This is a genomic window from Arthrobacter sp. 01N442 (assembly GCF_056399345.1).
On the sequence record NZ_JBFTRD010000002.1, the window covers coordinates 1 to 56938 of the forward strand.

The 56938-nt window shown below is 68.0% G+C and carries 49 protein-coding genes and 4 tRNA genes (1 of these 53 cut by a window edge); 28 read left to right on the forward strand and 25 right to left on the reverse strand.

Annotated features, from left to right (window positions below):
• Positions 1-331: 331 nt before the first annotated feature.
• From rlmB to AC1DNC_RS02380, 6 genes are all read right to left on the reverse strand, one after another.
• Positions 332-1324 carry a 23S rRNA (guanosine(2251)-2'-O)-methyltransferase RlmB gene (rlmB, locus tag AC1DNC_RS02355; protein ID WP_476860972.1) on the reverse strand — a complete coding sequence of 331 codons (993 nt, stop codon included), beginning with the start codon at positions 1322-1324 and terminating at the stop codon, positions 332-334.
• 124 nt (positions 1325-1448) lie between these two features.
• On the reverse strand, positions 1449-2918 hold the full coding sequence (gene cysS, locus AC1DNC_RS02360; RefSeq protein WP_476860973.1) for a cysteine--tRNA ligase: 1470 nt from the start codon (positions 2916-2918) through the stop codon (positions 1449-1451).
• Positions 2919-2958: 40 nt separating this feature from the next.
• A complete protein-coding gene (locus AC1DNC_RS02365; RefSeq protein WP_476860974.1) occupies positions 2959-3312 on the reverse strand; it encodes a hypothetical protein in 354 nt (117 codons plus the stop codon).
• 50 nt (positions 3313-3362) lie between these two features.
• Positions 3363-3860, reverse strand: a complete 498-nt coding sequence (gene ispF / locus AC1DNC_RS02370; RefSeq protein ID WP_476860975.1) for a 2-C-methyl-D-erythritol 2,4-cyclodiphosphate synthase — start codon at positions 3858-3860, stop codon at positions 3363-3365.
• Positions 3861-3895: 35 nt separating this feature from the next.
• The gene (gene ispD / locus AC1DNC_RS02375; protein ID WP_476860976.1) at positions 3896-4714 is read right to left on the reverse strand and encodes a 2-C-methyl-D-erythritol 4-phosphate cytidylyltransferase; all 819 of its coding nucleotides are present in this window, start codon (positions 4712-4714) and stop codon (positions 3896-3898) included.
• A 102-nt stretch (positions 4715-4816) separates the two neighbouring features.
• A complete protein-coding gene (locus tag AC1DNC_RS02380; RefSeq protein ID WP_026266570.1) occupies positions 4817-5299 on the reverse strand; it encodes a CarD family transcriptional regulator in 483 nt (160 codons plus the stop codon).
• Positions 5300-5660: 361 nt separating this feature from the next.
• Between AC1DNC_RS02380 and AC1DNC_RS02385 the strand changes: the two genes are divergently transcribed.
• The gene (locus AC1DNC_RS02385) at positions 5661-6224 is read left to right on the forward strand and encodes a hypothetical protein (RefSeq protein ID WP_476861573.1); all 564 of its coding nucleotides are present in this window, start codon (positions 5661-5663) and stop codon (positions 6222-6224) included.
• Between the two features lie 147 nt (positions 6225-6371).
• On the opposite strand, the gene AC1DNC_RS02390 is transcribed toward AC1DNC_RS02385, so the two are convergent.
• Positions 6372-7052 (reverse strand): response regulator transcription factor, encoded by a 681-nt coding sequence (locus AC1DNC_RS02390; protein WP_175324033.1) that lies wholly within the window; start codon positions 7050-7052, stop codon positions 6372-6374.
• Positions 7049-8263, reverse strand: coding sequence for a sensor histidine kinase (locus tag AC1DNC_RS02395; RefSeq protein WP_476861574.1), 1215 nt, complete (start codon positions 8261-8263; stop codon positions 7049-7051). Before AC1DNC_RS02395 ends, AC1DNC_RS02390 begins: the two co-directional genes overlap by 4 nt.
• Positions 8264-8469: 206 nt before the next feature.
• Between AC1DNC_RS02395 and phoU the strand changes: the two genes are divergently transcribed.
• A complete protein-coding gene (phoU, locus tag AC1DNC_RS02400) occupies positions 8470-9132 on the forward strand; it encodes a phosphate signaling complex protein PhoU (RefSeq protein WP_476860977.1) in 663 nt (220 codons plus the stop codon).
• Positions 9133-9225: 93 nt separating this feature from the next.
• Here the strand turns inward: phoU and AC1DNC_RS02405 are convergent, their stop codons facing one another.
• Positions 9226-9972 carry a phosphoglyceromutase gene (locus tag AC1DNC_RS02405; protein WP_476860978.1) on the reverse strand — a complete coding sequence of 249 codons (747 nt, stop codon included), beginning with the start codon at positions 9970-9972 and terminating at the stop codon, positions 9226-9228.
• A gap of 68 nt (positions 9973-10040) precedes the next feature.
• On the opposite strand from AC1DNC_RS02405, the gene AC1DNC_RS02410 reads away from it, so the two are divergent.
• Positions 10041-10916, forward strand: a complete 876-nt coding sequence (locus AC1DNC_RS02410) for a class I SAM-dependent methyltransferase (protein WP_476860979.1) — start codon at positions 10041-10043, stop codon at positions 10914-10916.
• Between the two features lie 176 nt (positions 10917-11092).
• Here the strand turns inward: AC1DNC_RS02410 and AC1DNC_RS02415 are convergent, their stop codons facing one another.
• A complete protein-coding gene (locus AC1DNC_RS02415) occupies positions 11093-11446 on the reverse strand; it encodes a DUF2516 family protein (protein ID WP_476860980.1) in 354 nt (117 codons plus the stop codon).
• Positions 11447-11455: 9 nt separating this feature from the next.
• On the reverse strand, positions 11456-12652 hold the full coding sequence (locus AC1DNC_RS02420) for a trans-sulfuration enzyme family protein (RefSeq protein ID WP_476860981.1): 1197 nt from the start codon (positions 12650-12652) through the stop codon (positions 11456-11458).
• 89 nt (positions 12653-12741) lie between these two features.
• Here AC1DNC_RS02420 and tmk point away from each other — a divergent pair, with 89 nt between their 5' ends.
• The 5 genes from tmk to AC1DNC_RS02445 all read left to right on the forward strand — a co-directional run bounded on the left by tmk (position 12742) and on the right by AC1DNC_RS02445 (position 17987).
• Positions 12742-13410, forward strand: a complete 669-nt coding sequence (gene tmk, locus AC1DNC_RS02425; RefSeq protein ID WP_476860982.1) for a dTMP kinase — start codon at positions 12742-12744, stop codon at positions 13408-13410.
• Positions 13407-14549, forward strand: coding sequence for a DNA polymerase III subunit delta' (locus tag AC1DNC_RS02430; protein WP_476860983.1), 1143 nt, complete (start codon positions 13407-13409; stop codon positions 14547-14549). The genes tmk and AC1DNC_RS02430 overlap by 4 nt, the downstream gene beginning before the upstream one ends.
• 61 nt (positions 14550-14610) lie before the next feature.
• On the forward strand, positions 14611-16194 hold the full coding sequence (locus AC1DNC_RS02435) for an alpha/beta hydrolase (protein WP_476860984.1): 1584 nt from the start codon (positions 14611-14613) through the stop codon (positions 16192-16194).
• 103 nt (positions 16195-16297) lie between these two features.
• Positions 16298-16370, forward strand: a tRNA-Thr gene (locus AC1DNC_RS02440).
• A 258-nt stretch (positions 16371-16628) separates the two neighbouring features.
• Positions 16629-17987, forward strand: coding sequence for an MFS transporter (locus AC1DNC_RS02445; RefSeq protein ID WP_476860985.1), 1359 nt, complete (start codon positions 16629-16631; stop codon positions 17985-17987).
• A 45-nt stretch (positions 17988-18032) separates the two neighbouring features.
• Here AC1DNC_RS02445 and AC1DNC_RS02450 read toward each other — a convergent pair whose 3' ends face one another.
• Positions 18033-18506 carry a DUF2231 domain-containing protein gene (locus AC1DNC_RS02450; protein WP_476860986.1) on the reverse strand — a complete coding sequence of 158 codons (474 nt, stop codon included), beginning with the start codon at positions 18504-18506 and terminating at the stop codon, positions 18033-18035.
• A 71-nt stretch (positions 18507-18577) separates the two neighbouring features.
• On the opposite strand from AC1DNC_RS02450, the gene AC1DNC_RS02455 reads away from it, so the two are divergent.
• The 3 genes from AC1DNC_RS02455 to AC1DNC_RS02465 all read left to right on the forward strand — a co-directional run bounded on the left by AC1DNC_RS02455 (position 18578) and on the right by AC1DNC_RS02465 (position 21078).
• Positions 18578-19543 carry a hypothetical protein gene (locus AC1DNC_RS02455; RefSeq protein WP_476860987.1) on the forward strand — a complete coding sequence of 322 codons (966 nt, stop codon included), beginning with the start codon at positions 18578-18580 and terminating at the stop codon, positions 19541-19543.
• A 36-nt stretch (positions 19544-19579) separates the two neighbouring features.
• Positions 19580-19816, forward strand: coding sequence for a hypothetical protein (locus AC1DNC_RS02460; protein WP_476860988.1), 237 nt, complete (start codon positions 19580-19582; stop codon positions 19814-19816).
• A 179-nt stretch (positions 19817-19995) separates the two neighbouring features.
• Positions 19996-21078 (forward strand): TRAP transporter substrate-binding protein, encoded by a 1083-nt coding sequence (locus AC1DNC_RS02465; RefSeq protein WP_476860989.1) that lies wholly within the window; start codon positions 19996-19998, stop codon positions 21076-21078.
• Positions 21079-21178: 100 nt separating this feature from the next.
• On the opposite strand, the gene AC1DNC_RS02470 is transcribed toward AC1DNC_RS02465, so the two are convergent.
• The 7 genes from AC1DNC_RS02470 to AC1DNC_RS02500 all read right to left on the reverse strand — a co-directional run bounded on the left by AC1DNC_RS02470 (position 21179) and on the right by AC1DNC_RS02500 (position 27891).
• Positions 21179-22024, reverse strand: a complete 846-nt coding sequence (locus AC1DNC_RS02470) for an aldo/keto reductase (protein ID WP_476860990.1) — start codon at positions 22022-22024, stop codon at positions 21179-21181.
• A 124-nt stretch (positions 22025-22148) separates the two neighbouring features.
• A complete protein-coding gene (locus tag AC1DNC_RS02475; RefSeq protein WP_476860991.1) occupies positions 22149-22604 on the reverse strand; it encodes a hypothetical protein in 456 nt (151 codons plus the stop codon).
• A 7-nt stretch (positions 22605-22611) separates the two neighbouring features.
• Positions 22612-23277: a bacterial proteasome activator family protein gene (locus AC1DNC_RS02480; RefSeq protein ID WP_476860992.1), complete on the reverse strand. Its 666-nt coding sequence runs from the start codon at positions 23275-23277 to the stop codon at positions 22612-22614.
• Positions 23278-23494: 217 nt separating this feature from the next.
• Complete coding sequence (locus AC1DNC_RS02485; RefSeq protein WP_476860993.1) at positions 23495-23686, reverse strand: YbdD/YjiX family protein; 192 nt, start codon at positions 23684-23686, stop codon at positions 23495-23497.
• 11 nt (positions 23687-23697) lie between these two features.
• Complete coding sequence (locus AC1DNC_RS02490) at positions 23698-25989, reverse strand: carbon starvation CstA family protein (protein ID WP_476861575.1); 2292 nt, start codon at positions 25987-25989, stop codon at positions 23698-23700.
• A gap of 243 nt (positions 25990-26232) precedes the next feature.
• Entirely contained in the window at positions 26233-26766 is a 534-nt protein-coding gene (locus AC1DNC_RS02495; RefSeq protein ID WP_476860994.1) for a PadR family transcriptional regulator, read from the reverse strand.
• A 141-nt stretch (positions 26767-26907) separates the two neighbouring features.
• Positions 26908-27891, reverse strand: coding sequence for an NAD(P)H-quinone oxidoreductase (locus tag AC1DNC_RS02500; protein ID WP_476860995.1), 984 nt, complete (start codon positions 27889-27891; stop codon positions 26908-26910).
• 160 nt (positions 27892-28051) lie between these two features.
• Here AC1DNC_RS02500 and AC1DNC_RS02505 point away from each other — a divergent pair.
• A tRNA-Ser gene (locus tag AC1DNC_RS02505) sits at positions 28052-28139 on the forward strand.
• A 113-nt stretch (positions 28140-28252) separates the two neighbouring features.
• Here the strand turns inward: AC1DNC_RS02505 and AC1DNC_RS02510 are convergent.
• Complete coding sequence (locus AC1DNC_RS02510; RefSeq protein WP_476860996.1) at positions 28253-28510, reverse strand: hypothetical protein; 258 nt, start codon at positions 28508-28510, stop codon at positions 28253-28255.
• Between the two features lie 242 nt (positions 28511-28752).
• Here AC1DNC_RS02510 and AC1DNC_RS02515 point away from each other — a divergent pair, with 242 nt between their 5' ends.
• From AC1DNC_RS02515 to AC1DNC_RS02545, 7 genes are all read left to right on the forward strand, one after another.
• Positions 28753-29445, forward strand: coding sequence for a TetR/AcrR family transcriptional regulator C-terminal domain-containing protein (locus tag AC1DNC_RS02515; protein ID WP_476860997.1), 693 nt, complete (start codon positions 28753-28755; stop codon positions 29443-29445).
• 58 nt (positions 29446-29503) lie between these two features.
• The gene (locus tag AC1DNC_RS02520) at positions 29504-29941 is read left to right on the forward strand and encodes a helix-turn-helix transcriptional regulator (protein WP_476860998.1); all 438 of its coding nucleotides are present in this window, start codon (positions 29504-29506) and stop codon (positions 29939-29941) included.
• Between the two features lie 10 nt (positions 29942-29951).
• A complete protein-coding gene (locus AC1DNC_RS02525; protein ID WP_476860999.1) occupies positions 29952-30353 on the forward strand; it encodes a VOC family protein in 402 nt (133 codons plus the stop codon).
• A gap of 188 nt (positions 30354-30541) precedes the next feature.
• Complete coding sequence (locus AC1DNC_RS02530) at positions 30542-31339, forward strand: VOC family protein (protein ID WP_476861000.1); 798 nt, start codon at positions 30542-30544, stop codon at positions 31337-31339.
• A 362-nt stretch (positions 31340-31701) separates the two neighbouring features.
• A complete protein-coding gene (locus AC1DNC_RS02535) occupies positions 31702-36237 on the forward strand; it encodes an ExeM/NucH family extracellular endonuclease (RefSeq protein ID WP_476861001.1) in 4536 nt (1511 codons plus the stop codon).
• Between the two features lie 192 nt (positions 36238-36429).
• On the forward strand, positions 36430-37872 hold the full coding sequence (locus tag AC1DNC_RS02540) for a glycosyltransferase family 2 protein (RefSeq protein WP_476861002.1): 1443 nt from the start codon (positions 36430-36432) through the stop codon (positions 37870-37872).
• Positions 37869-38096: a hypothetical protein gene (locus AC1DNC_RS02545; RefSeq protein WP_476861003.1), complete on the forward strand. Its 228-nt coding sequence runs from the start codon at positions 37869-37871 to the stop codon at positions 38094-38096. The genes AC1DNC_RS02540 and AC1DNC_RS02545 overlap by 4 nt, the downstream gene beginning before the upstream one ends.
• Positions 38097-38100: 4 nt before the next feature.
• On the opposite strand, the gene AC1DNC_RS02550 is transcribed toward AC1DNC_RS02545, so the two are convergent.
• On the reverse strand, positions 38101-40104 hold the full coding sequence (locus tag AC1DNC_RS02550) for an FAD/NAD(P)-binding protein (RefSeq protein WP_476861004.1): 2004 nt from the start codon (positions 40102-40104) through the stop codon (positions 38101-38103).
• 74 nt (positions 40105-40178) lie between these two features.
• On the opposite strand from AC1DNC_RS02550, the gene AC1DNC_RS02555 reads away from it, so the two are divergent.
• The 3 genes from AC1DNC_RS02555 to AC1DNC_RS02565 all read left to right on the forward strand — a co-directional run bounded on the left by AC1DNC_RS02555 (position 40179) and on the right by AC1DNC_RS02565 (position 44544).
• Positions 40179-42410, forward strand: a complete 2232-nt coding sequence (locus AC1DNC_RS02555) for a prolyl oligopeptidase family serine peptidase (protein ID WP_476861005.1) — start codon at positions 40179-40181, stop codon at positions 42408-42410.
• 180 nt (positions 42411-42590) lie between these two features.
• Positions 42591-42678, forward strand: a tRNA-Ser gene (locus tag AC1DNC_RS02560).
• Positions 42679-42867: 189 nt separating this feature from the next.
• Positions 42868-44544: a phytoene desaturase family protein gene (locus AC1DNC_RS02565; protein WP_476861006.1), complete on the forward strand. Its 1677-nt coding sequence runs from the start codon at positions 42868-42870 to the stop codon at positions 44542-44544.
• Positions 44545-44650: 106 nt separating this feature from the next.
• Here the strand turns inward: AC1DNC_RS02565 and AC1DNC_RS02570 are convergent, their stop codons facing one another.
• Positions 44651-46840 (reverse strand): RecQ family ATP-dependent DNA helicase, encoded by a 2190-nt coding sequence (locus AC1DNC_RS02570; protein ID WP_476861007.1) that lies wholly within the window; start codon positions 46838-46840, stop codon positions 44651-44653.
• 123 nt (positions 46841-46963) lie between these two features.
• Between AC1DNC_RS02570 and AC1DNC_RS02575 the strand changes: the two genes are divergently transcribed.
• From AC1DNC_RS02575 to AC1DNC_RS02590, 4 genes are all read left to right on the forward strand, one after another.
• Entirely contained in the window at positions 46964-48382 is a 1419-nt protein-coding gene (locus AC1DNC_RS02575) for a phosphomannomutase/phosphoglucomutase (RefSeq protein ID WP_476861008.1), read from the forward strand.
• A 5-nt stretch (positions 48383-48387) separates the two neighbouring features.
• Positions 48388-48897, forward strand: coding sequence for a hypothetical protein (locus AC1DNC_RS02580; RefSeq protein WP_430267512.1), 510 nt, complete (start codon positions 48388-48390; stop codon positions 48895-48897).
• A gap of 14 nt (positions 48898-48911) precedes the next feature.
• The gene (locus tag AC1DNC_RS02585; RefSeq protein ID WP_476861009.1) at positions 48912-49373 is read left to right on the forward strand and encodes an RrF2 family transcriptional regulator; all 462 of its coding nucleotides are present in this window, start codon (positions 48912-48914) and stop codon (positions 49371-49373) included.
• Positions 49374-49626: 253 nt separating this feature from the next.
• Entirely contained in the window at positions 49627-50787 is a 1161-nt protein-coding gene (locus tag AC1DNC_RS02590; protein ID WP_476861010.1) for a globin domain-containing protein, read from the forward strand.
• A gap of 72 nt (positions 50788-50859) precedes the next feature.
• Here the strand turns inward: AC1DNC_RS02590 and AC1DNC_RS02595 are convergent, their stop codons facing one another.
• Both AC1DNC_RS02595 and AC1DNC_RS02600 read right to left on the reverse strand, forming a co-directional pair.
• Positions 50860-52245: an FAD-binding oxidoreductase gene (locus AC1DNC_RS02595; RefSeq protein ID WP_476861011.1), complete on the reverse strand. Its 1386-nt coding sequence runs from the start codon at positions 52243-52245 to the stop codon at positions 50860-50862.
• Between the two features lie 264 nt (positions 52246-52509).
• The gene (locus AC1DNC_RS02600; RefSeq protein WP_476861012.1) at positions 52510-54342 is read right to left on the reverse strand and encodes a phosphoenolpyruvate carboxykinase (GTP); all 1833 of its coding nucleotides are present in this window, start codon (positions 54340-54342) and stop codon (positions 52510-52512) included.
• Between the two features lie 279 nt (positions 54343-54621).
• On the opposite strand from AC1DNC_RS02600, the gene AC1DNC_RS02605 reads away from it, so the two are divergent.
• Positions 54622-54695 (forward strand) — tRNA-Arg (locus AC1DNC_RS02605).
• A gap of 182 nt (positions 54696-54877) precedes the next feature.
• Here AC1DNC_RS02605 and AC1DNC_RS02610 read toward each other — a convergent pair.
• A complete protein-coding gene (locus AC1DNC_RS02610; protein ID WP_476861013.1) occupies positions 54878-55726 on the reverse strand; it encodes a FadR/GntR family transcriptional regulator in 849 nt (282 codons plus the stop codon).
• Between the two features lie 99 nt (positions 55727-55825).
• Between AC1DNC_RS02610 and AC1DNC_RS02615 the strand changes: the two genes are divergently transcribed.
• Positions 55826-56938 carry the 5' portion of a dihydrolipoyl dehydrogenase family protein gene (locus tag AC1DNC_RS02615; RefSeq protein WP_476861014.1) on the forward strand. Its footprint extends 345 nt past the window's final position, so 1113 of the gene's 1458 nt are visible here — the first part of the coding sequence; the start codon lies at positions 55826-55828; the stop codon falls past the right edge of the window.

Consider the following 56938-nt stretch of genomic DNA (forward strand, 5'->3'; position numbering starts at 1 on the left):
TCTACCCGCAGACGCTCCCTCAGATCCGGCGCTCTACCCGCAGACGCTCCCTCAGATCCGGCGCTCTACCCGCAGACGCTCCCTCAGATCCGGCGCTCTACCCGCAGACGCTCCCTCAGATCCGGTGGACTGAAGCGAGACGCTCCTGCAGATCCCGCGGCCTAAACGCGAACGCTCCCTCACTCGAGGTGAGGGAGCGTTCGCCCAGATTCAGCCAGACGTGAGGGAGCGTCCCGGAAAAGCCCGCCAGACGTGAGGGAACGTCCCGGAAAAACCCGCCAAATGTGAGGGGGCGTCCCGGAAAAACCTGCCAAACGTGCGGGAGGGTCGGTTACTTGGCGGCGCGCTGGCGGGAGATCTCGTAGAGGGAGATGCCGACGGCCATCGAGGCGTTGAGCGATTCCATGGCGGAGTCGATCGGGATGGAGACGATCTGGTCGCAGTTCTCGCGGACCAGGCGGCTGAGGCCCTTGCCTTCGGATCCGACGACGATGCAGACCGGTTCGGTGGCCAAAGCGAGGTCCGGGAGTGAGACGTCGCCGTCGCCGTCCAGGCCGAGAACGTAGATGCCCATGTTCTTGAAGGCCTTGAGCGTGCTGTTCAGGTTGGCGGCGCGGGCCACGGGGACGCGGACGGCGGCACCGGCGCTGGTCTTCCAAGCCGAGGCAGTGACGCCGACGGAGCGGCGTTCCGGCACGATCACGCCGTGGCCGCTGAAAGCAGAGACAGAGCGGATGATCGCGCCGAGGTTGCGCGGGTCGGTGATGCCGTCGAGGGCGACGAAAAGCGGCGCGTTGGCGATGTGGCCCTTCTTCCAACCTTCGATGGTCTCCTCGGCCAGCTCGTAGGCGTCCTGGTATTCGTACGGCGGGATCTGCAGCACGAGGCCCTGGTGGATGGCGTCGTCCGTCATCCGGTCCAGTTCGGGCTTGCCGGTTTCGAGCAGCGGGATGCCGCGTTCGGCCGCGAGCTTCAGCGATTCCTTGACCCGGTCGTCCATCTCGATCCGGATGGCGACGTGCAGCGCCTTGGCGGGGATGCCGGCGCGGAGAGCCTCGACCACGGAGTTGCGTCCGGTGACGACTTCCTCGGTGGCACGGCCCTTGGGGCCGGAGCGGGCACCGGCACCGGCGCTGCGGGCACCGGAGCCGCGCTTGGCGGCGGAGCGTTCCGCAAGCTGCTTATTCTTGTGGGCCTTGTGGTACGGACGGTCCTCCGCCTTGGGGGTGGGGCCCTTGCCCTCGAGGGCTTTACGGCCGTGACCGCCGGTCCCGACGGTGGGGCCCTTCTTCATTTTGACCGAGCGGCGACCGTTGTTGGCCATGAGTTTCACCCTTTTAACTACGCGATTCGTTGATAAGTCTGAACTCCAGTCTACTGACTCGCGTTAAATCCTCGACCGCGGGGTCTGCCGGCGGCCCGCTTCGGCCAGCCTGGCCGGGACGGCCTCAGCCGCGCTTGAGGCTCCAGCTTGCGCCGTCCGCGCCGTCTTCGACGACGACGCCGGCCGCCGCGAGGGTATCCCGGATGGCGTCCGACGCGGCCCAGTCCTTGTTGGCGCGGGCCTGCGCACGGGCCGCGAGCTGGGCCTCGACCAGGACGCCGAGGGCGGTGTTGGCCTGCTCGTCCTCTGCCGGGGCCGCCGTGTCACTGAGACCAAGGACACGCAGCATGGCTTCGACGACGGCGAGTGCCTTCCGGGCGTCGTCGTGCTCGCCGGCGGTGAGCGCCGTGTTGCCTGCCCTGACGGTGTCGTGCAGGACAGCGAGGGCCTGCGGCACGTTGAGGTCGTCGTCCATCGCGGCTGCAAAGGCGTCCGGGACGGTGCCGTCGCCGAAGGTGCCGTGACTTGCCGGGGATCCGCCGTCGGCCCCGGCGAGGGTCCGGACCGCGCGGCTGATGAAGCCGTCGATCCGCTCCATCGCGGCGGCGGCTTCCTGCAAGGAGGTGGGCTGGTAGTCGAGGACCGAGCGGTACTGCGCCTGGCCGAGGTAGTACCGGACCACCCGCGGCGAGGCCAGCTCCAGCATTTCGGACGGGCTGATGGTGTTGCCGATGGACTTGGACATCTTTTCGCCGGCGTAGGTGACCATGCCGTTGTGCATCCAGAAATTGGCGAAGCCGTGGCCGGCAGCCTGCGACTGGGCCATCTCGTTTTCGTGGTGCGGGAATCTCAGGTCAAGGCCGCCGCCGTGGATATCGAACTCGGTGCCGAGATACTTGGTGACCATGGCGGAGCATTCGAGGTGCCACCCCGGCCGGCCGGCGCCCCACGGTGAAGCCCAGGCCGCCGTCGCCGGTTCGCCCTCCTTGTGGCCCTTCCAGAGCGCGAAGTCGCGCGGATCCCGCTTTCCCCGGGGGTCGGCGTCGGGAGCTCCCTGCATGTCGTCGAGCTTTTGCCGGGTCAGTGAGCCGTACTTCGCCCAGGAGCGCACATCAAAGTACACATCGCCGGAATCGTCGAGGGCCGGGTAGGCGTGGCCGCGGTCGATGAGCTGCTGGATGAGGGCGTGCATTTCCGGAATGTGGCCGGTGGCTCGCGGCTCGTAGGTGGGGCGGGTGACGCCCAGGGTGTCGTAGGCCTTAAGGAATTCCTGCTCGTAGCGGTAGGCCAAGGCCCACCACTCCTCTTCGCGGACGGTGCCCGGCTCGTCCTCGAAGCCTGCGGCGAACGATTCGGCGGACTTGGCAAGGATCTTGTCGTCGATGTCGGTGACGTTGCGGACCGCGGTGACGCGGAAGCCGCGGTACTCCAGCCAGCGCGTGAGCTGGTCGAACGCGATCGCGGAGCGGATGTGTCCCACGTGCGGCATGCCCTGCACCGTGGCGCCGCAGTAGTAGAGGCTCACTTTGCCCGGAACCAGGGGGACGAAGTCGCGGACTTCGGCGGATGCAGTGTCGTAAAAGCGCAGGGTCACCGCTCCAGATTAGCCGATGCCCCGGGACGGGCCGGGCGGACTACTTGCAGTGCACGCCGATCTTGTCCATCTGCTGCCGGAGCTGCGTCAGCTGCTCTGCGGTCTGCCTCCCGGTGGCGCTGGAGCCCACCTGCTTCATGATGTCGGCCATCTGCTGGATCGGCTCGGAGACTTCCGGGGCCACCTTGTCCGCGACCTCCTGGTAGTGCTGGCCGATCTGGGTGGCTTTTTCCTTGTCGCTGCCTTTGGGCACGAAGGTGTCCGTGGTGAGGAACTTGCAGCTCTCCTCGACGCTCATGCGGGGCGTGGTGGTGGCGGCCGGCGTAGCGGAGCCGGAGCAGCCGGCCAGTAGCGTCCCGGTTACGAGGACGACGACGGGAAGCAGCTTTTTCACGGAAGGTCTCCTGACATCTACGGAGGGGTTGTCCCTTAAGCGTAGGGCAGTTAGGCCGAAGCGGCTGCGCCGAGCGGGTAGACCAGTGCGGTTGCGGTGGCCGCGATGCCTTCGCCCCGGCCGGTGAAGCCCAGGCCGTCGCTGGTGGTGGCCGAGACACTCACCGGTGCACCGGCGGCCTCACTGAGGACCCGTTGGGATTCCTCGCGGCGCGGACCGAACTTGGGCCTGTTGGCCACGAACTGCACAGCAATGTTGCCTATCTCGTATCCGCTGGCGCGGACGATCCGGGCCGCTTCGGCCAGCAGCGTCACGCCCGAGGCGCCGGCGTATTCGGGACGATCGGTACCGAAGTGCGTGCCGAGGTCGCCGATACCGCAGGCGGAAAACAAGGCGTCGGCCGCGGCATGCGCCACCGGGTCGCCGTCGGAATGGCCGGCCAGGCCGCGTTCGCCCTCCCAGAGCAGGCCGCCGAGCCAGAGCGGCTGGGGCGCGTCCAAGGGGGCGTAGGCGTGGACGTCGATGCCGATGCCGGTGCGTGGAATCATGGGCGCGGACTGCTGCGGCTGGTTCCCCTCCACCCTTAGCCCTCCACCCAGCGCGCGCCGAGCGGGCCTTCGAGGAGTCCTTCGGCGAGGATCAGGTCCAGCGGGGTGGTGATCTTCAGTGACTGGCTGGCGCCGCGGACGGCGTGGACCGGGACGCCGAGCAGCTCCACCAGCATCGCGTCGTCCGTGACGGCGGCTGCTTGGGCGGCGTCGAACCCGGCGGCGGCCTCGTGCGCGCCGCGCAGGGTGGCGAGGTCAAAGCCCTGAGGGGTCTGGACGGCGCGCAGCATCTCCCGCGGGGCGGTGCCGGTCACCAGCTCCGGGGCGATGCCGGCGTCGTCGCCGAAGGTGGGGTCCACCGTCTTGATGGTGTCGACAACCGGGATCACGGGGATGACCGCGACGGCGCCGGCGGCGAGGGCAGCGGCCACGCGGTGGAAGACGGCTTCCGGCGTGAGCGCCCGTGCGGCGTCGTGGACCAGGACATACTGCATGCCCGGCTCCAGCGCGGCCATCCCGGCTCGGACGGATTCGGCGCGGCTGGCGCCGCCGTCGACGATGGTCACTACCGGGAGCTGCACGGCCGTCTCCGCGGCGGCTGTGCGGCGGTGCTCGGACTGCAATTCCGCGGCGAACGCCTCACACTGCGCCCTCAATTCAGAGTCTCCAGGCGGGATGGCGACACAGATCTGGCGGGCGATGCCAGCCGCGGCCACACCCCGGAGGGCGTGCATGAGGATGCTGTCGCCGCCCAGGGGGACCTTGGCCTTCGGCATGCCGTAGCCCAGGCGCTGGCCGGAGCCGGCGGCGACGACGATGACCGCGGTGACGTGGGCTGTCGATGCAGAGTTCATGCGGACAAGACTACGTCCCGGCGCCGCACCCAGACCCAACCTGGACGGGTTTGGGCAAAAAGAAGCCCCGGCGGCGTAATGCCACCGGGGTTCGATTCTTAGCTAGGAAGCCAGGACCTCGTCGAGAACGCTTGCGGCCTTCTCTTCATCAGTCTTCTCAGCCAGTGCCAGTTCTGAGATCAGAATCTGGCGGGCCTTGGCCAGCATGCGCTTCTCTCCGGCTGAGAGACCCCGGTCGTGGTCCCGGCGCCACAGGTCGCGGACGACCTCTGCCACCTTGATCACGTCACCGGAAGCAAGCTTTTCCAGGTTTGCCTTGTAACGACGCGACCAGTTGGTGGGCTCTTCAGTGAACTCGGCACGCAGCACGTCGAAAACGTGCTCCAAGCCTTCCTTGCCCACTACGTCCCGGACCCCAACAAGGTCAACGTTTTCTGCTGGAACTTCAATGGTCAGATCACCCTGAGCCACCTTGAGCTTGAGATACATCTTCTCTTCGCCCTTGACAGTGCGCATCTTGATTTCTTCAATTTTGGCTGCACCGTGGTGAGGGTAAACTACTGTCTCGCCGACCTCAAAAACCATGTGGACATTCCCCTTTCCCGCAGACCAGTTTATCACGATTAAGGCATACGACTGCCATGGATCGGCCACGGAAACCGCGTAAATACGCGGAAAATCGCCAGAATCGGCCCTCCAAACCCCTTGACGGACGCGGATAATAGTGCATTGGAGACCCCGTGCCAAGGGCGTGAAAGTTCGACGCCGGGCCTGCCCAGGAGGGGTCCCTGCCGGGCCGGAGGCCCACCCTCCGGCCGGCCCCTCCTCCCGCTGCGGCCGACTTTGTGTAGTCCCCCGAATCCGCGTTTGAGGTCCATTGCGGATAGGCTATGGCTGAATAATGTTTCAAGACTCTCAAGGAGTGCGTGACGTGCGTTTCACTGCGATGACTCGGGGCCGGCGCGGCAAGCTGGCAATGGCAACGGCTGCACTTGGCATTGGCCTGCTGTCGGTGTCCGGCTGCGGCTACATCAACCCCCAGCAGACCTCTGTGCAGTATTCGGCGTCGGACGGGACCCGGACCGACCTCGGACCGCTCCAGCTCCGCAACATGATGATCGTCTCCGACGGCGAGAACAAGCCCGGCCGCGTGATCGGGGCGGTGTACAACACCTCTGCCAAAGATGTGAAGCTCACCATCAGCGGCGCCGCCGGCTCCCAGACCGAGGTTCCGGTCAAGAAGAACTCCTACGTCCTGCTGAATGACACCGCCGACGCGGCGATCCTCAGCACTTCCGGCGGCAAGCCGGGTTCCCTGGTGGAAGTCACGATCCGCGAAGACGGCACCAACATGGACGCCAAGTTCAAGATGCCGGTCCTGGACGCCACCATCACGGACTACAAGAAGTACCTCCCGACGGCCGAGCCCACCAGCTCCAGCAGCACAACGCCGTCGTCGACGCCCTCGGAAACGCCTTCGGAGACCCCGTCGGCCACGCCGACGCCGTAGCACTCCCGCACACGCTAAAGGAGCGGCACCCCACCGGGTGCCGCTCCTTTTTTGCGTCTTCGTCGCGTCCAGCGGCCGGGCCGGCCCGCGAGTCGGACCGGGCGCCCCGCCCGCTCGCGAGCCGGACCCGGGGCGCGGCCCGGCCGCCTAGGGCTCGAACTTGTAGCCCAGCCCGCGTACCGTGATCAGGTAGCGCGGTGCTGAGGGGTCCGGCTCGATCTTGCTGCGCAGCCGCTTGATGTGAACGTCCAGGGTCTTGGTGTCGCCGACGTAGTCGGAGCCCCACACCCGGTCGATGAGCTGTCCGCGGGTGAGGACCCGGCCGGAGTTGCGCAGCAGCATCTCGAGCAGCTCGAATTCCTTCAGCGGCAGCGAAACCTGTTCGCCGTTCACGCTGACAACGTGCCGCTCAATGTCCATCCGCACCGGCCCGGCCTGGACGGTGCTGGAGACGAGCTCCTCGGGTTCGCCGTGGCGCCGCAGAACGGCGCGGACCCTGGCCACCAGCTCCCGGGAGGAGTAGGGCTTGGTGACATAGTCGTCGGCGCCCAGCTCGAGGCCCACTACCTTGTCGATTTCCGCGTCCTTGGCGGTCAGCATGATCACCGGCACGGACGAGCGCTGGCGCAGCTGGCGGCACACCTCGGTCCCGGACTGGCCCGGCAACTGCAGGTCCAGGAGGACCAGGTCGGCGCCGTTGCGGTCGAATTCGGTGATGGCGTCGAGACCGTTGTCCACGACTTCCACCTCGAATCCTTCCTTGCCCAGCAGATAGGAAAGGGGGTCGCTGAACGATTCCTCGTCCTCGACAATAAGAATCCGGCTCAAGCGCTAGCTCCTTGTTCATGGACGCCGGCGGCGTCGCGTCGATCGTGTCGTGCAGTTTGCGGGGACCGGCGGGGATCCGCCGCGGGCTCGTCCTGGCCCTCCATCTCCGGGAGGCGGATGGTGAAGGTGGAACCCTGCCCGGGCTGGGACCAGAGCGTGACCTCACCGCCGTGGTTCGCCATCACGTGCTTGACGATGCTCAGGCCCAGGCCGGTGCCTCCGGTGTGGCGGGAGCGGGCGGAGTCCACGCGGTAGAAGCGCTCAAAGACGCGCTCCTGGTCCTCGGCGCTCAGCCCCTCGCCCTGGTCCGTCACGGAGACGGCCACCAGGCCGTCCCTGGCCCGCACGCCGACGCCAACCCGGGTGTTCTCCGGCGAGTAGCGGATAGCGTTGTCGATCAGGTTTCGCAGCGCCGTGACGAGCAGGTCTTGGTCTCCGTAGACCATGGCGTCGGTCCGGCCTCCCACAACGATCTCAATGTTCTTGCTTTCGGCCGGCAACTGGGACCGGTCCACGGCCTCGGCGACAACCTCGTTGATGTCCACGGGGTGTGCCTGCTGGGCCACGTTGGCCCCCTGCAGCCGGGAAAGTTCGATGATGTCCTGCACGAGCGCGGCCAGCCGGGTGGATTCCTTATGCATGCGCTTGGCGAACCGCCGGACGGCTTCCTCGTCGTCCGGTGAGGCTTCCAGCGCTTCGGCCAGCAGCGAGATTGCGCCGACCGGGGTCTTGAGCTCATGCGAGACGTTCGCGACGAAGTCGTTGCGGATCTCCTCGGTGCGGGTGATCTCGGTACGGTCATCGGCGAGCAGCAGGATATATTCCTCGCCGAGCATGGCTGCGCGGATCTGCACCACGATGGTGCCCTGGCCGAGCGGGCCGCGCGGCAGCTCGAGCTGTTTCTCAAGGATCACGCCGTCGCGCCGGACCTTGCCGGTCATCTCGAGCAGCTGCTGGTGCACCACGGTGTGGCCCCGGACCAGGCCGTAGGCGTAGGCCGCAGGGCTGGCGCGCACGACGCCGTCGACCGCGTCCACCACCACGAAGGCGCGCCCGACGACGGCCAGCACCTCGGCGGCGCCCTCCGGGAGCGAGGGATCGCCGGTCTCGACGTCGCTGATCTTGCGTTGCTGCTCGCTGATCCGGAACGCGAGCACGCCAAATATGCCGAGCGACAGGCCGACCAGGCCCGCGATCACACCGATGAGCATTGGATCCACGGCTCCAGCTTATGCGCTGCGGCATGCCGGAAATCGAAAACTTGTGCGATTGGGGCGCTGGTTCAGCTAACGTTCACCTATTGAGGCGTAACAGTTCACCGGAGGCTGGAAGGGTGGCAGGTTGAACGCCGCTACGGTGAAACGAAACGGCCGGCCGCCGCGGCGCCCGGGAACGTTTCCGAGGAAAGGACGCACCCGTGCGTAAGGTTTTTCAGGAAGAACTCGCCCAGGTGGGTGAGCAGCTCGTCGAAATTTCGAAGCTCGTCAGCGAGGCGTTCGAGAAGGCCACCACAGCCTTCGAGGGCGCAGACATCGACCTCGCCGAAGACGTTATCGCAGCCGACGCCCGGATCGATTTCCTGCAGAACAGCCTCGACGAGCGTGCCATCGACATTCTCGCCCTGCAGGGCCCGGTGGCGAGCGACCTGCGCATGATCGTGGGGTCGCTCCGGATGAGCGCCTCGCTGGAGCGGATGGGCGACCTCGCCCGGCACATCGCCCAGCTCGCCCGTCTCCGCTACCCGGCCAACGTGGTGCCGCAGCAGCTGCAGGAGACCTTTAAGAGCTTCGCCAAGCACGACCTGGAGATCGCGGAGAAGCTCACCGTGCTGTTGGAGACCCGCGACCTGGAGGTGGCCCGGGACATCCTCAAGGCCAACAGTGCCGTCAACGACCTGCACCTGAGCGTCTTCAAGGCGATCGCCCGCAGCGACTGGGCAGAGTCCGCCGCCACCACCGTGGACGTCGCGCTGGCCAGCCGCTACTTCGAGCGCTTCGCGGACCACGGCGTCTCGGTTGCGCAGAAGGTCACCTACCTGGTCACCGGCGCATGGCACCCGACCAGCATCGAGCACAGCTGACGGCCCCGCCGTCCCAATAGCAGCGGGTACGACGGCGGCCGGTCACCTTGGGGGTGACCGGCCGCCGTCGTCGTTTCCGGGGTACGGAGGACGCTACTTCTTGCCCTGGTTTGCCACTGCCTTGATGGACTCCGCGGCGGCCTCGGGGTCGAGGTAGGTGCCACCCGGGTTCAGCGGCTTGAAGTCCTCGTCCAGTTCGTAGACCAGCGGGATGCCGGTGGGGATGTTCAGGCCGGCGATGTCCTCGTCGCTTATGCCGTCAAGGTGCTTGACCAGGGCGCGCAGGGAGTTGCCGTGGGCGGTGACCAGGACGGTCTTGCCGGCGCGGAGGTCTTCCTTGATGTCCGATTCCCAGTACGGGAGCAGCCGGATCAGGACGTCCTTGAGGCATTCGGTGCGCGGCATGGCGTCGCCGAGGTCCTTGTAGCGCGGGTCCCCCACCTGGGAGAACTCGGAGTCGTCCGCGAGGGGCGGCGGCGGGGTGTCGTAGGACCGGCGCCAGGTCATGAACTGTTCCTCGCCGTATTCGGCCAGGGTCTGGGCCTTGTCCTTGCCCTGCAGTGCACCGTAGTGGCGTTCGTTGAGGCGCCAGTCGCGCTTGACGTCGATCCAGCCGCGGTCGGCCTTCTCCAGCGCAAGGTTGGCGGTGTTGATGGCCCGCTTCAGCCGCGAGGTGTAGAGGATGTCCGGGAGGACATTGTTCTCCACCAGCAGCTCGCCGCCGCGTACCGCCTCGGCACGGCCCTGGTCGTTCAGGTCGACGTCCACCCAGCCGGTGAACAGGTTCTTGGCGTTCCATTCGCTGTGGCCGTGGCGCAGCAGAATCAGCTTGTAAGTCATGCTTTTCATCCTAGCCGAGCAGTCCCGGGCCGTGCCGAGCGTTACACCGGCCGGGATAGGCTGGACGCGTGGTGCAGAAGGCTGAGCGGGTGGTGTCCCCCCGGACCCGGAGCGGGATGCAGAAGCGGACCCAGGACGGCACCGGCGGCGGTACAAGGACGGGCCGGCCCGTAGGCAACGTGACCCGCGGAACCACCAACCCGAATCGAATGCGGCGGGTGGACCGGTGGTTAACCGGCCCTCAGGCCTGGCGGTTGCGCGGCGCCGAGGATCCACTGGTCGTCGACCTCGGCTACGGCGCGTCCCCGGCCACCGCCGTCGAACTCTTCGCACGCCTCACCGCCATCCGGCCCGACGTGCGCGTGGTGGGGATTGAGATCGAACCGGAGCGGGTCCGGCAGGCCAAGGCGCTGGAGCGTCCCGGGCTCAGTTTCCAGCTCGGCGGCTTCGAACTTCCGGTGCCCGGCCGGCCGGTGTTGGTGCGGGCCTTCAACGTGCTGCGGCAATACGAGGAAGCCGATGTTGCTGCTATTTGGCGCCTCGTGCAGGACCGGCTGGCGCCCGGAGGCCTGTTCATCGACGGCACCTGCGACGAGATTGGACGCCGGGTCACCTGGGTGGCGCTCGACGACGAGCGGCCGCTGAGCCTCGGGTTGTCCATGCGCTTCGGCGGCTTCGAGCTGCCCTCGGATATCGCCGAACGGCTGCCCAAGGCGCTCATTCACCGCAACGTTCCCGGCGAACGAATCCATTCCTATCTGCAGGCCCTGGACAAGGCCTGGCTTGAAGCAGCGCCGCTGGCGTCGTTCGGGAACCGGCAGCGCTGGACCGCCATGTGCCGGGCGATGCGGGACGCCGGCTGGCCCGTGCAGGATGGTCCGGCGCGGTGGCGCCTGGGCGAGCTGACCGTGGATTGGGAAGCGGTGGCGCCGGTCGGCCTATAGCCGGTTGGGGCCACGCCGGCAGGGTTCCCTGAGCGAGCTTGCGAGCTTAGGGTGCCGGTTGGGGCCACGCCGGCAGGGTTCCCTGAGCGAGCTTGCGAGCTTAGGGTGCCGGTTGGGGCCACGCCGGCAGGGTTCCCTGAGCGAGCTTGCGAGCTTAGGGTGCCGGTGGGTGGGGATCACCAGGGGCCGTAGGGTCCCATGTTGCGGCTTCCGCCGCGGCCGGCATCTTTCACGGCAGGGCGGACGTCCGCGAGGTAGACGGAAGCGGCCGTCACGGCCGCGAGGCCAAAGAGTCCCAGCGGGCCGAAGAATCCGCCTCCGCCGCCAACAATGGACAGCAGGCCGATGAAGAGAGCGCCGCCGGTCAGGGCGAGCCAGAACGTCTTGGTCCGCTTGGACACGGCTTCGAAGGCGTTGGCCTTGTGCCGCAGGCAATCGAAGAACGCCCACACCTCAAGGCCCAGGGCTACGACCGCCATCAGGAAGTAGATCCCTCTGTCGGCAAATTCAATCAGCGTTCTTCCGTCCATGCCCCAAGCCTAGCCGTCCAGTGTTGCCAAAGCCTGCCGCAAATCGGCCCAGAGGTCCTCGACGTTTTCAATTCCGACACTCAGCCGGACCAGGTTCTCCGGCACGCTCTCCGGTTCCGCGGTGTGCCGGCGTCGGCGTTCGATCAGGGATTCCACGCCGCCCAGCGACGTGGCCGGCAGCCACAACTCTAGGGCGCGGATCATCCGGTCGGCCGCCTCCGCGCCGCTGAGGGTGCCGTTCGGGCCCTCCACCGGCGCCATTTCGATGCACAGCACGGAGCCGAAGCCCTTCATCTGAGCCTTGGCCCGTTCGTGGCCGGGGTCCGAGGGCAGTCCCGGGTAGCGGATGCTGCCAACCCGCGGGTGCTGGCTCAACCGTTCCGCGATCACCGCCGCGGAGGCCTGGGAGCGCTCAATCCGCAAGGCGAGGGTGCGCAGCCCGCGCAGCGCCAGCCAGGCTTCGAACGGCCCGGCGATGCCGCCGTGGATGGTGCGGTGGTGCAGCAGCCTGGCGTGCAGCTCGGCGTCGGAGGTCACGAGGGCGCCCAGCACGACGTCGGAGTGGCCGGAAAGGTACTTGGTGACCGAGTGCAGGACGACGTCGGAGCCCAGGCTGAGGGGCTGCTGCACGAGCGGGGTGGAAAAGGTGTTGTCGGTGACGACGAGGGCACCGGCCGCGTGTGCCGCTGCTGTCAGCGCCCGGATGTCCGCGACGCCGAGCATCGGGTTGGTGGGGCTCTCCAGCCACAGCATGCTGGCCGGTTTGCCGTCGGCGGGCGCCAGCTGCGCCAGCACGGCGTCGGTGTCCGCAATGTCCACGGTGCGCAGCTCAAGGGCGCCCTTCTGCGCCAGTTCCGTCGCCATCACGAGCGACCCGGCGTAGCTGTGCGAGGGCATCACCAGCACGCCCTGCGCCGGAACCAGGGACAGCGCCGAGCTCACCGCGGCCAGGCCCGAGGCATACAAGAGGCCCGGCAGCGCGGCGCCTTCCAACTGTGCCAGGGCCTGCTCGAAGGGGTCCCAGGTGGGGTTGGAGTAGCGGCCGTAGCCGCGGTCGCCGGGGCCCAGCGGGCCGGTGCCGAAATAGGTCGAGGACAGCACGATCGGCGGGTTCACCGGGGCGTCGCGCTCGCGCCGGGGACGGCCCGCGGCAACCACCACGGTTTCGGCCGAGAGCGAGGCTGCCTGTTCTTCGGAGAGACTCATGGTGACAGGGTACGTCGGAGCGGCCCCGTGCCTGTAAGGCGTTACGCGCGGGCCGCTATGGTGTCGGAGATTGTCGGTAGGCTAGAGCAGTGGATACCCAGACTCCCGGAACGCTCCCCGGACTGTTCATTGCCTTCGAAGGCGGCGACGGCGCCGGCAAGTCGACCCAGACGGCGGAGCTTGCAGCGGCGCTGGAGTCCCGCGGGCTGACGGTGCTGCGGACCCGGGAGCCGGGCGGCACGCCGATCGGCGAGAAACTGCGCTCCCTCGTGCTCGATCACGGCCACGGCCACATCGATCCCCGCACCGAGGCCCTGATCTTTGCGGCATCCCGCGCCGCGCACGCCGCCCAGGTAATCCGTCCGGCGCTGGAGCGGGGCGAGGTGGTCCTGACCGACCGGTATATCGACTCCTCCGTCGCCTACCAGGGCGCGGGCCGGCACCTCGGCACGGAGGCGGTGCGTGGCATCAACGAATGGGCCACCTCGGGCCTGCAGCCGGACTTGACGGTGCTGCTCGACGTCGACCCTGCCGATGGCCGCCGGCGCCGGACCGCCGGCGACGCCGCGGAGGACCGACTGGAATCGGAGGCGGACGAATTCCATGCCCGGATCCGGGACGCCTTCCTGGCGCTGGCCGCGGCCCGGCCGGAAAAGTACCTGGTCCTCGCGGCGCACCTGCCCGTGCCGGAGCTCGCCGCCCGGATCCTTGACCGGGTTCAGTCCTTGCTCGCCCTCCGCGAGGGCAGCTCGGCATGAGCGTCTGGGACGACCTCCAGGGCCAACCTGCCGTCGTCACCCAACTGCGACAGGCAGCGGAGGGCGAGGGGCTGACCCACGCCTGGCTGTTCACCGGACCCCCGGGATCAGGCCGTTCCAACGCCGCGAAGGCCTTTGCTGCGGCGTTGAACTGCGACCAGGAAGACGTCACGAAGCGGGGCTGCGGCGAGTGCCCGGCGTGCCAGACGATCGTCGGCGAGACCCACTCCGACGTGACGTTCGTGCGGACCGAGAAAGTCACCATCACGATCGACGAGGCCCGCGAACTGGTCTCGACCGCCGGCAACCGGCCCTCCTCCGCCCGCTGGCGCATCATCGTCGTCGAAGACGCGGACCGGATGGCGGAGCGGACCACCAACGTGCTGCTCAAGGCCATCGAGGAGCCCACCCCGCGCACCATCTGGATGCTGTGCGCGCCGTCCCCCGCGGACGTGCTCGTGACCATCCGTTCCCGCTGCCGGCCGGTGGCGCTGCGGCTTCCGCCAGCGGCCGACGTCGCGGCCCTCCTGGTCAAGCGGGACGGCGTCGAACCGGAGGTTGCCGAGCGGGCGGCGCGCGCCGCGCAAAGCCACGTCGGGATCGCCCGCAGGCTGGCCCGGGATCCCGAGGCCCGCGAACGCCGGCTGGAGACCGTGCGGTTTCCGCTGCACCTTCGGGGCATCACCGCAGCGGTGATGATGGCGGACAAGCTCGTCAAAATCGCCACCGAGGAGGCCAACAGCTCCAACGAAGAGCGCGACGCCGCCGAGAAGGCCGCGCTGCTCGCTACGCTCGGGGCACCTGAAAGCGGGCCGCTTCCGCCGGCCATGCGGGGCCAGGTCAAGCAGCTGGAGGACGACCAGAAGCGGCGTGCCAAGCGCTCCGTTACCGATTCCCTTGACCGCACCCTGACCGACCTGCTGTCCTTTTACCGGGATGTGCTGATCATCCAGATGGGGAACGCCGTGGAATTGGTCAACGTTGAGCTGAGGAATGAGCTGCAGGAATTCGCCGGGCGCTCAACGTCCGAGGTGACACTTGCCCGGATGGATGCCATCAATAAGGCCCGCAAACGGATCACGACAACCAACGTCGCCCCGCTGCTGGCCATCGAGTCCATGGCCTCCAGCCTGATTTGACCCGCCAGGAACGCTCCACATACTTCGATTCGCCCCGTTCCACATCCCCAAGGAGAACCGCATGACGTCAGCAGCACCACGGCCCTCAGGCGGCCGAACCTTCGGGCTCAAGGTGCGGGCCGCCGGTGCCTTGGCGCTGGGCCTGGCGCTCGCCCTGGTGCTGTCTTCCTGCACGCTTTTCGGCTCCGGCGACGGCGGCCCAAAGAGCTCGTCCGGGACCCCCGACCCGTCGATCGCGGCCGCCGCACCGGCCGAGCTGCGGAGCTTCTACTCCCAGCAGCTCACCTGGTCGCGCTGCGAAACTGACTTCCAATGCGCCAAGGTCAAGGTTCCGCTGGACTACAGCAAGCCCGACGGCGGCACGATCGAACTGGCTGCCATCAAGCTGGCGTCGAGGGGCGGCAACAAGAAGGGCAGCCTGCTGGTCAACCCCGGCGGTCCCGGCGGTTCCGGCTACGACTTCGTCAGGGACGCCGGCGCCACGAATATTTCCGAGAAGGTGCGCTCTAACTACGACGTCGTCGGCTTCGATCCGCGCGGCGTGAAGCGCTCGGCGCCCGTCACCTGCCTCACGGACAAGGAACGGGACGCCAACCGCGCCAAGATCTACAAGCTGGACACCGACGCCGGATTGGCCGAAGCCTTTGCGGATAACAAGGCCATCGCAGCCAGATGCGCCGAGAAGACCGGACCGGTCCTGGGCCACGTCGACACCGTCAGCGCCGCCAAGGACCTCGACATCCTCCGCGGCGTCCTGAACGACGCCAAGCTGAACTACCTGGGCTACTCCTACGGCACCTTCCTCGGCTCCACCTATGCCTCACTCTTCCCGGACAACGTGGGCCGGATGGTGCTGGACGGCGCCCTCGATCCCTCGCTGAGCAACGAGGAACTGACCGCGGGCCAGGCGAAGGCCTTTGAGAAGGCCATCCACGCGTATGTGACCAACTGCCTCCAGAACACCGGCTGCCCGCTCAGCGGAACCCCCGACGAAGCGGTCCGGCAGATCCAGGACATCATCGCGGCCGTGGAGGCGAATCCGCAGCAGGCCAAGGACGGCCGGGTGGTCAACGCCTCGATGTTCGTCAGCGGCTTCATCCTGCCCTTCTACAACGACGACAACTGGCCCGCGCTGACGCAGGCCCTCGATAGCGCAATGAAGGGCGACGTGTCCCCGATGCTCCGGCTCTCCGACTTCGGCGCGGACCGCGAGCCCAACGGCACCTACTCGGCAAACTCCACGTTTGCCTTCAACGCCATCAACTGCCTCGACTACCCGATGGAATCAGACCCGGCCGCGATGCATGCCGAAGAGAAGCGGCTTCGCCAGCTCTCCCCCACTCTCGGTTACTACTTCGCCTACGGCGGCACGAATTGCAGGGACTGGCCCTACAAGAGCCTCCGTACCCCTGCCCCGGTCCAGTACAAGGGCTCGTCCGACATCCTGGTCGTGGGCACCACCGGGGACCCCGCTACACCGTACGAATGGGCCGGCGCCCTGCGCAAGCAACTGGGCAAGGCTTCGCTCCTGACTTGGAAGGGCGAGGGCCACACCGCCTACGGCCGCGCCAACAGCTGCATCGAGAAGGCCGTGGACGGGTACCTGGTGGACGGCAAGACGCCGGCCGACAACACGGTCTGCTGAGCTTTGGACGGCTTCCGCGCCGCTCATTTTGACCCGGGCGCGGAAGCTCCATTACAGTTGTCTCTTGCATGATCCGCCCGGTTCGCCGGCGTTTCACGCGGTTGCTTCCTTAGCTCAGTCGGTAGAGCGTCTCACTCGTAATGAGAAGGTCATCAGTTCGATTCTGATAGGAAGCTCGGACAGCACGAACCAAAGAACCCCCGGAAATCATGGATTTTCGGGGGTTCTTTGCGTACCTACCAGACGGGCTGCGGGAACCGTGGGGTGCGGTACTGGGGCACTTCGACACGGACACGCCGAGCGCTCGACCGACCGGAACCGAATTCGTGGTCAAAGGCGCCCCCGACGGCGGCCCCGCCCGCTCGGACCAATCCCCGCTCGGCCCAATCCCCGCTACCCTTGTCATTCAGGAGCCGGTCCGCGACTCTTGGAAAATGGACCGGCCTGAGCGCGAACCCGACCTTCCCGGGCCGGCTCCCTACACGCTTCCGGCGCCACCGGCCGCGGCGCACCCGAACCCGGCCACACCGGAGACGACGCACCCGAATGCGGCGGCAGCCGACCGAATATCGGGCGGGTTCCCCGCCGGCGGCCGCCAGCCGTGGGGCACTGTGGTGGGTTTCGGGCTGGTCAGCCTGGCCACCGACGTCGTGTCCGACGGCGCGCGTCCGCTCGCCGGACCGCTGCTGGCGCAGCTTGGCGCCTCCGCCCTGCTCGTTGGGCTCGTCACCGGCGGGGCCGAGGCCGCTGCGCAGGGCCTGCGCCTTGTTTTCGGGCCGTGGGCCGACCGCACCCGCAAATACTGGACGTTTACCCTGGCGGGTTACGCCCTGACGGCGGTCTGCGTACCCCTGCTGGCGTTGGCACCGGCCGTGGGTGCCGCGGGGCTGGTCCTGGCTTCGGCGCTGATCATCGGCGACCGGGTAGGCAAGGCCGTCCGCAGCCCGGCAAAGACAGTGCTGCTCGCTGCCGCGGCCAAGCGCGTGGGCCGCGGCCGGGGATTCGCCGTGCACAAGTCGCTGGACCTCACCGGGGCTCTCCTCGGCCCGATCCTCGTGGCCGGCGTGCTGGCCGCCACCGGTGTCCTCCCGGCCGCGTTTGCGGTCCTGACCGCGCCGGCAGCGGTGGCACTCGCCCTGCTGCTCTGGTTGCGCCGACGGGTGGCCGAGCCCGGCGCGGAGACCAACTCGGAGTCCGGGGCTGCTGCAGCAGGTCCACTGCCGGCGGCGGCCGGGAAGCCGCCGTCGTTGTTCTCCGGGGTTTTCCTGCTGTTCGCCGTCTGTGCCTTCTTCTGGAGCGCGGGCCTGGTGGCGTTCGGCGTCATCTCCTACCACCTGACCGCGGCCGTAGCGGTTCCTGCCCCTGTGGTGCCGCTGCTCTACGCTGCAGCCATGGGCACAGCGGCGCTCGGCGCGCTGGGCAGCGGCTTCCTCTACGACCGGGTGGGCCCGGCGGTGCTACTGGCGCTGCCGGTGCTGATTGCCGCCGTTCCTTTGCTGGCCTTCTCCTCCGGTGTGGCCATGGTGGGGGCAGGCGTGGCCATCTGGGGCGCCGCCACCGGCATCCAGGACTCCACGGTCAAGGCGCTCGTCGCGGACCTGGTGCCGGAGCCGCGCCAAGGGGCGGCCTACGGGGTCTTCGCTGCCTTCGAAGGAGCGGGCGCCCTGGCCGGCGGTGCGCTCTACGGCGCCCTCTACGGCGCGTTCCCGGCGCTGACCGCCGCGGTGGCCGCGCTGCAAGCGGCTGCCCTGGTGCTGTTGCTCCTGACGGTGCGGAGGGCGCGCCGGACCTAGGATCCGGCGCSCCCTCCGCACCGTCAGTGCCGGGTCAGCGCACCGTCACCGCGCCCACACGGATGCGGCGCCGGAGTGACCGGTGATGATGCTCTGGTAGACAAAGAAGGCGCCAGCCAGGGCTCCGACAACCAGCAGGCCTGTCCGCAAAACCCGGTTCGTGCGAAGGCCGCCGAGGAACGCGAACCGCCGCCCGATCGGTTCAAAGCTGACGATGATCATCGCGGCAACGATCACGAAGAAGATGACCGAGACGACCTTCAGCACGTCACCCTGCTCCGCATGTTCCCGGACCAGTTGCGTAGCCGGTCGGGCCTTCTCCAGCTGCTCCCCCGCCTGCGCGGTGACGAGCGCGACCGGGACGAGTCCCAGCGAAAGGACCCCCAACGGCCAAGCCAGGTACCTGCGCCAACGCGGGGCTGCCGCGTAGATGATGGCGGCGAGGCCGGCGATTGGGCCTAGCACCACGACGGCGTGGACCAGAAGGATGTGGGCCGGGAGCCCGGCTATTTCAATCACGTGGAAACTCCTACGGTGGACGTGGGCTGCGCACTCCCGGCGTGGGGGGCCGGAGCTTCTATGATTCTTGCATGGCACAACGTGGGCTCGCGGACATAGCGGCGCAGCTCTACGCCATGCCGTTCGACGGCTTTGTCGCAGCACGCAATGCCGCGGCCAAGGAGTTGCTCGCAGCAGCGGAGTCCACCCCGGAGCTGCGCTCCCGCGTCGCGGCGGTGCGTTCCCTGCCCAAGCCCTCGGTGAGCGCCTGGGCCGTCAACATGCTCGCCTGGCACCGGCCCCAGGCGCTGGGTGACCTGGCCGAGCTGGGACTCGCGATGCGCCGGGCGCAGGCCGCCCTCGACGCGGCGACGCTCCGCAGCCTCTCCCGGGAACGGCGGACCATGCTGGCCGGTGCCGTTGACGCAGCCCGGGCCGAGGCGGAGCGGCAGGGGCGGAAGATCAGCGGCACCGTCGCGACGGAAGTGGAACAGACCCTGCGCGCGGCCACCGCCGACGAAGAAGCCGCTACCGCCGTCCGGAGCGGGCGGCTGCTGCGGGCGCTCTCAGCGGACGGCGTCGACGTCGTGGACCTCGACGGCGCCGTCGCCGTTCCGGAAGCACCGGGGCCAACGCTGCGGAAGGGTTCGCCTCCCACGGTGGCTCCGGCAGGAGCAGCCGCTGCTCCCGGGCCGGCCCAACCGCGCCTGCGGGCCGTCAGGCAGGACCGGCCCGCCCCCAGCCCGTCAGCGACGGACCGCGCCCAGGCCGCGCTGCGGGAAGCCACGGACGCCGCCTCTTCCAGCGCCGCGGAGGCGGAACGCAGGGCCAACGAGCTGCTGGACACCCAGCACACCGCGGCTACTCTGACCGAGGAGGCGGCCCGGCTCAAGGAGGAACTGGCCCGGGCCGACGCCGAGCTGCGGCAGGCCCGCAAGCGCCTCGAACTGGCCGCCGCCGCATCGCAGCAGGCAGCCCGCACCGCGGAGAAAGACCGCCGCCGGGAGGACCTGGCCCGGGAACGGGTGCTGCGGCTCGGCGACACGCCGGGCCGCTGAGCACATACTGTCAGAGGCCGGTTGCAGACTTAATTCATGGAACAGCATCAGGATTTCGCAGCCGCAGCGCAGTCTTCAAACCGGTCTTCGGATCAGCCAGCGGCAGATCATTGGGCAGTCACCTACCTGGACACCGACTGTGGCCGGGTCCGCACCGAAACTTTCGACGACGCCCTGGCGGCCGAGCGCTTCGCCTGCCGGCGGGTCCAGGACGAACACGGCTGGGCAATCGTCGACGCCGTGCGGCCACGCCAGAGCCGGGCCGCCGCCTAGCCGTCCTTGCCGCTGCCGCCCCCGTGGGAGGGGGCCGGGTTCGCCGGGCCGTCCGAAAGTTCGCCCACAGGGCCCTTTTGGCGGACGGCGGGAGGGAGTACCTTTCGAGGTGGAGGCCCCTTCTTTGCGGTGTCGGCAACCGCGGAGAGCTCGGCCTTGGTACCCGAAAAGAGGCCAGCATGCACTCACGGATGCGCGGGGCGTCGATTCTGGCGGCCTCCATTGCCTTGGCAGCGGCCGGATGCAGCACCACCAGCGGACTGTCCCAGAGCGGCCCGCAGTCCGCTGACGATGCAACTGTCCTGACCCTGGCTACCGCTGGCGGCCCCGACGGACGGGCCGCAGCGCAGGTCCGGCAATTCGCCAGCCAAGTGAAAGAACTCTCGGGCGGCACGCTCCGGATTGAGCTCGTGCTGAAAGCGGCTGCCGACGAAGCCGGTGCTTGGGACCAGGCGGTGGCCCAGTCCACCGAGGGCGGCGATTTCGACATGGCGCTGGTCCCGGCCCGGACCTGGGAGGCGGAGGGCATCAGATCCTTTATGGCACTCTCGGCGCCGTTCCTCCGGGCCTCGGACCAGGTGGTGGCCAAGGTCGTCTCGCCCGAAAATGCCGGCGGCATGATGGCCGGGCTGCGGCCTGTCGGACTCACCGGACTGGCCCTGCTCCCGGATGGCCCGCGGATGCTCTTCTCCTTCGGCAGACCCATCATGGCACCGGCCGAACTCGCCGGAAAGGTTGTCCGGGCCCCCGGCTCAAGCACAGGAAATGCAACCCTGAAAGCATTGGGGGCCAGCCCGCAGGCACTGGCCGGCGAACTGTTCACCGACGCCCTGGCCAAAGGCACGGTTAAGGCTGCCGAGTCTTCCTTCACGCGGGCCGCAACCTTCCCGCGGCCAAGCACCGTGGCGGGAAATTTGCCCGTATACGTGAAGGTCAACTCGCTGGTCATCAACACCAAGGCCTACGCGCACCTCGCCGCGGACGACCGCCGCGTCCTGCTGGAGGCCGCCGCCAGGACCCAGGAATCGGTCACCGAAGCCAAGGCCCGTACCGCTGACGAAGCGGCCGCCTTCTGTCGACGCGGCGGCACAATCGTCGCCGCCACGGACCAACAAATCGCAGCCTTTGAAGCCGCGGCGGCACCGGTCTACGCGCAACTCGAGCGGGATGCCGCTACGAAGGCGCTGATCGCAAAAATCCGGTCGCTCACCGACGCTCCTGACGGAGCCTTCGACGTCGCACCCTGCGGCCCGGGCGCGTGACGGCCCACAGAAAGAGCGGTCCAGGGCCGGTAGGCCCTGAACCGCTCGTTTCTTATCGTTTGTTACCGCTTGCAGGGAACCCCTGCCATGGCGCTAGCGCCTAGGCGAAGTCGGAAACCGCCGGGTCCGGGCCGATACGCCCGGCGCCCTCAGCGGAGCGGTCCAGGCCGTTGATGGCCTCCACGTCCGTCGCGTCGAGGGTGACGTCCAGGGCCGCATAGTTCTCGCGGATCCGCGACTCGGTTACCGACTTGGGGATCACCACGTTGCCGATCGCGAGGTGCCAGGCAATGACCACCTGTGCCGGCGTGGCGTTGTGCTTGGCCGCGATCTGGGCGATGACCGGGCTTTCCAGCAGCTCCCCGCCCTGGCCCAGCGGCGACCACGCCTGGGTGAGGATGCCCTTGGAGGCGTTGAATTCGCGCAGCTCCGCCTGGTTGAAGATCGGGTGCAGCTCAACCTGGTTGATGGCGGGGACGACGCCGGTCTCGTCGATCAGGCGCTGCAGTCCCTCCTTGGTGAAGTTGGAGACACCGATCGTCTTCACGCGGCCGCGCTTCTGCAGCTCGATGAGTGCCTTCCAGGTGTCGACGTACTTGTCCTGCTTCGGCTGCATCCAGTGGATGAGGTAGAGGTCCAGGGTCTCAAGCCCCAGGCGCTCCATGGATTCCTCGAACGCCTGAAGCGTGGATTCGTATCCCTGGTCCGCGTTCCAGAGCTTGGTGGTGATGAAGATTTCCTCGGGCTTGAGGCCCGAACGCTCGATCGCGCGGCCCACCCCTGCTTCATTTCCGTAGATCTTGGCGGTGTCGATGTGCCGGAAGCCGGCCTCGAACGCCTGGACGACAACCTTCTCGGCTACGTCGTCCTCAACCTGCCACACACCGTAGCCAAGCTGCGGGATGGTGTTGCCGTCATTGAATGTCAGTTCGGGTGAAGAAGTCATTCGTCCATCCTGCCAACCGGCGGTCCCCCATGCCAGCGTTTTTCCGCCGCTAAGCTAGGCGCTTAACCCGGAATATCCGGCAGCCCCGTCTATCGCCCGGCCTACTCGTTCGGCGGGCGCAGCATCAGTCCCCTGCGGTTGTCTCCGCGAGCCGCCGTTCGGCGTCGTCGATGTGTTCCACGACGGTCTCGGCGCGGCGGCGCACCGACGCCGCACCGACCGGGACCGGCCCGACGGCGAGGCGCAGCATCGCCGCTGCTTCCGCTGTCATGGCCAGCGCGTTGCCCGCCGTGGACAGGGCCCGATGCACGCCGCTCAGGGCTCCGGGGATGTCCAGGCCGTCGCTGGGAGAGCGGCGCTGTGCCTCCATGCAGATCTGTCGCACCCGCACGGCCAAGACGGACAGCTCGTTGGCGATCTCGACCAGTTCCGCGTAGAGGGCCTCATCCTCAACCCCTTCGAGGACCTGGTGGTACCGGTCCAGGCCCCGGACGAACCGGTCGTGGGCGCGCCGCCACAAGCCCTTGCCGAGTTCTGCGTCGTCAATGCGTCCTTGCCGTGCCGCGCTAAAGAATCCCAAAGCGGCCCTAGAGGTACTGGCCGGGACCGTGGTCCGGGTCGGCGGGACGGGCGGGCTGGGTGGGGTCTTCGCCGGGCTGCCGCTCTGCGGCCCGCTGGGGTTCGCCGTTTTCACCGATGACGACGCCGGGCGCAATCATGGTGCCGGGCGGCAGCTGGCGGAGCTGAAGCTGCGCGGCCGCGTGCTCCCGGGCGGCATGCTGGGCTGCGATCGCGGTCTGGATGCCGTGAAAGAGCCCCTCGAGCCAGCCGACCAGCTGGGCCTGCGCGATGCGCAGTTCCGCATCGGAAGGGGTGCCGTCCTCGGGGAACGGCAGATGGATCCGCTCGAGCTCCTGCACCAGCTCGGGCGCGAGGCCGTCCTCCAGTTCCTTGATCGAGCGCTCGTGGATCTCCGCCAGGCGGATCCGCGCCGCGTCGTCCAGCGGGGCAGACTTCACCTCGTCCAGCAGTTGCTTCAGCATGGTGCCGATCCGCATGACCTTGGCGGGCTCGTCCACCAGGTCCTGCAGGTGGCTGGCCCGGCCGCGCTCGGCCGGGCCGCGGGAATCGGAGGGGCGCGGCGCCGATTCCGTAGTGGCCGTGTCGGAGCCGGGGGCGTCGGGCGTCGCGGAGGTGGCGATGCCCTCCAGCGGTGCGTCCCCGCCGGGCTGAGTGTCGTTCGGATCGCTCATGGCTTCATACTCTCACGCTGCAGCGGGACGCAGAGGGTGGATGTCGCCCAGGTGGCACCGGGGGCCCGCTCTCCCGCGGCGGGCTCCGCCAGTGAGGCCCCCGCGGCGGGCTCGCCAGAAAGCCCCGGCGGCGGGTCCGCCGTCGTACGCGCAAATGGCAGGGGCGCCGTCGGGAACTGGTGTTCCCAACGGCGCCCCCTGCACCGCGGCAGCCATGTCAGCAGCAGCGGCCTTGCGGATTGCTGTCCTGGCGGTCGGTGTGGTCCCGCCAGAAGTCCCGCTCACACATCGGCGGACCATCGTGGCCCGAGGCCTGATGGTGCTCCAGGTACTTCTTGTAGGCATCGGCTCCAAGGACACCGCTGAAGTACTCGGCAAATCCCCGGAATCCCGCTAGGAGTGCGTTCATGGCAGCAACCGTCAGTGCCGTGCGGAGTGTTCGAGCCGCTGGTCGGCCGGCAGCTTCTTCCACTCCGCGTCCAGCTCCCGTTCGGCCGCGGTCGGGAACAGCCCGGCCGGCGCGAAGACGCGGGACGGCTGGGCCGGATCCTCGTATTCGACGTTGGCGGTGCCGGCGGAGGCATTGCGGAACGCCTTGGCAGTGGCGATCAACGCCGTGATGATGACGATGATGCTCAGCACCACGAAGATGACCGAGAGCCAGCCCTGGATCATCGTGTTGCGGACCACGGCTTCCATGGCAGCCTGGGTCTTGGCCGTGCCGAAGGAGGTCTTACCGTCGGCCAGGGCCTTGGCGAACGCCGCGTTGTTGGCGAAGTACCCGACGGCCGGGACCGGCGAGAAGATCTTGTAGAAGCTCGCGGTGATCGTGACGACGGCCGCGAACGCGAGCGGCAGGGCCACGATCCACAGGTACTTGAAGGTGCCGCGCTTGGCTACGATCGCGAGAACCACGGACAGTGCAATGGCAGCCAGCAACTGGTTGGCGATACCGAAGAGCGGGAACAGCGTGTTGATGCCGCCCAGCGGGTCGGTGACGCCCATCAGCAGCACCAGGCCCCACGCGGCAACCATCACCGCGGTGGCGAGCCAGGCTCCCGGCCGCCAGGAGTGATCCTTGAACTTCGGAACGAAGTTACCGATCGAGTCCTGCAGCATGAAGCGCGCGACGCGGGTACCGGCGTCGACCGCGGTCAGGATGAAGAGCGCCTCGAACATGATCGCGAAGTGGTACCAGAAGGCCATCATGGCGGTACCGCCAATGAACTGCTGCATGATGTGCGCCAGGCCCACAGCGAGCGTGGGCGCGCCGCCGGAACGGGAGATGATGCTCTGTTCGCCTACGTCCTTGGCGGTCTGGGCGAGGACATCGGGCGTGATGTTGACTCCGGCCAAGCCCAGGCTGTTGACCCACTGCGCGGCCGTCTCAACCGTGCCGCCGGTCAACGCGGTGGGGGCATTCATGGCGAAGTAGATGCCTCGGTCAATCGAGATCGCAGCTACCAGCGCCATGATGGCGACAAAGGATTCCATCAGCATGCCGCCGTAGCCGATCAGGCGGGTCTGGCGTTCCTTTTCGATCAACTTCGGCGTCGTGCCCGAGGAGATCAGGGCGTGGAAGCCGGAGAGCGCGCCGCACGCGATGGTCACGAACAGGAACGGGAACACGGCGCCGGAGAAGACGGGGCCGTTGTCACGGGAGGCGAACTCGCTGAAGGCCGGGACCGTGATTTCGGGCCGAACCACGATGATGGCCAGGGCCAGCATCACGATTACGCCGATCTTCATGAAGGTGGAGAGGTAGTCGCGCGGGGCGAGGAGCAGCCACACGGGCAGGATCGCGGCGATGAAGCCGTAAATGATCAGGCCCCAGGCGATGGTGACCTTATCCAGGTGGAAGAACGCGGCACCCCATTCGGTGCCGGCCACGGCGCCGCCGCCGATGATGGCGGCCATCAGCAGCACGAAGCCGATGAGCGAGACTTCCATGACCTTGCCGGGGCGCAGGTAGCGCAGGTACACGCCCATGAACAAGGCGATCGGGATGGTCATGCCAACGGAGAAGACGCCCCAGGGGCTTTCGCCGAGGGCGTTGACGACGACGAGTGCCAGGATGGCGACGATGATCACCATGATCAGCAGCGTTGCGACGAGGGCGGCGGTGCCGCCGATCACGCCGAGTTCCTCACGGGCCATCTGGCCGAGCGAGCGGCCTCCGCGGCGCATGGAGAAGAAGAGGACCAGGTAGTCCTGGACGGCGCCGGCAAGGACGACGCCGATGATGATCCAGATGGTGCCGGGCAGGTAGCCCATCTGGGCTGCGATAACCGGGCCGACGAGCGGGCCGGCGCCGGCGATGGCGGCGAAGTGGTGGCCGAACAGCACGTTGCGGTCGGTGCGGACATAGTCCTTGCCGTCAGCCTTGTACTCGGCCGGGGTGGCGCGGCGGTCGTTCGGCTTGGTGATGTACCGCTCAATGACCTTGGAATAGAAGCGGTAGCCGATCAGGTACGTACAGACCGAGGCGAACACGAACCAGATCGCGTTGACCGTCTCGCCCCGGACGATCGCGAGCATGAACCAGGCGACGCCGCCCAGCAGTGCGATCGCCACCCAGAGCGCGATTTTCGCCGGTGTCCACTTGCGCTCTTCCGCTTCGCGGACGGAATCATCGACGGCCGTGGCCGGAAGGCCCGGCACCGGCGTGATGCCATCGTCGACTCGTGCGGTGTTTGGCCCGCCATCTGGCATTGTGCCCATGTCTCCTCCTTGAGAAACCCCATCTGACAGATCAGCAGTCAGATCTGCCCCAAGGCACCCTATCAATGCAGCATCAGCTTGGACATGACCCCGGGGCCGCAGGGCCCTGCGGCTCGGCAAGCGGTGCAGAGTCCGCGGTGAACGGCGTCACACCGGGGGTGCCGGCGGGCTGGCGGGCCCGGGCGGTCAGGCCGTGGATGCGGTCAGGCCGGGCCGGTCAGGCCGGGGATGCGGTCAGGCCGGGCCGGTCAGTTGCAGAAGGCGGGCCTCGCAGAGGTCCAGCCAGCGGACCTCTGCCTCGGTCTGAAAGATCAGCGAGTCAAGGACCAGCAGCCTGGCCGTGTCCGCGGGCCTCGGGTGCACCACGGCCTCGCGGCGGGACTTGGTGTACTCCTGAAGCGCCCGGATGGAGACGGCGCGCTGGGCCTGGATGAGTGCGCCGACATCGACGGCAGGCAGCGTCAGGGCGAGGGCAAGTTTGATAGCCAGTTCGTTGCGCGGCGGATTGGCGCGGCCCACGGGAGCGTGGAACCAGCCCTGCACCTCCGCGAGGCCGGCCGTCGTAATGCTGTAAACAATGTGGCCGTCGCCGTCGGCGCCGTCCTTTTGCACGAGGCCGTCGCGTTCGAGGCGGTCGAGGGTGGTGTAGACCTGCCCGATGTTGAGGGGCCAGGACGATCCGGTGCGATCCTCGAATTCAGTCCTGAGCTGGTACCCGTAGCGCGGCCGGTCCTGCAGCAGCGCAAGAAGGCTGTGGCGGATAGACATGGTGCTCCCGACGGTAGCAGGACGACGGCATACACGCGCCCCAAGACGCGTGTATACCGCGTATGGAATCACACTATCGTCGTTTACCCCGGACAAGCGCCATGCATATGCCGATTCGTGCATGTCGTCCGTCACATGGGGTTACATGACGAGCAGGACCTTGCCCACGTGTTCGCCGGAGTCGAAGTAGCGGTGGGCTGCCTGGACCTGGTCGATGGGGAAGGTCTTCGCCACGAGCGGCCGAACCCGGCCGTCGGCGAGCAGCGGCCACACGGCGTCGCGGACGGCGTTCATGATGACGGTCTTTTCCTCCACGGGGCGGGGACGGAGCGAGGTGGCGATGATGGCCGCCCGCTTACGGAGCAGCTGGCCGAGGTCCAGTTCGCCTTTGGTGCCGCCCTGCAGCCCGATCACAACGAGCCGGCCATAGTCGGCCAGGGCGTCGACGTTCTGTTCCAGGTACTTGGCGCCGACGACGTCGAGGATGACATCCGCACCCTTCCCGCCGTTCTGGGCGCGCAGGCTCTCCGGGAAGCGCTCCTCGGCGTAGTTGATGGCAATATCGGCGCCGAGGAAGGCTTTCGCGGTGCCGACCTTTTCGGCCGTGCCCGCGGTGGTGGCGACGTGGGCGCCCAGGGCCTTGGCCAGCTGGATGGCCATGGTGCCGATGCCGCCGGTGGCCCCGTGGATAAGCACCGTTTCCCCGGCCTGCAGCTGGGCCGTCATCACCAGGTTGGAATACACCGTGGCAGCGACTTCCGGCAGCGAAGCGGCGGTGACGAGGTCCACGCCGTCGGGGATGCGCAGGACCTGGCCGGCCGGAACGGCCACCTGCTCCGCATAGCCCCCGCCGGCCAGCAGGGCCACGACTTTGTCCCCGACGGAGAAGGGCTTGGTGACACCGGGGCCGAAGCCGGCGATCCGCCCGGAAACCTCGAGTCCGGGAATTTCGGAGGCGCCCGGCGGGGGCGGGTAGTACCCCATCCGCTGTTGGACGTCCGCCCGGTTGAGTCCGGCGGCGACGACGTCGATCAGCACCTCGCCCGGGCCGGGAACAGGCGCCGGGACCTCGCGGAGCTCCAGGACCTCCGGACCGCCGGGCTCTGAGATGTAGACAGCCTTCATGGAGAACTCCCGATTCCTTACTGATTTCGTGCGGGCAGGGCACCCCCGGCGCGCGGCGCGGGCAACGCCCTTCTCCAGAGTAAGTGGCCGCACCGGCGTCGTCTGCGAGCGCCGCCTGCTTTTTGTGGCTGCCTAAAGGCTATGAAACACTACTCTTCAAGGAAGGTTGTCCGAGCGGCCGATGGAGCTGGTCTTGAAAACCAGTGTGCGGTAACCCCGTACCAAGAGTTCGAATCTCTTACCTTCCGCGGGTGCGCAGAATCTGCGCGACATTGAGGCCGGTTGGCGCGATCGAAAGATCGCTCCAACCGGCCTCACCTGTCTTCGCTTCCGTTCGGCGGAACGCTCAAGCGGAAGCGGCTCAGATCAACCCGGGATAGCTGGACAGAATATAGTCCGCGGCCGCGGGACCCTTCATGCGCAGCGGCGTGTAGCCGGGACGGATCTTCTTCTCTTTCATGGCCGCCCAAAAGGCGTCTTCGGGCCGGGGCACTGCCCGGGACAGGAAGCACCAACTCGTGTAAACGCCGTAAAGGCAGTCCCGTCCGAGGACGGAGCCGCGTGCGGCGTCGGGGGTGGTGGCTTCTTGGAGGAACTGGTCGTACTGCGAATCTGCCATGGTGGCTCGTTTCCGCTGGATGCATATTGTGCCGCCGAGGGCTACAGCGGCAGACACTTGAACGCCATGCACGGGCGCCAAGCCGGTCCGGATGCCGCAGTGCGGCAAATTCAGGACTTATCTACACTGTAGACAGTAGGCGTAGACTTCGATGTAAGCAAGCTTGTTTACCAATTACCGTTTACCAATTACCCAGGACGGCTCCGTTGTGGCACCGGGCCCGCCCGACAGGATCAGAACCTATGCCCCCCGCAGCAAAGCCGTCCCCCTCCGCGACTCCCAAACCCCGCCTTAGCCGTGAGCTCGTGCTATCCGCAGCCCTGGCGCTGGTGGATGCCGAAGGACTCGACGCGCTCACCATGCGCCGGCTCGGGCAGGAACTCGGCCGGGACCCGATGAGCCTGTACCGCTACGCCGAAAACCGCGCGGCCCTCCTTGACGGCGTCTCGGAGCTGGTCCTCGACGAACTGGAAATCGTCCCGGAAGACCCGGACTGGCAGGCCCAGCTCCGGCGCATTGCGCACTGCCTGCGCGAGCTCGCGCTCAAGCATCCGAACGTCGTGCCGCTGCTCGTCACGCGCCCCTTGTCCACTCCCCTGGGCCTCCGCCCGCTGGGCACCTTGCGGCCGCTCGAACAAATTCTCGCGCTGCTGATCGACGCCGGCTTCGCCCCGACCGACGCCCTGCACGTCTACCGGGCCTACTACGGCTACCTGTACGGCCACATCCTCAACGAGCTCCAGGAGTTCATCGTGGACCCGGAGGAAAACGAGGTCCTGCTCCGCTTGGGTCTGCACCGGCTGCCCCCGAAGGAATTTCCCCGCCTCCGGGCGCTCGCACCGGTCCTCGCGGATTACGACGGAATGGCCGAACTGGACGAAGGCATCACCATCCTGTTGTCAGGCCTCGCCACCCGGCTGTCGCCTACGGCCTGATCGGGGCCGGCCGGCAGAGGCACCCCGCACGGATCCTGACCAGCGCTAAAATGGCCGCATGACACCGCAGGAGCTGGCCAATCTGGTCCACCTGCGCCGGGCACGGGACCTGATTGACCGCGATTACGCCCGGCCGCTCGACGTGCCCACGATGGCCGCCGGCGCCCTCATGTCCCCCGCGCATTTTTCCCGCCAGTTCAAGGCGGCCTACGGCGAGACACCGTACAACTACCTGATGACCCGCCGGATCGAGCGTGCCATGGCGCTGTTGCGGGCCGGCGCGGGTGTCACCGACGCCTGCATGGAAGTCGGCTGTACCTCGCTGGGGTCTTTCAGTTCCCGGTTCAGGGAGATCGTCGGGATGACCCCCAGCGCCTACCGGGCCCGGGAGCACCACGCGGTGAAGGCCATGCCATCCTGCGTCGCCCGGCAGCACACCCGCCCGCCCAGGAAGCCGAGCAGGATTGAAGAAGCGCCCCAACGCCCGCCGTCGTAGCGTGTGATTCATGAACATTTCACTCCAGTACGCACAAATCACCGTCAACGACCTCGACGAGTCGCTCGCCTTCTACCGCGACGTTCTCGGCCTGGAGGTGCGCAACGACGTCGGCTCGGACGGCCACCGCTGGGTCACCCTCGGCAGCGCCGCCCAGCCCGACCTGGAAATCGTGCTTTCGCCGCCGCACGCCGGCCGCTCCCAGGACGACGGCGACGCACTCCAGCAGCTGCTCACCAAGGGAGTCCTGCCCGTGATCGTCTTCCGCACGGACGACCTGGATGCAACCTTCGAGGCCGTCCGCGCCGCCGGCGCCGAAGTTCTCCAAGAGCCCATCATCCAGCCCTGGGGGCCGCGGGACTGCGCCTTCCGCGACCCGTCCGGCAACATGGTCCGCTTCAACCAGGCCTGAGCCGACCGTCGGGCGAAGCAGGCGCCAGGGCACCCCGGCCCGAGGATCGGTGCCGGCGCCGGGTTCCCCGCAAGCCATTGAAACTGTCGGACCCGCGGAATAGTCTCTCCATGTTTGACTCTGGCCCACCCATCAGCAAGCCGCGGCCACCGGGAAACAACCGGAGCCGCGCAGAGCAGGAGATACCAATGCCGAGCCCTGACATCACTCCCGGCGCACCGTGCTGGATCGACCTCATGACCACGGATACGGACAAGGCGAAGAAATTTTACGGCGAACTCTTCGGCTGGACCTTCGAAGCCGGAGACCAGGAGACCTACGGCGGCTACATCACCGCCTCGAGGAACGGTAAGTCCGTAGCGGGGATGATGCAGAAGACAGCCGAGCAGGCCGGGTTCCCGGATGTGTGGAGCACCTATCTGCGCGCCGACGACGCCGCCGCGACCGCGGAGGCCGTGAAGGCACACGGCGGCCAGGTCTACATGGAACCGATGGAAGTGCCGGAGCAGGGCAAGATGGCGATGTTCGCAGACGTGGGCGGCGCCTCGATCGGCGTCTGGGAGCCGCGCGAGATGAAGGGCTTCCAACTCGTGGCCGAACCGGGCGCCCCCGCCTGGCACGAACTTCACACTAAAGACTACGCCGCGGCCGTGAAGTTCTACCAGGACGTATTCGGTTGGGACACGGATGTCATGAGCGACACCCCGGATTTCCGGTACACCACGCTGGGTGCCGCGGAAACGGCAAAAGCCGGGATCATGGACGCCTCCAGATACCTCCCCGCAGGCGTGCCCGCCAACTGGCAGGTCTACTTCGCCGTCCAGGACACCGACGCCACCGCTGCCCAAGCCGCGTCACTTGGAGCCACCGTCGTCCAGGCACCCGAAGACACCCCGTTCGGCCGAATCGCCACGCTGAGCGACCCGACCGGCGCGATGTTCAAGATCGTTGCAGAGACTTCCGGGAAGGACACCGCCAACGCCTAAGCCCGCGGGCTTCATAAATCCTTTGGAAAAACTGCGATAAGAAATACCGGCCATCCGAATCCCAAGCGGCTACTGGCCGGTATTCTTTTGACTGCCCAGGCCTGGGGTTAAGCCCCGGGCCGTCAAAAGAGTCATACCAACACCGTCGCTGGGGCCACCTTGTTGGGCTTCCGCCACGGCTGCGAGGCGTTCCGCTGGGGGCCGTCGCGCCGAATGCGCATGAAATCTACCTTGCGTTCATTCACTCCTGTTTTGCTGTGCCGGAATCTGCTTGACCAGGAGCAGACCGGCCGGTCCGCGGGCCATCAACCCGGACATCGCACCCAGCCCTTACCCGGGCACCCTAATGAGAGTTAGAGCGGATGAAATTCACACCTTGGAAAACAGCGCTGGGCACAGCACTGTCAGCCGGGCTCATCGCAGCCCCGCTGACGGCCTCGCCCGCCGCCGCCCTGGAGGCCTCACCGGCAGCGGCCGGAACGTCGCCAGTCATTATTAACGAGGCCTACCTCAGCGGCGGTAGCGCCGGAGCGGCGTACAAGAACAAGTTCGTCGAGCTGTACAACACCTCGGACGCCCCGGTGGCGCTGGACGGCTGGTCCATCCAGTACCGCTCCGCCACCGGAGCCGCCTCCCCCAGCACCACGGTGCCCCTGTCCGGGACAGTCCCGGCAAAGGGGTTCTACCTGCTCAAGGGCGGCAGCAACGGGACCGTCGGGCTGGACCTGCCCGCCGCGGACGCCACCGCCACCGGCTTCAACCCGGCGGGCGCCGGCGGAACGATCATCCTGGCCAAGCAGCCCGCCGCCCTGACCACGCTGGGCACCGGTTCCGTCATTGAACCCGCGAACGTCGCCGACCTGCTCGGCTACGGCACCTCCAACACGTTCGAGACCCAGGCGGCGACGGCGCCGTCGGGCAACACGGACGTCAAGAGCATGAACCGCAGCGGCGGCACGGACAGCAACAGCAACGCCGCCGACTTCACCCTGAACGCGGCCATCACCCCCAAGGCGGCCAACGGGGAAGCCACCCCGGTCGATCCGGGGCCGGTCACGCCCCCGGTTGCCAAGAGCATCGCCGAGATCCAAGGCACCGGCGCGGCCAGCCCGCTCGCCGGATCCTCGGTCACCACCCGCGGCAAAGTCACTGCCGCCTTCCCGACCGGCGGCTTCGCGGGCTTCTACATCCAGACTCCCGGCACCGGCGGCGATCTGACCCCGGCCAACCACACGGCGTCGGACGCCATCTTCGTCTACGCGCCGTCCGCCGTCGCCGGGGTGCAGATCGGCGACTACGTCGAGGTCACCGGCGACGTTGCCGAGTACTACGGCATGACCCAGCTCAACGTCTCCGGCGCTGCGGGCGTCACGAAGCTGACCGAGGCCGCCCCCGAGGTCAAGGCCACCGGCTTCGCCCTCCCGGCCGACGAGGCCTTCCGCGAATCGCTGGAAGCCATGCTGCTGACACCGCAGGGACCGGTCACGGTCGCGGACAACTACTCGCTGAACCAGTACGGCGAAATCGGCCTGGCCGGCGGCACCACCCCGCTTGAGCAGCCCACCGCCGTCGCCCCGTACGGCTCTGCCGAATACACCGCCACCGTCGCGGCAAACGCCGCGCGCGGCATCAAGCTCGACGACGGCGCCAGCACCAACTTCCTCAAGGACGCCACGAACAAGGCGCTCCCCCTGCCGTACCTGACCACCGCGGACCACGTCCGGGTGGGCGCGCCGGTGACGTTCAAGACCAATGTGGTGCTCAGCTACGCCAACAGCTCGTGGAAGTTCCAGCCGCTGACCCAGCTGACGCCCGCCAACGCGGACACGGTCCAGCCGGCCAGCTTCGGCGCCACCCGGGCGGACACCCCGGCCGCGGTGGGCGGCAACCTCAAGCTTGCCTCGTTCAACGTGCTCAACTACTTCCCCACCACCGGCGACCAGGTCGCCGGCTGCAAGTTCTACACCGACCGGGCCGGCAACCCCATCACCGTCAGCGGCGGCTGTGACGTCCGCGGCGCGGCCAACGCCGAAAACTTCAAGCGCCAGCAGGACAAGATTGTCGCCGCCATCTCCAAGTCCGGCGCCGACGTCGTCACCCTGATGGAGGTCGAGAACTCGGCCCAGTTCGGCAAGAACCGGGACGACGCCCTGGCCAAGCTGGTTGATGCCCTGAACGTCGCCACGCCCGGCATCTGGGACTACGTCCGCACTCCGGCGAACGCACCCCCGCTGAGCGACGAGGACATGATCCGCACCGCCTTCATCTACAAGAAGGCAGCAGCAGAACCTGTCGGCGAATCGATCATCCACAACGACACGGTTGCCTTCGCCAGCGCCCGCAAGCCGATGGCCCAGGTCTTCAAGCCCGTCGGCGCCTCCGATGACAAGAAGTTCATCGCGATCGCCAACCACTTCAAGTCCAAGGGCTCGGCCGCAACGCCGGACGACACGGACAAGGGCCAGGGCAATTCCAACCTCGCCCGCACCGCCCAGGTGAAGTCCCTGCTGGCCTTCTCCGACGAACTCCAGAAGTCCAAGGGCACCAACAAGGTCTTCCTGATCGGCGACTTCAACTCCTACGCCAAGGAGGACCCGATCAACGTCCTCACGGCGGCCGGGTACGTCAACCAGGACGAAAAGGCCAAGAACGCCGACGGCAGCGCGAAGCACTCCTACCTCTTCGGCGGCCTCGTGGGCTCGCTGGACCACATCCTCGCCTCGCCGGCGGCCAACGCCGTCGTCACCGGTGCGGACATCTGGAACATCAACTCGGTGGAGTCCGTGGCGCTGGAATACAGCCGTTACAACAGCAACGTCACCGACTACTACGCCCCGAACCAGTTCCGCGCCAGCGACCACGATCCGGTGGTGGTGGGACTGGACCTGCCCGCGACCCCGGCCAGCGTTGACCTGAACTTCCTGGGCATCAACGATTTCCACGGCCGCATCGACTCCAACACCGTCCAATTCGCCGGAACCATCGAGAAGCTCCGGGCCGCCGCAGCGCCCGGCGCCACCGCCTTCCTCTCTGCCGGTGACAACATCGGCGCCTCGCTGTTCGCCTCGGCCGTGGCCAAGGACCAGCCGACCATCGACGTACTGAACGCCCTGGACCTCCGCACCTCGGCCGTGGGCAACCACGAGTTCGACGGCGGCTGGGCCGATCTGCGCGACCGCGTCATCGCCGGCGGCAACAACGCCAAGTTCCCGTACCTCGGCGCCAACGTCTACAAGAAGGGCACCACCGAGCCGGTTCTGCCCGAATACACCGTGCTGGACATGAACGGCATCAAGGTCGCTGTGATCGGCACCGTCACGCAGGAAGTGCCCTCGCTGGTCACTCCGGCGGGGATCGCGGACCTCGAATTCGGCGATCCCGTCGATGCCATCAACCGGGTCGCCGCCAAGATCAAGGCGGACAAGCTCGCCGATCTGATCATCGTCGAGAACCACGACGGCGCCGGTTCCGGAGCTCCCGAAGGCGCCACCCTGGATCAGGAAGTCGCCGCCGGCGGCCCCTTCGCCAAGATGGTCCAGAAAGTCACCCCGGATGTTGCCGCGATCTTCAACGGCCACACCCACAAGCAGTACGCCTGGGACGCACCCGTACTGGATGCTGCCGGACAGCCCACGGGCAAGACCCGGCCGATCGTCCAGACCGGCAACTACGGCGAGTTCATCGGACAGATCCAGCTCACCGTCGACACCAAGACCATGTCCGTCACCGGCTACAAGGCGGCCAACGTCAAGCGCACCACGGATCCGGCGGCCGACCTGGTCGCCGCGTATCCGCGGGTAGCTGCGGTCAAGGCCATCGTTGACAAGGCGGTCGCCGACGCGGCCGTCATCGGCAACCAGCCGGTCGGCAAGGTCACCGCAGACATCACGACGGCGTTCGGCGGCTCCCCCGCCGTGCGCGATGACCGCGGCAGCGAGTCCACCCTGGGCAACCTCGTGGCGGACTCCCTCGTCGACGCCCTCAAGGCGCCCGAACTGGGCGCCGCGGAGATCGGCGTCGTCAACCCGGGCGGCCTGCGCAACGAGCTGTACTTCGCTCCGGACGGCACCATCACCTACGCCGAGGCCAATGCGGTCCTGCCGTTCGTGAACAACCTCTGGACCACCACCCTTACGGGCGCGCAGTTCAAGACACTGCTGGAGCAGCAGTGGCAGACCAACCCGGACGGCACGGTCCCCAGCCGCGCCTACCAGCAGCTTGGCCTGTCCCAGAACGTCAACTACACCTACGACGCCGCCCGCGCCGCGGGTGACCGGATCACCGCGATCCGGGTCAATGGTGCGCTGATCGACCCGGCCAAGTCGTACCGGATCGGCACGTTCAGCTTCCTGGCCACCGGTGGCGACAATTTCCGGATCTTCAAGTCCGGCACCGGCACCAAGGACTCCGGGCTCGTGGACCGCGACGCGTGGATCAAGTACCTGCAGACGCACAACCCGGTCTCGCCGGACTTCGCGCGCCGTTCCGTGGCCGTGGTGAACACCACCGCAGCGGAGGTCAAGAGCGGGGATTCCATCACGCTGGCGGTCTCCAAGCTGGACCTCACCTCGCTGGGCAGCCCGGCCAACACCGCGCTCCGGGCCGAGTTCACCGATGCCGCCGGCAAGGTGACCTCACTCGGCAGCATCCCTGTGACCGCCGGTGCGGCCACGGTGGACGTCAAGGTGCCGGCCGGCGCCGCTGCAGGGACGGGAACCCTGTCGCTCACCGCGGTCGAATCCGGCACGGTGGTGAAGGCCGATGTGTTGGTTGCGGCCAGCGTCCCGGTCCCGCCGAAGTGCACTCCGCCGGTCAAGCCGAAGCGGCCCGCTGACGTCGTGGGCCAGGCAAACTACGGCACCGCCATGGCGGCCTACCGGAAGTGCCTGCACGGCTAGTTCCGTAGCCCCGCAGGAGTGAGCATGCCCCTCCCGCGGCCGGAGCGGTGGACATTTTATGCAAGTGTCCACCGCCTGGCCCCGGGAGGGAGCATGCTCATTTTTTTGGTCCCACAAGCGCCCGCCGTCACATAGCCCGGGCGGGGCTGCTGTGACAGATGTTGCCCCTGATGCGCTGATACCATATGCGGCATGCGTAAAGGGAGATTTAACCGGGCTGTCGGCATTTTTATTGCCCTGACGGCCAGCGGCGCAGCCGCGCTCCTCTGGTTCGCCGTCGCCGCCGGCGGACCGGCGCTGAGCGAATCCCCCTCCCAGGGCCTCTTCTTCGGTTTCTGGAGCATCCTCTACAACACCGATGCACCGGCCCCCCGCGTGCTGCTGGCAGCCATCGCGCTGGCGCTGCTCCTGGCCGCCGGCGTCGCCGCCGTAGACCGGCGAATCGCAAACCGCTCGCGCCGCTCCGCGGACCCGCTCACCGGCCCGCTCGCGCCCCGCGTGGTGATGGCAGCGACGCGCGGCGAGTTTGCCGGCCCGGTCAGGGTCACCGTGCTCATCCCGGCGCACAACGAGGAAGCCTCGCTGCCGCTGACCATCGCCTCCCTGCTGGCCCAGTCCCGGCGCCCGGACCGCGTCATCGTCGTGGCGGACAACTGCAGCGACGACACCGTCCCACTGGCCCGGGAGGCCGGCGTCGAAGTGATCGAATCCGTCAACAACACGCAGAAGAAGGCCGGCGCCCTGAACCAGGTGCTGAAGCAGCTGCTGCCCGGCCTCGGCGACAACGACGTCGTGATGGTCATGGACGCCGACACCCGGCTCGACGACGGGTTCCTCGCCGCCGCGGTGGACCGCTTCACCTACGACCGGGCGCTGATGGCCGTCGGCGGACTGTTCTACGGCGAGGAGGGGCACGGCCTGATCGGCCAGTTCCAGCGCAACGAGTACCTGCGCTACAGCCGCGAGATCGGGCGCCGGCGCGGCCGGGTCTTCGTGCTGACGGGAACCGCCTCGATGTTCCGCGCGCGGGGCCTGCGCACCGTGGCCGCCAGCCGCGGATCCTCGATCCCCGGCACCCCCGGGGACGTCTATGACACCGCCGCGCTGACCGAGGACAACGAACTCACCATCGCCCTGAAGTCCCTCGGCGGGCTCATGATCTCGCCCGAACAGTGCACGGTCGTGACCGAGCTGATGCCCAGTTGGGCCACCCTCTGGGCGCAGCGGCTCCGCTGGCAGCGCGGAGCGCTGGAGAACATCGGCGCGTACGGCATCACGCCGCAGACCCTGCGCTACTGGGCCCAGCAACTCGGCATCGGCTACGGCGTGATCGCGCTGGGCTCCTACCTGCTGCTGATCTTCCTCATGGTCTTCTCACTGGACACCTGGATCTGGTTCCCGTTCTGGCTGGGACTCGGCGCCCTGTTCATGGTCGAACGCGTCGCCACGGTCTGGAAGGGCGGCTGGCGGGCCCGGTTCCTGGCCGTCACGCTGTTCCCGGAACTGTTCTTCGACATGTTCCTCAACGTCGTCTACCTGAAGGGCGTGGCGGACATCTCGCTGGGCCGGACGGCCAGCTGGAAACACGTCCCGCACACCCGGCCGCTCGAGACCACGGGGGCGGAACGTCCATGAGCATCCCGGCCACCGTCGTCGTACCCGCGGGACTCCTGTTCCCCGAATCGCTGCTGCATTCGCAGTGGTTCGCCGTGCTCGCCACCTTCGTGGCGATCAACACCGTCATGTACGCCGCCCTGGCGCTGGCGAAGATCCTGCCCAAGGTCCACCCGTCCGACTGGGTGCGTACCCGGAACGAACGCTCCGAAACCCGCAGCATCCACCCCGACGCCGGGAACTAGGGCGCTACCGGCCGAGGATGCCCCGGGCGATCTCATCGGCGTCACGCAGCGTGCGCTGGCCGCTGCGGTAGTGAGGCCCGTGCTGCTGCCGTGCTTCGGCCGCGATGGCCGTGCCCCACTGCGCGGCGGAGAGCTGCAGGCCCAGCACGTAGAGCCCTTCCGTGACCGAGCCGTTCGCACCGACAGGCCGGTAAGGGTGCGGGACAACTTCCAGCCCGGAACTCTGCACCGGCATTCCCTCCACACTCATCATCAGGCGCGGGCGGACCAGGCCGTCGGCGAGCAGCTGCTCCAGCAGCGGCGACGCATTGATGGCAACCCGGTTGGCCGGGGCCAAGGCTTCAATCAGCACCGCGGCCTGGACGTTGTCCCCGCCTTCCGCGCCGTCGCCGGCGAGGCCGGCCACCCACGGCGAGGCAGCCGTGAACACTTTGGTCTTGCGGTCGACGCCGAACTTGGGGTCGGGGCCGACAAAGCTGACCACCCCGGCGCGCGCCAGGGCTGCGAGCTGCTCGGCACGCAACGCCGGCGGGCCGCTCGCGAGCCCTTCCACGAAGGACTCGAACCAGCCGCGCAGCCCGGCCACCCACGACTCGTCGGTGATGCCGCCGTCGGCCACGGCCGTCTTCAGCACTGCCCGGCCGTGGTGCAGTGCGCCAATTGCCATCTTGACCGGGTCATCCTCACCGAGCGCGGAACGCCTCGCGTCATCGAGCAGATAGTCGACGACGGCGGCGTCCAGTTCCGTCCGGGATGCGAAGCTCCGGCCGGCGAGCGGCGCGGCGAGACCCAGCAGGTCCAGCCGGTGGGCCTCCCGGACGTACGCCTCGATCACCTCCCCGGCGGCGTCGTCCCACTTCACGGTGGAGTGGGCATGCGGCTGCAGGGCCTCCTCGAGGGCGGCCAGGAAGCCGGCGGGGTCGGCATCGAAGGCGTCGGGCTGGGTGCGCGCGAGGGTCGAGTAGTAGGCCCACACGACATCCCGGTGCAGCAGCGGCCAGAGGTCGTGGTCGAACGCGGGCAGGATTCCGGCGGCGGCGAATTTCGAAAGCGCGTCCTCGGTGCAGTACCGCAGCGACACCGCCGCCGGGTAGTAGCCCGCCAGGGTCGCCTTCGCCCGGTATGGGGTGCCGCGGCGCGAGGCGGCGATGATGGACGGTTCCCGGCCGGAGGGCAGGTACGTCAGCCCTGCGCCGTCGGGCGCGGGCAGGAATTTGCCGCCACGGCCCTCGGTCAGCTGGCCCATCACGTCGAAGAAATTCAGGCCCATGCCGCGCACCAGCACCGGCTGGACGGCGGGGATCACGGACCAGTCGACGTCCGCCGGGGCCGCCGGCGGCAGGTACTTCAGCCCCAGCTCATCCGCCGCCGCCTGGAGTTCGCGCTGCTCCGGGTTTAGCCGGGACTCCAGGTGTCCGAGTGCCAGCACCACGGAGCCGACGGTCAGCTGGGAACCGTCGGCGAGCGCGACGTCGAACCCGGCGTTCGAAGAACCGGTGTTGAAGGAGTCTGTGTTCGAGGAGCCGGCGGCCGGCCGGACCGACGTCGCGGTGGTCTGGTGGAAGTCCACGGTGACCCCGGTGGGCAGCTTCGCCAGCAATTCCTCGAGCGTGGACCGCAGGTAGCGGCCATACAGCGCACGGCTGGGGAAATCGGCGGAACCCAAGCCGGACAGTTCGGTGCGTTCCTCGGCTGAGTGCGCCGGGTCCGGATCCTTCCGCTGCAGTTCCCGCCACTGGTCAAAGGTGCCCCCGGCCAGCGGCTTCGCCAGCTCCGGGTCCTCGGGGACCACGGTGGGATAAAAGGACTGCGTGTTCATCAGGTAGAGCCGGGACTGCCCGGGCTGCCAGACGTGGCCCGGGCCCGCAGGGTAGGGGTCAATTACGTCGATGTGCAGGCCGGCGTCGGGCGTTGAAGGAGCCCAATTGGCGAGCAGCCGCTCCAGCACGCTGGTGCCCCGGGGACCGGCGCCAATCAGTGCCGTCCGGATGCTCTGCGATTTACCCACGGCATCCAGCGTATCCGCATCCGGGCCGCCGTCTTGACTTGCCTGCCCTGCGTCCGTGTTGCTTGGATGGGCCCATGACCACCTCTTCAGCTGAGTACCCCACCGCGTCCGGCCAGACCTCCGGAGCGATTTCCGGCACGGCCCCGGAACCCGTCGACGAGAACATCTGGCTGGAGGAAATCTACGGCGAGGAACAGCTGGCCTGGGTCCGGGAACAAAATGCCCGCACCGAGGAACTGCTGGAGGACGCCGAATACGCCGAGCTCGAGGGCCGGATCCTGGAAGTGCTGGACTCCACCGACCGGATCGCCATGGTGGGCAAGCACGGCCAGTGGTACTACAACTTCTGGAAGGATCGCGAGAACCCCAAGGGCCTGTGGCGCCGCACGGACTGGGAGAGCTACCGGGCGGGCTCCCCGGCCTGGGAGGTCCTGCTCGACGTCGACGCCCTGGCCGCGGCCGAAGGGCAGGAATGGGTCTTCCACGGCGCCAGTTTCCTGCGCCCGGCGGCCGGGCAGCCGCACCGGCTGGCCCTGCTGGCGCTCTCCCCCGACGGCGGCGACGCCAACCGCTACCGCGAGTTCGACGTCGAGACCCGTAGCTTTGTCGACCCGGCCGAGGGCGGCTTTGACCTCCCCACCGCCAAGGGCAACGCCTCCTGGCTGGACGCGGACACGCTGCTGGTCGCCAGCACCGCCGAGGGACTGCCGCGGACCAGCTCCTCCTACGCCAGGACCGGCGTGGTGCTGCGGCGCGGCGAGTCCCTGGCTTCGGCCGAACGGCTCTTCGAAATCCCGGAGGACCACATGATGGCACTGCTGGCGCACGACTCCACCCCCGGCTTCGAGCGCACCTTCGCCGTGGACTGGATCAGCTTCTTCGAAAAGCGCACCTCCGTGCTGCGCGACGGCGACTGGGTGGACATCGACGTGCCCGCCGACGTGAACCTGAGCTCGCACCGGGAATGGCTGCTCTTCCGTCCGCAGGACGAGTGGGACGTGGACGGAACGAGCTACCCGGCCGGGTCCCTGCTGGCGGCGAACTTCGAGGACTTCCTGGCCGGCAGCCGGGAACTGTCCGTGCTGTTCACCCCGGATGAGCACACCTCCCTGCAGTCCTGGAGCTGGACCCGGGACTTCCTGCTCCTGAACCTACTCCGCGACGTCTCCTCCGAAATCCGGGTGCTCGATCCGCAGCGGCCCGGCACGGACGTCGCCTGGGCCTCGAGCGTGCTTGACGCCTGCCCGCCGCTGCACGACGTCAACGCCTTCAGCGTCGACGACGAGGACGACGCCGGCGACGGCGACAACTCCGCCGGGAACGACTTCTGGCTGGTCGCCACCGGGTTCGCGACGCCGAGCACGCTGACCCGGGGCACCCTCACGCGCGCCGGCGTGGACGGCGTCGTCAGCACCCACGAGGTAGTCCGCACCGCGCCGTCGTTCTTCGACGAGGCCGCCTACGAGGTCCAGCAGCACTTTGCCGTGTCGAAGGACGGCACCCGAGTGCCGTACTTCCAGATCGCGGCCAAGGACCTGGTGCTGGATGGACAGAACCCCACCCAGCTCTCCGGCTACGGCGGATTCGAGATTTCCCGTACCCCTGCCTACAGCGGAGCCGTCGGCCGGGCCTGGCTGGAACGGCGCACCGAAGAGTCCGCGGGCGCCGACGGCGCGGCACCGCACAGCCGCGGCGGGGTCTACGTGGTGGCGAACATCCGCGGCGGCGGCGAGTACGGGCCGTCGTGGCACCGGGCCGCGCTGCAGGACAAGCGGCACCGCGCCTACGAGGACTTCGCTGCCGTGGCGCAGGACCTGATTTCCCGCGGCGTGACGTCCCGGCAGCGGCTGGGTTGCGTGGGCGGCTCCAACGGCGGCCTGCTGGTGGGCAACATGCTCACCCAGTACCCGGAACTGTTCGGCGCGGTCTCCTGCGGAGTGCCGCTCCTAGACATGCGCCGGTACAGCAAACTCTCCGCCGGCTACTCCTGGATTGCCGAATACGGCGACCCGGACGTGCCCGAGCAGTGGGAGTTCATCCGGACCTTCTCGCCCTACCACCTGCTCCGCGACGGGGTGGAGTACCCCGAGACCTTCATCTGGACCGCCACCTCGGATGACCGGGTGGGTCCCGTGCAGGCCCGCAAGATGGCCGCCCGGATGCAGGCGATGGGCATCCCCAACGTCTGGTTCCACGAGGCCCTGGAGGGCGGTCACGCGGGGGCCTCGGACAACCGCCAGGCCGCTGCGCTGCAGAGCCGCAGCCAGCACTTCCTCTGGCGAGCGCTGGCGGGCCGGGCAGCCTGAGCTCCGGACGCGGTGCCGGGGGCGATACCGGGCGAGGCGCGCGGGCACGCAGCGTTGGGCCGCAACTGCGGATTGGCGGGCCACTCTGACGGCGGGCATGGGCCGTAAGAGACCCCGCGCCGACCGTTTTGCACTGCATGGCCCCTTCTGCGTATCCTTGGTTGGCTAGTAATAGCAATTGGAGACGTGCCAGAGCGGCCGAATGGGCTTCACTGCTAATGAAGTGTGGGGCACAACTCCACCGGGGGTTCAAATCCCCCCGTCTCCGCGTTTGGCCCCGGTCCTGGACCGGGGCCTTTTGCGTTCCCGGCACCCAACGCTCCCTCACCTCCGGCCCAAACTTCCCCGACGCTCCCTCACGTCCGGCCCAAACTTGCCCGACGCTCCCTCACGTCCGGCCCAAACTTCCCCGACGCTCCCTCACGTCCGTCCGGCGTTCGGATGGCAGGATAGGCGCATGTCGACCAATCACGCGTTTGACGCGATCATCGTAGGCGGCGGCCACAACGGGCTGGCTGCGGCAGCGTACCTGTCCAGGGCCGGCCGGAAGGTGCTGCTGCTCGAAAAGCTCGAGCAGCCAGGCGGCGCCGCGGTGTCAGCGCAGGCGTTCGACGGCGTCGAGGCCCGGCTTTCGCGCTATTCCTACCTCGTAAGCCTGCTGCCGCAGCAGATCATCGACGACCTCGGCCTGCGGATCACGCTGGCGCGGCGACGGTACTCCTCGTACACCCCGGACCCGGCTGATCCCGGCCGGGCCCTGCTGATCGACAACGAGGACGCGGCGTCCACCGCTGCCTCGTTCACGGCGATCGGCGCGTCAGACGACGAGTTCCGTGCCTTCAACGAGTTTTACGCCAGCTGCGGGAAGCTCACCCGGGCCCTCTGGCCGACCATGACCTCCCCGCTGCCCAGCCGGTCGGCGGCGCGGCAGCTAGCCGTCCGGGCCGGCGCCGCCGAGGCCTGGGAAGCCATGATCGAGCGGCCGGTCGGGCATGCCATCGCCGAGGCGCTCGGCCACGATCTGGTCCGCGGCGTGGTGCTGACCGATGCGCTGATCGGCACCTTTGCCCGCGCCGACGACGCCGACCTTCAGCAGAACATCTGTTTCCTCTACCACCTGATCGGCGGCGGGACCGGCGACTGGGACGTGCCCGTCGGCGGCATGGGCGCGGTGTCCGGGGAGCTGGAACGCGCCGCCCGGGAGGCCGGCACAACGATCCTGGCGTCGGCCGAGGTTTCCTCGGTCCGCCCGGGCGGAGTTGTCAGCTACCGGCACGACGGCGTGCAGCACACCGTCTCCGCCCCGTGGGTGCTCTCCAACGTGGCCCCCGTGGTGCTGGACCGCTTGCGCAACGCTGGGCCGGCCGGTCACGGTCCAGTTGACGCCGCGCCGGATGCTACCGCCACCGCATCAAGCGACGCCGGTTCCGCGCCGGCCACGCAGAATCCCAACCATCTCCGCGAAGGCGCACAGGTGAAAGTGAACCTGCTGCTGAAGCGGCTGCCCCGGCTGCTCGACGACGTCGTCAGCCCGGAGGCGGCGTTCGGGGGCACCTTCCACATCAACGAGACCTGGTCCCAGCTGGACGCGGCCTACCTCAGCGCCGCGGAGGGGAACATTCCGGAGCCGCTGCCGTGCGAAATCTATTGCCACTCCTTGACCGATCCCAGCATCCTGTCCGCTGAACTGCAGGCAGCCGGGGCGCAGACGCTGACGGTGTTCGGCCTGCACGTCCCGGACCGGCTGATCACCGCGCAGAACAACGAGGCCCGGCGGGCCGAGTTGCAGGCCGCGGTGCTGCGCTCGCTCAACAGTGTGCTGGCCGAGCCGATCGAGGAACTGCTGCTGACAGCACCGGATGGCAGGCCGTGCATCGAAACCAAGACGACCCTGGATATCGAACGCGCTGTCGGGATGCCGCGCGGCAACATCTTCCACGGCGGCCTCGACTGGCCCTTCGCGGACGATGACGCGCCGCTGGACACCCCGGCGCAGCGCTGGGGAGTCGCCACGGACGATCCGCAGCTGCTGCTCTGCGGCTCCGGCGCCCGCCGCGGCGGCGCGGTCAGCGCCATCGGCGGGCACAACGCTGCCATGGCCGTGCTGGAATCCGAGGAACCTCTCCGCGGCTGAGCCGTTGCCGGCGGCATGCCGGGCAGTATCGGTATTACCCGGCAGCTGAATGCAGCCGCCGGGGCATCCCTAGGCCTAACAGCCCGTGGACCGAGCCGGAAGCCGCTCAGCCGGCCTGGCCGAGCACCAGCGGCAGCACGGCCCCGGCGCCTGCCAGCCGCAGGGCACGTCCGGCCACGGTGACGGTCCAGCGGCTGTCCACGAGGTCGTCCACCAGCATGACGCTCTGGCCCTGGACGCCTTCCAGCGCGGCCGCAAGCTCGGGGCCCACCACCAAGCGGTCCCATACCCCGGCGAGTCGGTAGGCGCTGTTTCCGCCACGCCCGCCCGTGGGTCCGCCGTGGGCGAGCTGCAACTGGCCCAGGTACGGGATCCGGCCGATCTCGGAGATGCCGCGGGCCAGGGAATCGACCAATGCCGGTTTGCCGCGGGAGGGAACGCTAACGATCGCGGCCGGACGGCCGGCGCCGCTCCAGCCCGGAGTGCGCGCGTCCCCGCTGCCCCACTCGCGGAGGACCTGCACGCAGGCCCGTAGCATTCCGGGATCGACGGCCCGGTCCGGGGCGCCCGCAGCGAAGGTTTCCCGCAGCGCCCCGCCCCAGCCCAGGTCCGTCAGGCGCGCCAGCACCCGGCCGTTGGCCAGGCCTTCCTCCGGCTTGATCTTGCCCTTTACATTTACTCCGAGGCGGTCCATGCCGCTGGGCCACTGCAGCCGCGGTTCCAGCACCATGCCCGCCCGGCTCAGGGTTGCGCCGGCCGCTTCGGTGGCGTCGGCGGCAATATCGGCCGGGAACCACTGCCCGGCGCAGTTGTCGCAGCGGCCGCAGGCCCTGGCGGTCTCGTCGTCGAGCACCGAGGTGATGTACTCCATCCGGCAGCCCGCGGTGTCCTGGTAGATCACCATGGAGTCCTGCTCGTCGACCCGGGCCTCGGCGATCCGGCGGTACCGTTCGGCGTCGTAGGTCCACGGCTGGCCGGTGGAGCGCCACCCTCCACCCACGCGCTCAACCGCACCATCCACGGCCAGCACCTTCAGCAGCAGTTCCAGCGGCGTCCGGCGCAGGTCCACCCGGGCCTCGAGCGCCACGGTGGACACGGCTGTGCCGGCCTCGGCGAGGGCCGACAGGACAGCGGAGGCCTTTTCTTCCGAGGGCATCGAGGCGGTGGCGAAGTACTGCCAGATATCCCGGTCTTCGGATCCGGGCAGGAGCAGCACATCGGCGTTGGCAGCGCCACGGCCGGCACGGCCAACCTGTTGGTAGTAGGCCACCGGCGACGACGGCGCGCCGAGGTGCACCACGAAGCCGAGGTCCGGCTTGTCGAAGCCCATACCGAGGGCGGAGGTGGCGACCAAGGCTTTGACCTGGTTGTCCTTCAGCAGCTGCTCCGCGCGTTCCCGGTCCGCGGGGTCAGTCCGTCCGGTGTAGGCGAGCACGTCGTGGCCGGCCTCGGCCAGCAGGCGGGCGGTGTCCTCCGCGGCGGACACGGTGAGGGTGTAGATGATCCCGCTGCCGGGCAGGTCCTGCAGGTGCGTGAGCAGCCAGCCCAGCCGTTCCCGGGAGTCGGGCAGGCGCAGCACGCCCAGGCGCAGAGACTCGCGGCCAAGGGCGCCGCGGATGGTCAGCACGCGCTCGCCGAGCTGTTCCTCAATGTCGTGGACCACCCTGGAGTTGGCGGTGGCGGTGGTGGCCAGGACCGGGACGGTGTCCGGCAGTTGGGTGATCAGGTCGGCGATCCGCCGGTAGTCGGGGCGGAAGTCGTGGCCCCAGTCGGAAATGCAGTGGGCCTCATCGATGACCAACAGTCCGGTCCTGCGGACCAGCTCCGGGAGCTGGTTCTCGCGGAACGACGGGTTGGTCAGCCGTTCCGGGGAAACGAGCAGCACGTCCACTTCGTCGGCCGCGAGCTGTTCACGGACGGTGTCCCAGTCGAGTTGGTTGGCCGAGTTGATGGCTACGGCACGGACCCCGGCCCGCGCTGCGGCGGCGACCTGGTCGCGCATCAGCGCGAGCAGCGGGGACACGATCAGGGTGGGTCCGGCACCGCGGCGGCGCAGCAACAGGGACGCAACGAAGTACACGGCCGATTTGCCCCAGCCGGTGCGCTGGACGACGAGGGCACGACGGCCGCCGTCGACGAGGGCCTCGATGGCCTCGAACTGGCCGTCGTGGAACTGGGCTTCAGGGTTCCCCACCAGTTCGCGCAGAACCGCCCGGGCCTGCTCACGCGTCCCGGTCCCCCCGGCGGAGGGGGACTCGGGGGCGGAAAGGACTGCAGCATTCTGGTTATTGGCCATTGCTTCAGTATCCCAGTCCCCTCCGACAGCCACGAAGCGGGCAGAGTCGTATGTGGATAAGCGATATCCACATACGCGCCCAGCCCGGACGGTCCGCGGCTGCTTCCACGTAAGATAGGAGCCGTGACTAGCGACCAGACGAAGACTTTTGACCTTTCGGCTTCCTTCAAGGCCTACGACGTGCGCGGAATTGTGGGCGAATCCATCACCGCGGAAATCGTCGAAGCGGTCGGGGCTGCCTTCGTGGACGTCCTGGACCTGGCCGGGCAGACCGTGCTGGTCGGCGGCGACATGCGCCCCTCCTCCCCCGAGTTCAGCCGGGCCTTCGCCAACGGCGCGGCAACCCGTGGGGCCAACGTCCAGCTGCTGGACCTGATCTCCACCGACGAGCTCTACTACGCTTGCGGCGCCCTCAATGCGGCGGGAGCAACGTTCACCGCGAGCCACAACCCGGCCGAATACAACGGCATCAAGATGGCCAAGGCCGGCGCCGTGCCGATCTCCTCGGAAACCGGTTTGAAGGAGATCCAGGCCCTGGCCGAGGAATACCTCAACGCCGGTACCATCCCCGCGAACGGCCCCCGCGGCCTGATCAGCGTGCACGACGTACTGAAGGACTACTCCGAGTACCTGCGCAGCCTCGTTGACCTCAGCGGATCCCGTCCGCTCAAGGTCGTGGTGGACGCCGGCAACGGCATGGCCGGCATGACCACCCCCGCCGTGCTGGGCGACACTTTGCTGCCCAAGCTGCCGTTGGAGATCATCCCGCTCTACTTCGAGCTCGATGGGTCCTTCCCGAACCACCCGGCCAACCCGCTCGAGCCGGAAAACCTCCGCGACCTCCAGGCCGCCGTCGTCGAGCACGGTGCGGACATCGGCCTGGCATTCGACGGCGACGCCGACCGCTGCTTCGTGATCGATGAGAAGGGCGAGCCGGTCTCGCCGTCGGCCGTCACCGGCATGGTGGCCCGCCGGGAGATCGCGCGCGCAAAGGCCAACGGCGAGGAAACTCCGACGATCATCCACAACCTCCTGACCTCCCGGGCGGTGCCGGAACTGGTCGTCAACGACGGCGGCCGGGCCTTCCGCACCCGGGTGGGACACTCCTTCATCAAGGCCGTGATGGCGGCCGAGGGGGCGATCTTCGGCGGCGAGCACTCCGCCCACTTCTACTTCCGTGATTTCTGGAATGCGGACACCGGCATGCTGGCCGCCATGCACGTGCTGGCGGCTCTCGGTGAGCAGGACGGCCCGCTGTCCGAGCTGGGCCGCGAATATGAGCCCTACCGGTCTTCCGGCGAGATCAACTCGGAAATCGAGGACAAGGCCGCCGCGGTGGAACGTGTCCGCGCGGACTTCCACAACGAGGACGTTGAGGTGGACTACCTCGACGGCAGCACCTTCATCGCGGCAGACGGAAGCTACTGGTTCAATCTGCGTCCGTCCAACACCGAACCGTTCCTGCGCCTGAACGTCGAGGCCACGGATCAGGAAACCATGGAGCGCATCCGCGACCGGGTCCTGGCGCTGGTCCGGGGCTGATCGCCGTGACCGATTCACCGGAGACCCAAGACGCCGTCCTGCAACCGGCTGATCCGGCCGAGGACTCCTGGCGCGGCTCGGTGCCGGACGCCAGCGCCACCGACCTCGAGAACCTGCTCGGCACCGGCGTGGGGGCAGCCCAGGAACAGCTGGAGCGCAACGGCGGCTTCCTGCCCTTCGCCCTCGTGGTGGAGAACGACGGCGAGGTGCGCCTCGTCGCGGTCACCCCGGCGGACGCGGCCGAGGACGCCGACGCCGACTTCGATGCCGACGGCATGATCAACGACCTCACCGAACTGCTCCGGCAGCACCGGGACGAGTTCCGCGCCGCCGCGATCGTCTGCGACATCACCCTGCTGGAAGAGGATTCGGACGCGATCCACGTGGCTGCCGAGCACCAGGACGGTTCCGTCTTCGCGGCGGTGCTGCCCTACGGCGCGAACCCCGCGACGAACGAGCTGGAGTTTGGCGAACTGTCCGCCGACACCAACGAACCCACCGTCTGGGTGGACTAGACCAAGCCGGTGCCATGAAGATCAACGCCTTCGCGGACGTGAGCCTGCGCGCCATGATGGTGCTCGCAGCCGCGGCCGACGGCGAGCTGCTCACCACCCAGAGCATCGCCGACGCCGTGGGTACGCCCTATAACCACGTCAGCAAGGCGATGGCCAAGCTCCGCGAACTCGGCCTGATCGACGTCGAGCGCGGCCGCAACGGCGGGTCCCGGCTCAGTCCGGCAGGCCGCGACGCCACCGTGGGTCAACTGCTCCGTGCGCTGGACACGCGGACCGATCCGGCCGACTGTGTGGCCGCAGGGGGCGCCTGCCCGCTTATCAACGAGTGCCGGCTCCGGAGCGCCCTGGGCCGCGCGCGGGAAGCGTTTTACCGTGAGCTTGACGACATCGTCGTCGCTTCGCTGCCCACTTCGCGGCAAATGAATCCTGTTTTCGCGGCAATCGGCCTGCGCCCGGGTCTGGCAGAACGCCTGTAGAACGCGAGTAGAGCGCCGGCACCGCGCGGCAGAGCACAGATAGAGCGCCGGCAGCCCGCCGCCAAGCGGCGCGCACCCCGGCGCACACCCCCGCCCGCACACCCTCACGCCGCATGCCACCCGCCCCGGCTTCATCCGATTTGCAACCATTTTCTACGACGTGTAGAACTAAGGCATAAATACTTGTATTTCAAATGCGAGTATTTGGCAACGGTCCGGTTGAAGACGCCGGGCCACTATCTCAGGAGTCAGCATGCTCTCGGACAAGTCCTTCCCCGTCATCGAGGCCACCCTGCCGCTGGTCGGTTCCCGGATCGGCGATATCACCCCCAAGTTTTACGCCCGGCTCTTCGGCGCGCACCCCGAACTGCTGGACGGGTTGTTCAGCCGCTCCAACCAGCGCTCCGGCAACCAGCAGCAGGCCCTGGCCGGGAGCATCGCCGCTTTCGCCAGCCACCTGGTCAGCAACCCGGGCACCCTCCCGGAGACCGTGTTGTCGCGCATTGCGCACCGCCACGCTTCCCTCGGCATCACCGAACCGCAGTACCAGGTGGTCTACGAGCACCTCTTCGCCGCCATCGCCGAGGACCTGGCCGAGGTCATCACCCCCGAAATCGCCGAGGCCTGGACCGAGGTTTACTGGCTCATGGCCGACGCCCTGATCAAGCTCGAAAAAGGCCTCTACTCGGCGCAGGCCAACGGCAAGATGTGGACCCCGTGGCGGGTTGCGGCCAAGACCCCTGCCGGCACCGGCTCCATGACGTTCACGCTGGAACCGGCCGACGATACCCCCATCACCCCGGCTCTGCCCGGCCAGTACGTCAGCGTCAAGGTGACCCTGCCGGAGGGTCTCCGCCAGGTCCGCCAGTACTCGCTCTCCGGCGACGCCGGCACCAGCCGCAGCTTCACCACCAAGCTCGACGACGGCGGCGAGGTCTCCCCCGTGCTGCACAACCACGTCAAGGTCGGCGACATCCTCGAGATCTCCAACCCGTATGGCGAAATCACGCTCAAGGAGAGCGAGGGCCCCGTGGTCCTGGCCTCGGCAGGTATCGGCTGCACGCCGTCGGCCTCGATCCTGCGCTCCCTCGCGGAGGAGGGCTCGGACCGCCAGGTCCTGGTCCTGCACGCGGAAAGCACCCTGGACGGCTGGGCGCTGCGCTCCCAGATGACCGACGACGTCGAGCGTCTCGAAGCGGCGGACCTGCAGCTCTGGCTAGAGCGGCCGGAGGCGGGCGCGAAAGAGGGGTTCATGTCGCTGCGCGACGTGGACCTGCCGGCAAATGCATCGCTGTACCTGTGCGGCCCGCTGCCGTTCATGAAGAACATCCGCAACGAGGCCATCAACGCCGGCATCCCCGCCACCAAGATCCACTACGAAGTCTTCGGCCCGGACATCTGGCTCGCCAACTAGGAACACATCGATTGCTCCGTAACCGCCCTTATGACGGGCCAAAAGGGCGGTTACGGAGCACTCGAATGCATCTCACCCCAGGGATGGCACACCGGTGATCGTGTGGCCGAACCGCAGGAGATTACCCGGGTCGTAGCTGGACTTCGCGGCCCTCATCCGTTCGTAAACTGGGGGCGCCCACGCCCGGGCCCGGTCCGCCTCATCGCCCGGTTCGCCGTGGAAGTTGACCAGGGTAAATCCGGTGGAGTGCGGAGCCATCGCGGCCAGGGTCGAGCGGATGGACGCCGTGACAGCCTCGGCGACCGGCGGCATCTTGAAGCCGAGCAGGAAGAGCAGGAATGCCGCGTCCCGCCCCGACACGGCGTTCGGCACTGCCCCTTCGCGGGCCAGGGCTCCACCCAGGGGCCGGATTTCGACCAGGAGCAGCGGACAGTCCGAGCCTTCCCCGGTGTGTTGCAACAGCTCCGCCAGGGTCTCCTCGCCGAGGTCCTTCAGCAAGGCTCCGCCGGCCGTGTAGGGGAGCGGATCCGCCGGGTCCATGTGGATCTGGTCGACGTCGAGGTAGTCCATGGGCCCGGCCGTGTCCATCAACGGGGTCGAAATTGCGCGCATGGGGGCAAGCAGCGCGTCGCCGACCTCCCGATTCCCCAACAGGGCGAAGCGGAGGTGCACCACAAACTGGCCCCGCAATGGGCCGGGGACAAACTCCATATCCGGAAGCCGCAACAGCGAGATCGAGGGCGAGGCGTCGTCCGGCAGCGTGGCCAGCCAGTCACGGAACGCGGCCAGAATAAGGGCCGCATCGGCACCCGGGTAGATGATGCCGCCGCCGTAGAACTCGCCCAGCGGAAAGAGGCTGAACTCGAGTTCGGTGACTATGCCGAAGTTGCACTTGCCGCCGAGCATCAACGCGAACAGCTCGGCCTCCGCCTCGGCATCGATGCGGCGCAGCGCACCGTCCGCAGTGACCACCTCCATGCTGCGGACGTGGTCCGCCGCGAAGCCGTGGGCCCGTCCCAGTACCGGCAGACCGCCGCCGACGGTGTATCCCACCACGCCAACATCGGTGCTTGAGCCGTGCAGTCCGACCAGCCCGAGCGGAACACTGGCTTCCAGGACGCTGCGCCATTTCACCCCGGCCCCCACCCTCGCGGTGCGTTCCACCGGATCGATGTGCAGCCCCTGCAGCCGCCTGGTGTTAATCAGCAGACCACCCTCGACCACCGAGTCGGCGCCGTGTCCGGTGGACTGGACCGCTACCGGGAGCCGGCGTTCTGCCGCCCATTTGACCCCCGCCGCTACATCCTGGGCGGTGCTGGCGCCGAGGACGACGTCGGGCCGGTGGACGGTAGCGGCGTTGAAGGCGAAGGTCTCGGCCGCGAATTCGGGACTGTCCGGCAAAGCGACCGGGCCGCGGACAACATCGGACAGGGCCAGGATATCGTCAGTGACAAGCATGGTGTGCTCCTGGGATCTCGCCCGCAGCGGCAGGCGGAGGGCACGTCAGCGTGCGCCCGGAATGTCCCCGCATCCCCGAGTTCCAGCGGCGTGCCCGGCTGATGAATGCGACGAGCCTATGGGCCCCTCCGCACCGCGGGCTAGGGGCCTAAGTCCCGGCAGTCGCCGTCTCCCTGCCAAGCGAGGAGAACAATCGATGAGAATACGACGGCGGCCCCGCACCTTATCGAAGGTGCGGGGCCGCCGTCGTTGCATCAACAGCCGCTAGTGCGCGGACATCCGTTCCTTGAGCGAATCGAGCTCGGAGCGCAGCGCGTCCGGCAGCGAATCGCCGAACTTCGCGTACCACTCCTCGATGGAGGCCAGCTCGGCGTCCCATTCCTCGCGGTCAACGCGGACGGCGTCCTCCACGTGGGCGTGGGTCAGGTCCAGGCCGCTAATGTCCAGCGAGTGCCCGGTCGGGACGAAGCCGATGGGCGTCTCGACGGCGTCAGCCTTGCCTTCAATGCGCTCGATGGCCCACTTGAGGACGCGGGCGTTGTCGCCGAAGCCGGGCCAGGCGAAGTCACCGTCGGCCGTGCGGCGGAACCAGTTGACCAGGAAGATGTGCGGCAGCCGCTCCGGGTTGGCCTTGCCCGAGACGCTGATCCAGTGCTTCAGGTAGTCGCCGGCGTCGTAGCCGATGAACGGAAGCATGGCCATCGGGTCGCGGCGGAGCACGCCGACCTGGCCCGCGGCAGCAGCGGTCGTTTCCGAGGAGAGCGTGGAACCCATGAAGATGCCGTTGGTCCAGCTGCGGGCCTGGGTCACCAGCGGAACCGTGGTCTTGCGCCGGCCGCCGAAGAGGATCGCGGAAACCTCGACGCCTTCGGGGCTGTAGTACTCCTCGGCCAGCATGTCGACCTGCGAGATCGGGGTGCAGAAGCGGGAGTTCGGGTGCGCGGCCGGCTTGTCCGACGCCGGGGTCCAGTCGTTGCCCTGCCAGTCGATCAGGTGCGCCGGGACCTCGTCGGTCATGCCTTCCCACCACACGCCGCCGTCGTCAGTAAGGGCGACGTTGGTGAAGATGCTGTGGCCCTTGGCGATGGCGCGCATGGCGTTGGGGTTGGTGCCCCAGCCGGTGCCCGGGGCGACACCGAACAGGCCGGCCTCCGGGTTGGTGGCGCGCAGTTCGCCTTCCTTGCCGATCCGCATCCAGGTGATGTCGTCGCCGAGGGTCTCGACTTCCCAGCCCTCGATGGTCGGGTCGAGCAGGGCGAGGTTGGTCTTGCCGCAGGCGGAAGGGAACGCCGCGGAGACGTAGTAGTTCTTCTTCTCCGGCGAGGTCAGCTTGAGGATGAGCATGTGCTCGGCCAGCCAGCCCTCGTCGCGGGCCATGACCGAGGCGATGCGCAGGGCGTAGCACTTCTTGCCGAGGAGGGCGTTGCCGCCGTAGCCGGAGCCGAAGGACCAGATGGAGCGCTCCTCCGGGAAGTGCACGATCCACTTGTCCGGGTTGCAGGGCCAGGCAACGTCAGCCTGGCCCGGGGCCAGCGGGGCGCCCAGGGAGTGCAGTGCGGGAACGAAGAAAGCGTTGGTGGCGGTGATCTTGTCCAGGACTTCGGTGCCGATCGTGGCCATGATGCGCATGGAGGCGACAACGTAGGCGCTGTCCGTGATTTCGACGCCGAACTTCGGGTCCTCGGCGTCCAGGTGGCCCATGACGAAGGGGATGACGTACATGGTGCGGCCGCGCATCGAGCCGTTGAACAGGCCGCGCAGCTTTTCCTTCATCTCGGCCGGCGCCATCCAGTTATTGGTGAAGCCCGCATCCCGCTCGTTCTCGGAGCAGATGAAGGTCTGTTCTTCGACGCGGGCGACGTCGGCGGGATCGGAGAATGCCGCGAAGGAGTTCGGGAACAGCTTCTCGTTCAGCCGGGTCAGGGTTCCGGCCGCCACGAGCTCGTCCGTGAGCCGGGTGTTCTCCTCTTCCGAGCCATCCACCCAGTGAATCTGGTCCGGCTGGGTCAGTTCCGCAACCTCTTCAACCCATGCCAGCAGGCCGGCATGTGTGGTGGGTGCTTTCTCAAGCAGCGGCAGGTTCGCCAGATCGCCCATTACGGTTCCCTTCTTCGGGTTCAGTGGTGTGGTCTAAATGCTAGGTCTCGAGGACCACGCAGATTCAGGACTAAATACGGGTTGACGGCGGGCCGGCGATCGAAAAACCCCGGAAAATCAAGGTTTAGTAACTCCACACGGCGGATTTTTTGTGATCAAGGTCACGTAGACCGGTCTAGTCAGGCAGATTACATGGCTCTCGATTTGGAACTCCGGGCCGATCTCGCGTAAAGTAATTCGAGGTTCGGGGGAGCGAGAAGTTCCCGAAGAGCCGAGAATGCGCCCATAGCTCAGCTGGATAGAGCGTCTGTCTACGGAACAGAAGGTCAGGGGTTCGAATCCCTTTGGGCGCACAGATAGAAAAGACCCGCACCGGTTCGCCGGTGCGGGTCTTTTTGTATGCCCCAGCGCGGCGGTTCCGGAAAAGCGCGGCGGTTCCGGAAATACACGGCGGTTTCGGACGAGGGTGTGCCGGATCCGGTGCGCGCCTGTCGCAAAACGTAGCGAGAACCGCCGCAGCCTAGTTCCCCAGGCCTTACTCCCCCACGGCGGCCGAGATCCGGCGACGCATTTCGTCAAAGTGGCCGGCCAGCCGTTCCGCGGCCAGGACCGCGTCCCCCGCCGCCACGGCTTCGTAGATGCCCCGGTGCAGCGCAGCCCGGCGCGCAGGATCGCCGTGGGCGCTCCCGACAGCGGCACGCCCAGGTTCGTCGCTGCCCCGCTCCGTACCCGCCGTCCCAACGCCGCCCCGCTCGCCAGCCACCTGCCCGCTCGCCGGGCCCAGCTCCGGGCCCAGCTCCAGTTGGATCCGGCGGTAGACCGCCTGGAACGCGCCCATCAGGCCGAGCAGCAGCTCGTTGCCCAGCGGTTCGAACAGTTTCCGGTGGAAGTCGGCGTCGGCTTCGACAGAGCCCTCCCCCGAACCGGCCAGTTCTTCCATTCCCAGCACCGCCGCCTCCAGCCCGGCCAGCTGGTCCGCCGTCATGCGCGCCATGGAGGCGCCGATCAACCCCGACTCCAGCAGCCGCCGAGCATCGATCAGCTCCAGTGCCTCCTGCCCGCGATGCCGCAGCGACATCCGGGCCCGGAAGCTGAGGCCGCCCACCAGCGCCTCGAAGTTGCTCGCGGCCACGAACATGCCGAACCCATGCCGGATCTCGATCACGCCCAGGGCCTGAAGCACCTTCAAGGTCTCCCGCAGCGTGTTCCGGCCAACCCCCAGCAGCGCGGCCAGTTCGTTTTCGGTAGGCAACGGGTCGCCAGGCTCCAGCTCGCGCTCAAGGATGAGCTCAACGATGTCGGCCTGCAGCGCGCGCAGCCGGTCCCGCGCGCCCAAACGGGCCGCCGGCCCGGCGTCGCCGGCACTCGAACTGGCTGCACCCACGGCTGAACTCCTCCCCAAAGTGATCCTCAGGGTAACGGACGTCCCACCTCCTGCACAGGGTCCCGCCGAAACCGCTCCGTGCGGGGCTAGGCTGTTGCCATGACGGCACACTTTGAACGTGAATTCGATGTCCTCGTGATCGGGGCCGGCGCGGTGGGCGAGAACGTGGCCGAGCGCGTGGTCCGGGGCGGATTGACGGCCGTCCTGGTGGAGGCGGAGCTGGTGGGCGGCGAGTGTTCATACTGGGCCTGCATGCCGTCCAAGGCCCTGCTGCGGCCCGGTACCGCGCTGCATGGCGCGCAGACCGTGCCCGGAGCCGAAGAGGCCGTCACCCGGGTCCTCGATGCCGCGGCTGTCCTGAAGCGGCGCGACTACTTCACCTCCAACTGGCAGGACGACAGCCAGGTCAAATGGGTTGAGGACACCGGCATCGAGCTGATCCGCGGCCACGGCTGGATTACCGGTACGCGCCGGGTGGAGGTGGCCGGGGTGGACGGCAACAGCTACGCACTCACCGCGCGCCACGCCGTGGTGCTGGCCACGGGCTCGCGCCCGAGCATCCCGCCCATCGAAGGCCTCGAGGAGGTCGACTACTGGACCACCCGGGAGGCCACCTCCGCACACGAAATTCCGCCGCGGCTGGGCGTGCTCGGCGGCGGCGTGGCCGGGACCGAACTCGCCCAGGCCTTTGCCCGGCTCGGGTCGGCCGTGACGGTGGTGGCACGCGGCGGGCTGCTGGGAGCCTTCCCTGCCCCGGCGGCCGAGCTGGTCCAGGCCGGACTGCGCGCGGACGGCGTCGAACTCCGCCTCCGCACGGGCACCCAGGCCGTCCGAGAGAACGAGGACGGTTCCCTGACGCTGGCGCTCGACGGCGGCAACAGCGTGACCGTGGACAAGCTGCTGGTCGCCACCGGCAGGCACCCGGCACTGGAAGGCCTTGGGCTGGAGAGCGTGGGCCTGACCGGCGACGACGGGAAACCCCCGAGGTTCGAGACGGATGCGAGCGGACTCGTCCGGGGAGCTGAGGGCAACGACCATGCGCCGTGGCTCTACGCCGTCGGCGACGCCGCGGGCAAGGTGCTGCTGACCCACCAGGGCAAATACGAGGCCCGGGCCACCGGCGATGCGATTGCCGCCCGCGCCAACGGCACCCTCACCGGCGAGCCGGGCCCGTGGAGCCGCTACGCCCACACGGCCGACGAGCACGCCGTC

Bases quoted from the DNA above. Each gene is read 5' to 3' on its own strand.
- AC1DNC_RS02395 (WP_476861574.1), bottom strand. From the start codon at position 8,263: ATGCTCATCGGTGTGATCGCGGGCCTGGTCGGCCTGTCGCTCGGCATA.
- rlmB (WP_476860972.1), bottom strand. From the start codon at position 1,324: ATGGCCAACAACGGTCGCCGCTCGGTCAAAATGAAGAAGGGCCCCACC.
- AC1DNC_RS02415 (WP_476860980.1), bottom strand. From the start codon at position 11,446: ATGGACGGAAGAACGCTGATTGAATTTGCCGACAGAGGGATCTACTTC.
- AC1DNC_RS02595 (WP_476861011.1), bottom strand. From the start codon at position 52,245: ATGCTTGTCACTGACGATATCCTGGCCCTGTCCGATGTTGTCCGCGGC.
- AC1DNC_RS02525 (WP_476860999.1), top strand. From the start codon at position 29,952: ATGAACATTTCACTCCAGTACGCACAAATCACCGTCAACGACCTCGAC.
- AC1DNC_RS02465 (WP_476860989.1), top strand. From the start codon at position 19,996: ATGCACTCACGGATGCGCGGGGCGTCGATTCTGGCGGCCTCCATTGCC.
- AC1DNC_RS02435 (WP_476860984.1), top strand. From the start codon at position 14,611: ATGACGTCAGCAGCACCACGGCCCTCAGGCGGCCGAACCTTCGGGCTC.
- AC1DNC_RS02495 (WP_476860994.1), bottom strand. From the start codon at position 26,766: ATGTCTATCCGCCACAGCCTTCTTGCGCTGCTGCAGGACCGGCCGCGC.
- AC1DNC_RS02455 (WP_476860987.1), top strand. From the start codon at position 18,578: ATGGCACAACGTGGGCTCGCGGACATAGCGGCGCAGCTCTACGCCATG.
- AC1DNC_RS02565 (WP_476861006.1), top strand. From the start codon at position 42,868: ATGTCGACCAATCACGCGTTTGACGCGATCATCGTAGGCGGCGGCCAC.
- AC1DNC_RS02585 (WP_476861009.1), top strand. From the start codon at position 48,912: ATGAAGATCAACGCCTTCGCGGACGTGAGCCTGCGCGCCATGATGGTG.
- AC1DNC_RS02570 (WP_476861007.1), bottom strand. From the start codon at position 46,840: ATGGCCAATAACCAGAATGCTGCAGTCCTTTCCGCCCCCGAGTCCCCC.
- AC1DNC_RS02540 (WP_476861002.1), top strand. From the start codon at position 36,430: ATGCGTAAAGGGAGATTTAACCGGGCTGTCGGCATTTTTATTGCCCTG.
- AC1DNC_RS02460 (WP_476860988.1), top strand. From the start codon at position 19,580: ATGGAACAGCATCAGGATTTCGCAGCCGCAGCGCAGTCTTCAAACCGG.
- AC1DNC_RS02405 (WP_476860978.1), bottom strand. From the start codon at position 9,972: ATGACTTACAAGCTGATTCTGCTGCGCCACGGCCACAGCGAATGGAAC.
- AC1DNC_RS02470 (WP_476860990.1), bottom strand. From the start codon at position 22,024: ATGACTTCTTCACCCGAACTGACATTCAATGACGGCAACACCATCCCG.
- AC1DNC_RS02430 (WP_476860983.1), top strand. From the start codon at position 13,407: ATGAGCGTCTGGGACGACCTCCAGGGCCAACCTGCCGTCGTCACCCAA.
- AC1DNC_RS02590 (WP_476861010.1), top strand. From the start codon at position 49,627: ATGCTCTCGGACAAGTCCTTCCCCGTCATCGAGGCCACCCTGCCGCTG.
- AC1DNC_RS02535 (WP_476861001.1), top strand. From the start codon at position 31,702: ATGAAATTCACACCTTGGAAAACAGCGCTGGGCACAGCACTGTCAGCC.
- AC1DNC_RS02555 (WP_476861005.1), top strand. From the start codon at position 40,179: ATGACCACCTCTTCAGCTGAGTACCCCACCGCGTCCGGCCAGACCTCC.
- AC1DNC_RS02480 (WP_476860992.1), bottom strand. From the start codon at position 23,277: ATGAGCGATCCGAACGACACTCAGCCCGGCGGGGACGCACCGCTGGAG.
- AC1DNC_RS02445 (WP_476860985.1), top strand. From the start codon at position 16,629: ATGGACCGGCCTGAGCGCGAACCCGACCTTCCCGGGCCGGCTCCCTAC.
- AC1DNC_RS02520 (WP_476860998.1), top strand. From the start codon at position 29,504: ATGACACCGCAGGAGCTGGCCAATCTGGTCCACCTGCGCCGGGCACGG.
- AC1DNC_RS02510 (WP_476860996.1), bottom strand. From the start codon at position 28,510: ATGGCAGATTCGCAGTACGACCAGTTCCTCCAAGAAGCCACCACCCCC.
- AC1DNC_RS02490 (WP_476861575.1), bottom strand. From the start codon at position 25,989: ATGCCAGATGGCGGGCCAAACACCGCACGAGTCGACGATGGCATCACG.
- AC1DNC_RS02420 (WP_476860981.1), bottom strand. From the start codon at position 12,652: ATGAGTCTCTCCGAAGAACAGGCAGCCTCGCTCTCGGCCGAAACCGTG.
- ispF (WP_476860975.1), bottom strand. From the start codon at position 3,860: ATGATTCCACGCACCGGCATCGGCATCGACGTCCACGCCTACGCCCCC.
- AC1DNC_RS02385 (WP_476861573.1), top strand. From the start codon at position 5,661: ATGACTCGGGGCCGGCGCGGCAAGCTGGCAATGGCAACGGCTGCACTT.
- AC1DNC_RS02380 (WP_026266570.1), bottom strand. From the start codon at position 5,299: ATGGTTTTTGAGGTCGGCGAGACAGTAGTTTACCCTCACCACGGTGCA.
- AC1DNC_RS02500 (WP_476860995.1), bottom strand. From the start codon at position 27,891: ATGAAGGCTGTCTACATCTCAGAGCCCGGCGGTCCGGAGGTCCTGGAG.
- AC1DNC_RS02515 (WP_476860997.1), top strand. From the start codon at position 28,753: ATGCCCCCCGCAGCAAAGCCGTCCCCCTCCGCGACTCCCAAACCCCGC.
- AC1DNC_RS02600 (WP_476861012.1), bottom strand. From the start codon at position 54,342: ATGGGCGATCTGGCGAACCTGCCGCTGCTTGAGAAAGCACCCACCACA.
- AC1DNC_RS02530 (WP_476861000.1), top strand. From the start codon at position 30,542: ATGCCGAGCCCTGACATCACTCCCGGCGCACCGTGCTGGATCGACCTC.
- AC1DNC_RS02545 (WP_476861003.1), top strand. From the start codon at position 37,869: ATGAGCATCCCGGCCACCGTCGTCGTACCCGCGGGACTCCTGTTCCCC.
- AC1DNC_RS02485 (WP_476860993.1), bottom strand. From the start codon at position 23,686: ATGAACGCACTCCTAGCGGGATTCCGGGGATTTGCCGAGTACTTCAGC.
- ispD (WP_476860976.1), bottom strand. From the start codon at position 4,714: ATGAACTCTGCATCGACAGCCCACGTCACCGCGGTCATCGTCGTCGCC.